Raw genomic sequence first — 46001 nt, 5'->3', positions numbered from 1 at the left:
TGGGTGTTCTCCGGGCAGGGTTCGCAGTGGGCGGCGATGGGTGCTGACCTGCTGGCCAGCGAGCCGGTGTTCGCCGCCACCATCGCCACGCTCGAGCCGCTGATCGCCGCGGAGTCGGGCTTCTCGGTGACCAAGGCATTGTCGGCACCGGAGGTCGTCACCGGTATCGACCGCGTGCAGCCGACCCTGTTCGCCGTCCAGGTCGCACTCGCGGCGACGATGAAGTCCTACGGTGTACAGCCCGGAGCGGTCATCGGCCACTCCATGGGCGAGTCCGCCGCCGCGGTCGTCGCCGGTGCGCTGTCGCTGGAAGACGGGGTGCGCGTGATCTGCCGGCGCTCCAAGCTGATGACCCGCATCTCCGGCAGCGGCGCGATGGCCTCGGTGGAACTGCCTGCCCAGCAAGTACTTTCGGAGTTGGTGGCGCGCGGCGTGAACGACGCGGTCGTCGCTGTGATGGCTTCGCCGCAGTCCACGGTGATCGGCGGGGCAACCCAGACGGTGCGCGATCTGGTGGCGATCTGGGAAGAGCGCGACATCATGGCCCGCGAGGTGGCCGTCGACGTAGCCTCCCACTCACCGCAGGTCGACCCGATCCTGGACGACCTGACCGAGGCGCTGGCCGACGTCACCCCGCTGTCCCCGGAGATTCCCTACTACTCGGCCACCTCGTTCGACCCGCGCGAGGAGCCCTACTGCGACGCCTACTACTGGGCCGACAACCTGCGGCACACGGTGCGCTTCGCCGCCGCCGTGCATGCCGCGCTCGAGGACGGCTTCCGGGTCTTCACCGAGCTGTCGCCGCACCCGCTGCTGACGCACGCGGTCGATCAGACCGCCCGCAGCCTGGACATCGCGGTCGCGGCCCTGGCCGGAATGCGGCGCGAGCAGCCGCTGCCCTACGGGCTGCGTGGGCTGGTGGGCGATTTGTACGCGGCCGGCGCAGCGGTGGACTTCTCGGTGCTCTACCCCGGCGGTCAACTGGTGGACGCACCGTTGCCGGCCTTTACCCATCGCTCGCTGATGCTGACCACCGAGGGCCAGGATTCGCGGGCGCATGGCGCCTGGACGGTCGCGGTACACCCGCTGATGGGGGCGCATGTCCGCCTGCAAGAGGAGCCGGAGCGCCACGTTTGGGAAGGTGAGGTCGGCACCGTCGCGCAGCCGTGGCTGGGCGACCACCAGGTGTATGACGCGACCATCCTTCCGGTGGCTGTGCACTGCGAGATGGCATTGGCCGCGGCCCGAACCGTTCTCGGCGAGGCGTCCGAAGTCCGCGACATCCGCTTCGAGCAGATGCTGCTGGTTCGTGACGAGACTCCCATCGGTGTGACCGCGACGGCCGTGGCGCCCGGTGTCGTCGAATTCGCGGTGGAGACCACCCAGGACGGCGAACGGGCCCGCCAGGCTTCTGCGATGCTGCACGCCGCCCCACAAACCGACGAAGATGACGACCGGCCAGCCGCCAAGGACATGGCCGAGCTGTTGGCCAGCCACCCGGAAAGCATCGACGGCCACGAGGTCCGGCAGTGGATGGATGAGCGGGGCCGCCGCCGATTCGGTCCGGCTTTCACCGGCCTGACCAGCGTGCACACCCCGGAAGGACCCGGTGACACGGTGCTGGCCGAGGTCGCCGTGCCGGGCGCGATCCGCACCCAGCAGGGAGCCTATGGCGTGCACCCGGTGTTGCTGGACGCATGTTTCCAAGCGGTGGCGGTTCATCCCAGCATCCGCAACGCCAGCAACGGCGGCCGACTGATGCCGTTGGGCCTTCGCCGGCTGCGTGCCTATGGTTCGGCGCGCACCGCTCGGTACTGCCACGCTACGGTGACCGCCTGCGGCGCGAACATCGAAGCCGACCTCGACGTGCTGGACGAGCACGGAACGGTCTTGCTGGCCATCCGCGGACTCGAGATCGGCACCGGCGCCTCGGAAAGCAGTGAGCGCAACCGGCTGCTGAACGAGCGGTTGCTGACGGTGGAGTGGCATCAGCGCGAGCTGCCCGAAATGAACCAGGAAGACGGCGGAACCTGGCTGCTGATCAGCACTTCGGACGCAACCGAGCTGGTGGCAACCGAGTTGACCGACGCGCTTAAGTTGCACGACGCGCAGTGCACGACCACGTCCTGGCCGCAGCAGTCCGACCATCTGGCCAGGGCCGGGCAGTTGCGCGACCAGCTGGATGCGGGGAGATTCACCGGCGTCGTGGTGCTCACGGCGCCGCAGAACGGCAACCCGGACTCGGAGTCGCCCAGCCGCGGCGGCGAGTACGTCAAGCATGTCGTGCGCATCGCCCGCGAACTCCTGGAAACCCTGGGTCAATCGCCCCGGTTCTATGTCGTGACCAGAAACGCCCAGGCGGTGCTGGAGGGCGATCGTCCAAATCTGGAGCAGGGCGGTTTGCGGGGGCTGCTGCGGGTGATCAGTGCCGAGCACCCGCACATGAAGGTCACCCACATCGATGTCGATGACCAGACCGGTGCCGAGCAGGTTGGGCGCCAGCTGCTGCTGGCCGAGTTGCACGAAGACGAGACGGCCTGGCGCAACGACGAGTGGTACACGGCGCGGCTGAGCATCGCCCCGCTGCGTCCCGAGGAGCGCCAGAGCATCGTCGTCGACCATGCGGAAGCCGGTATGCGCCTGCGTATCCGGACCCCCGGCGACCTGCAAACGCTGGAGCTGGCGGCCTTCGACCGGGTGCCCCCGGGACCCGGCCAGATCGAGGTCGCGGTGAGCGCGTCGAGCATCAACTTCGCCGACGTCCTGGTCGCCTTCGGCCGGTACCCCAGCTTCGAAGGCGAGGCGCCCGAGCTCGGCATGGACTTCGCCGGGGTGGTGACGGCGGTCGGACCTGACGTCACCGGTCACCGGGTCGGTGACCATGTGGGCGGCTTCTCCAGCGCTGGCTGCTGGGCGACGTTCGTCACCTGCGACGCGCGGCTGGCGGCACCGCTGCCAGCGGGCTTGACCGACGCCCAGGCGGCCGCGGTAACGACCGCACATGCCGCCGCCTGGTACGGCCTGCATGACCAGGCCAGGATCACTGCCGGCGACCGGGTGCTGATTCACTCCGCCACCGGCGGCGTAGGGCAGGCGGCGATTGCGATCGCGCGGGCGGCCGGCGCCGAGATCTACGCCACCGCGGGCAGTGAACAGCGGCGAGCGATGTTGCGCGACATGGGAATTAAGCATGTCTACGACTCGCGCACCCTGGAGTTCGCCGAACAGATTCGCCGCGACACCGACGGCTACGGCGTCGACATCGTGCTGAATTCGCTGACCGGTCCGGCCCAGCGCGCGGGTCTGGAGCTGCTGTCCATCGGCGGCCGTTTTGTGGAGATCGGCAAGCAGGACGTGTACGGCAACACCCGGTTGGGTCTGCTTCCGTTCCGGCGCAACCTCACGTTCCACTACGTCGACCTAGCGCTGATGGCGCAGAGCCACCCACAGCGGGTCGCCAACCTGCTGGGGACGGTGTACCGGCTCGTCGCAACCGGTGAATTGCCGCTCCCGGAGACCACGCACTACCCGCTTGCCGACGCGGCCACGGCTGTGCGGCTGATGAGCGCGGCAGAGCACACGGGCAAGCTCGTACTCGACGTGCCACACGACGGGGAGAGCAGCGTGGTGCTGCCACCGGAGCAGGCACAGGTATTCCGCGGCGATGGCTCCTACATCATCACCGGCGGACTGGGTGGCCTAGGCCTCTACTTCGCCGAGAAGATGGCCGCCGCCGGCTGTGGCCGCATCGTGCTTACCTCCCGCTCCCAGCCGAATGCGAAGGCGCAGGAGACCATTGAGCTCATCCGCGCGATGGGCGCCGATATCGCGGTGGAGTGCGGCGACATCGCCGACATCGCCACCGCGCAGCGCCTGGTGGCGGTGGCGACCGCGACCGGACTTCCGGTGCGCGGTGTTTTGCACGCCGCGGCGGTGTTCGACAACGCCATGGTGGAGAACATGTCCGACGAGCTGCTCGACCGCAACTGGGTGCCAAAGGTCAACGGCGCGTGGAATTTACACCAGGCCACGCTCGAGCAGCCCCTGGACTGGTTCTGCTTGTTCTCCTCGGCGGTTGCCCTGCTGGGCTCGCCCGGGCAGGGTGCCTACGCCGCGGCCAACAGCTGGCTGGACGCATTCACCTACTGGCGGCGGGCCCAGGGTCTTCCGGCCACCTCGATCGGGTGGGCGCTGTGGTCCGACGTCGGTCGAGCAGCGGCAATCCGGGCCGAGGCCGGCGACGACGCCGCTCTGGACGTGGGCGGCGAGGGCACCGCTTTCGCTTACTGGCGCGACACCGCGATCAGTGCCGAGGAGGGCGACTACGCGTTCCAGACGCTGCTGCGCCACGACCGCGCCTACACGGGATATGCACCGGTCATCCCGTCGCCGTGGCTGACGGCCTTCGCGCACCGCAGTCCGTTCGCTGAAATGTTCCAGTCCGCCGGGCAAAGCCGTTCCAGCACAAGCAAATTCCTCATGGAGCTGAACGAGCTGCCGCCCGAGGAATGGCCCGCCCGTCTGCGGCGCATGCTCTCCGAGCAAATCGGCCTGACGCTGCGTCGCACCATCGACGCCGACCGGCTGCTCACCGAATACGGCCTGGACTCGCTGAGCAGCCAGGAGCTGCGCGCCCACATCGAGGCCGAGACCGGGATACGGGTTACCGCAACCGATATCAACACTACGGTGCGGGGCCTGGCGGATCTGGTGTGCGAGAAATTGACCGCCGAGCGTGAGCCCGCGGCGACATGACGGTGGCCAATCAAGCCCCGACAGCCTGGTTTGGCCGATGAAGTTCGTGCTGGCGGTCCACGGCACCCGTGGCGATGTCGAGCCTTGCGCCGCAATCGGTTTGGAGCTGCGCCGACGAGGGCACGAGGTGGCCATGGCGGTGCCGCCGAACTTACTTGGATTCATCGAATCGGTCGGGCTTACCGGCGTGCCGTACGGCCCTGACTCGGTGGCGCAGCTGGACGAGGACATCTTCCGCAACCCGTGGAAGGTTCGCAGCCCGGTCACCATCTGGCGTCAGGGCGCCGAATACCTCACCTGGGGCTGGGAGGAGATGAGCTCCACCCTGGTGTCCCTGGCAGACGGGGCGGACCTGCTCGTGTCCGGCCAGACCTACCAGGGCGTCGTCGCCAATGTCGCTGAGCATTACGGCATTCCGATGGCCGCGCTGCACCACTTCCCGCACCGGCCCAATGGGCACCTCATCCCCCACGTGCCCGCTCCCCTGATGCGCTCCACGATGAAGTTGCTCGACTGGCTCTATTGGCGGATGTGCAAGGGCACCGAAAACACCCAGCGCCGCCGCTTGGGTCTGGCGCCGACGGCAGTCTCGTCGGCGAATCGGATCGCCGAGCAGTCCTTGGAGATCCAGGCTTACGACGAGATCTACTTTCCCGGGCTGGCCGCCGAGTGGGGCGACCGGCGGCGGCCGTTCGTCGGAGTGCTCACGTTGGGGCTGCCTACCGAAACCGACGACGAGGTCGCCGAGTGGATAGCCGCGGGAACGCCGCCGATCTACTTCGGCTGGGGCAGCATGCGGGTCGACTCCCCCGCCGACGCGGTCGCCATGATCAGCGATGTCTGCGCCGAGCTGGGCGAGCGAGCGTTGATCTGCTCCGGGGTAAGCGACTTCGACGTCGTGACCAAGCATGACAACGTCAAGGTTGTCTCCGCCGTGAACCACTCGGCCGTGTTTCCCCTTTGCCGCGCGGTGGTCCATCACGGCGGTGCGGGGACCACGGCTGCCGGCATGCGAGCCGGAGTTCCGACGCTGGTGCTCTGGATTGCGGCTGAACAACCGCTCTGGGCGGCCCAAGTGCAACGACTCAAGGTGGGCTTGGCGCGGCGTTTCCCGGCCGCCACGCGCAAATCGCTGGCCAAGAATCTGCGTACCGTGCTCGCGCCCGAATATCGCATCCGGGCACGCCAGGTGGCCGCTCAGATGACCAAAGCGGCCGACAGCATCACCACCACTGCCGATCTGCTGGAAGAAACCGCCCGCGCCGGAGCGGATCCGGAAACGCAAGGTCACGCAAAGATCACAGTAACTGGCGCGGACTCTGATTCGCCCACCCGAATCAGGCACGAAATATAGGGTTGACAAGTGCCGGATCATCAGCGTTCGCACGACGAGGCCAAGCCGGGGGGAATCTTCGACCGGCTGGGGCAACTGGTCGTCCGGTGGCCGCTGTTGGTCATCGGTGCCTGGATCGCTGTGGTCGCCGCGATGGCGCTGACACTTCCGCCGCTGGCGGTGCAGGCCGCGAAACGCGAACAGGCCCCGTTGCCGGCCGACGCGCCGGTGATGAAAGTTACCCGGGAAATGGGCAAGGCGTTCAAGGAAACAGGTGGGGGTTCCCTCCTGATGATCGTCTTGACCAACGAGAAGGGGCTCACCCCCGAGGACGAGGAGACCTACCGCAAACTGGTCGACAACCTGCACCAGGACACGCAGGACAAGATGTCGGTACAGGACTTCCTCAGCCAACCGGCTGTTCGCGAAGTCATGGAGAGCAAGGACAAGAAGGCCTGGATTCTCCCGGTCAATTTCCCTGGCGACGGGGCCGCCCCGGAAACTCAGACGGCACTGCTCCACGTCGCTGACATCGCCAAGAAAACCGTCGCCGGAACCACCCTGACGTCCTATCTGAGTGGGCCGGTTGCCACCATCTACGACCTGAAAGTCCACAGCGAAGAAGACGTCAAGCTCATCGAGATCGGCACCGTCGTCAGCGTGCTGGTCATTCTGATGATCGTTTACCGAAATATCGTCACGATGCTGGTGCCACTGGCCACCATCGGTTTGTCGGTGGCCGGCGCCCAGGGCGTCCTGTCCGGTCTGGCCGAAGTCGGGATGCCGGTGAACTTGCAGGCCCTCATCTTCATGAGCGCGGTGATGATTGGGGCCGGAACCGACTACGCCGTCTTCTTGATCAGCCGCTACCACGACTATGTGCGTCACGGTGAGACTTCCGATGTGGCCGTCAAGAAGGCATTGATGTCGATCGGCAAGGTGATCGCCGCTTCAGCGGCAACCGTGGCAGTCACCTTCATGGCGATGGTGTTCACCAAGCTGGAGGTGTTTTCGGCCGTCGGGCCGGCGATTTCGGTCTCGATCGTGGTGTCGTTGGTCGCCGCGGTCACCCTGCTGCCCGCGATTCTTGTACTGATCGGACGACGCGGCTGGATCAAGCCGCGAAAGGACCTGACGTCTCGGTTCTGGCGTATTTCGGGAACGCGCATTGTGCGCCGGCCCAAGAGCCACCTGGTGGCGAGCCTGATCGTGCTCGCGATCCTGGCGAGCAGCGCGGGGCTGATTCAGTTCAACTACGACGATCTCAAGACCGTGCCGCAGGACACTCCAAGCGTTCTCGGGTACAAGGCGATGGATCGCCACTTCCCGCAGAATTCGATGACGCCAATGATGCTGTTCGTCCAGGCACCCGTCGACCTGCGAACGCCGGCCGCTCTTGCCGACCTCGAGATGATGGCCCACCGGGTCAGCCAACTGCCCGACATCGTCATGGTGCGGGGTCTGACCCGGCCCAACGGAGAACCGCTGGAGCAGACCAAGGTGTCCTTCCAGGCGGGTGAAGTCGGCGGCAAACTCAACGAGGCCTCCGACGCGATCGCCACCCACGGGGGCGACCTGGATACGTTGGCCGGCGGTGCCCACCAATTGGCGAATGCCCTGGCCCAGGTACGCGATCAAGTCAACGGGGCCGTGGCGAGCGCCAGCGGACTGGTCGGCACGCTGCAGGCGATGGTGGTCCTGATCGGTGGCGACAAGACGATCCAGCAACTCGACAAGGCGTCCAATTTCGTCGGCCGAATGCGCGCGCTCGGCACCAACTTGAGCGGGACCATCGCGGATGCCGAACAGACCGCGGTCTGGGCGAATCCAATGGTGACTGCCCTCAATTCCAGCCCCACCTGCAATAAGGACCCCGCGTGCGTGCGCTCGCGCGCTCAGCTCTCAGCGATTGTCGAAGCCAACAACAACGGACTGCTCAAGTCGATCGCGGCGCTGGCCGTCACCCTGCAGCAGACGAAGGAATATCAGACCCTCGCTCAGACCGTGGGCAAACTGGACGACCAGCTCAGGCAAGTCGTCCAACTCCTCAAAGACGTCAACGGCCTGCCCGCGAAGCTGGCCCAAATGCAGGCCGGCGCGAATGCCCTTGCCGAAGGCAGCGCCGCGCTGGCCGAAGGCGTGCAGCAATTGGTCGACCAGACCAAGAAGATGGGCTCCGGCCTGAACGAGGCCTCCGCATTCCTGCTCGGCATGAAGCACGACGCGAGCAAGCCGTCGATGGCGGGCTTCAACATTCCGCCGCAGATTATGACCCGCGACGAATTCAAAAAAGGCGCGGCGATCTTCCTGTCGGCCGACGGGCACGCAGCGCGGTATCTGGTCCAGAGCGCGCTCAACCCGTTCACCACCGAAGCGATGGATCAGATCAATAAGATTGTCGCTGAAGCAAACTCGACGAAACCGAACACCGAGCTGAAGGACGCCACGATCGAAGTGGCGGGTATTCCCACCGGTCTTCGGGACACCCGCGACTATTACAACGGCGATATCAAGTTCATCGTCATCGCGACCATCATCATCGTGTTCCTGATTCTGGCGATCCTGCTGAAAGCCATCGTGGCGCCGCTGTATCTCATCGGTTCGGTGCTGGTTTCCTACATGTCGGCTCTGGGCCTCGGCGTCATCGTGTTCCAGTTGATATTGGGACAGCAAATGCACTGGAGCCTGCCCGGGCTGTCATTCATTTTGTTGGTGGCGGTCGGCGCCGACTACAACATGCTGCTCATCTCGCGGATCCGGGACGAGTCACCACATGGCGTGCGCGTCGGCGTCATCCGCACGGTGGGTTCGACCGGTGGCGTGATCACGTCGGCGGGGCTGATCTTCGCCGCTTCGATGTTCGGTCTGCTGGTCGCCAGCATCAACACTATGGCCCAGGCCGGCTTCACCATCGGCATCGGGATCGTGCTCGACACCTTCCTGGTGCGCACCGTCACTGTGCCGGCCCTGGCCGCGCTGATCGGCCAGGCCAACTGGTGGCCTTCGAAACTGGGAGCAAACAACAACCGTCGGTACAAGCCCCAGCCCCCCTGGGTGCGCAAGCTCAACCGCCGGCTGCCATGGGTCAAGCACATTCCCGGCCTGGCCCTAAGGACTCCCGCACCGTTGCCGCCGGCGAAGCGGATAGCACCGGCGGCAAGACCGTCCGGGGGTGTCCCGGTGGTTGTCAAGGGCCTGCCGATGACCAAGCTGGATTTCCCAATCCTGTTCAAGGACAACGGCAAGACCCCGCTCTATGACCTCGGTGGCCACGCCTTGCCACTGTTCGGCCCTGTGGGTCTGCCGCAACTCAGCGAAGAAATGCGCAAGAAGGCGAAGAAGGCGACGGCGAAAGCCAAGAGCACCGGGGGCAACGGCGAGCAACCGGCCGACCAGCCACTACCGCTGTTCAGCCTGGTCGGCGGGCCACACAACGGACATGGCCACGCCAACGAGCCCGTCGACGACCTGGCAACTCACGCGCTGCCGCTTTTCGGCCCAAACCCAAGGCCCACCAACGGCTTTGGCCACACCAATGGCCACACCAACGGGAACGGCAAAGCGAACGGCAACGGCGCCGCGCACGACTAAGCAGCCACACGACTGAGCGGCTACGCGTCTAAGCGGGTGAACTCCTCGCGGCGGTACAGCTCGACGCACTGCGCACGCCGGATCTTGCCGCTCGTGGTGATCGGAATCGAACCCGGGGACACCAGCACAAGATCCGCCACACTGAGGCCATGGGACTTCGAAATCGCAGACGTCACTTCGCGTTTCACTAAGCCGAGTCGCTCGGCCGCCTCTTCGTCGGACTCGTCCTTCTTCTTGAGCTCGATGATGGCGACCAGCTTCTCGGCTCCGTCCTGGGGAACAGCGATCGCCGCACACCGGCCCGGATTGATCTCCTGGATGGTCGCCTCGATGTCGTCGGGTGAGTGGTTGCGCCCGTACACGATCAACAGGTCTTTGATGCGACCCAGGATGAAAAGCTCGCCGTCGGAGAGAAATCCCGAATCCCCCGTCCTGAGCCAAGGCCCCTCGGGAGTGCCAGGCGATGGGTTGACGATCTTGGCGTTGAAGGTGCGCTCCGTCAACTCCGGCTTCTGCCAGTAGCCGACGGCGACGTGCTCCCCATGCACCCAGATCTCGCCCACCGTCCCTTGCGGGCATTCGATGCAAGTGTCGGGGTCGACGATATATGCCAGCTGAGTGTCCACCACGCCGTAGCTGACTAGTTGTGTGGCGCTTTCACTTTCGGTCTTCTCGGCCCGGCCTTCGGGCAACTGCTCGGGATCGAAGCTGTCGACTTTGGGTGGTTCACCGGCTTTGCGAGTCGCCACGTAGACCGTGGTCTCCGCCATACCGTAGGAGGGACGTATCGCCCGCGCGTCGAGTCCGAACGGGGCGAACCGGTCGATGAATCGCTTCAGGGTCACCGGCTGCACCCGTTCGCTGCCGTTGAGGATGCTATGGACACCGCTCAGGTCGAAACCGGCCATATCTTCGTCTTTGGTTTTGCGCGACGCCAAATCGTATGCGAAGTTCGGCGCGGCCGAGAAAGCGAGCGTGTTGGTGGCCAACATTTGCATCCACCGGGCCGGTCGCTGCAGGAATCCAACGGGGCTGGTCAGTTTGGCCGGCATACCCGCCAACACCGGCACAATGATCCCCAATACGAAACCCATGTCGTGATAAAACGGCAGCCACGAAACGACCGTGGATCCGGGCGGGGCCACCTTTCCGTATACCCCGTAGTAAGCGGACATGATTTGCTCGAAATTGGCGAATAGATTCTTATTCGACACCATTACGCCGGCCGGTGTGCGGGTAGATCCGGAGGTGTACTGCAAATACAGCGTTTCAGACCGGTCCCTGCTGCTGCCACGGGATCCTGGGCCGGGCCGTCCGTCCAGGTCCAGGCGGTCGACGTCGATTACCGTTGCCGTCCTTTGACCAGCCTGCGGCTCCACATACGGGTCGACGAATTCGCGCACCGAGGATGTGGTGAGGATCAAAGCGGGCGACGTGTCGGCCAGCACGGATGTGGTGCGCTCGTCGGCAGCACCGCCATACGGAACCGAAAGCGGCACTGCGATAGTCGCGGCCTCCAGCGAAGCAAGAAAACTGACGATGTATTCGAGTCCCTGCGGCGCAAGAATTACCGCACGGTCACCGGCTGAAGCATTTTCCCTGAGCTGTGCGGCCAGGTTTAGCGTGCGCCGATATAACTGCGACCACGTCAGCGATTCTTCGACACCATCCCACGACTGGTCGTAATCGATATAGGTAAATGCGGTGTCGTTCGGCTGCATGCTCGCGCGCTCGCGAAGCACAGAAGAAATTGAGGATTCAGCCACGGACATCAGACTACCTTCGCTAGGAATGTTTCTCTTGAGAACCGGGAACCGGCCGGCTCGCCGCCCCGGTATCCCCCAGTGCCAGACCTTGTGTCTGACACCATCTCCCGCCGTCATGGCGTGAGTACGTTACTTTACCGGTGCCAACCGGCTCGCACACATGGATCAGGAGCCGGCGGCATAGATGCCACGCCCAAACTTTTGATGTCCTTTGCGGTACACGCCAAACCTGATTTGATGTACCTAGCCATGGATACTAAAGACACGGACGAGACCAAGAAGCGCAGCTACGAGATGCGGGCCCGTAGGGAGGCTACCGAAGCAACTCATGAGGCGATCGTGCAAGCAGCCGTCGATTCCGTAATCGCGGAGCGATCCCTGGCGATCACGCTGAACACGATCGCCGAGCGCGCCGGCGTCTCGGTCAAGACCCTGCTGCGGCACTTCGGCACTCGGGAACCACTGATCGCGGCGGCCTGGTCACGCATTCACCAGGACGTGATCGTCGAGCGCACCACGCCCCCCGAGGACGTTGATGAGGCCCTGCGGGTGCTGCTCGAGCACTACGAGCATCGCGGCGACATGATGTTGGGCCTGCTCAGCGAGGAAGGCGACGACCCGAGGGCACGCATAATGTGCGACACCGGGCGGATGGAGCATCGGAGATGGGTGCAGGAAGTGTTCGCGGCGAGATTGCCCAAGCAACCCGCGGCACGCTCTCGAGTGGTTGACGCGCTGGTGGTGGCCACCGACTTGTACAGCTGGAAGCTGTTGCGGCGCGACCGGGACCTCAGCATTGAAGACGTGCTCGACCGGATACAGCTGCTGACCGACAGCGTGCTGCGCACCGCGGTACAAGATGCCGCCGAAGCCCCGCGGCCCTAGCCGCATCGGCCCACCCACAGCAAACTCATTGCCGACAGCGACTGCAGGCTGTCAGCAAACCCCGACGGTCGGTATTCAGCCCACCCGATCCTGGCCGGTTGACGCCGGCGCCAGCATGCGAGCGATGCGCTTGCCGCGTCAGCTCTAACCTCCTACGACATTGAATCCGCTGTTCAGTGTGCTTTAAGTCTTTGAGCTTTCGCGTCCATTGCCATGTACGCTAAAGTATGCTTTCATGTACCTCGCCATGGACACAAAAGACGCGGACGCCCCCCCACCACGCAAGAAGCGGACTTACGAGATGCGGGCTCGCAAAGAGGCGACCGAAGCCACCCACGAGGCCATCGTTCAGGCCGCTATCGACGCCGTTATCGCCGAGCGATCCCTGGCGATCAACCTGAAAGAGATTGCCGAGCGCGCCGGCGTGACGGTGAAGACGGTGCTGCGTCACTTCGGCAGTCGAGAGCCGCTCATAGCGGCGGCATGGGCGAGGGTTCACCACGACGTCCTGATCGAGCGAACGGCTCCGCCGGAGGATCCCGATCAGGCATTGGCACTGCTTGTCGACCACTATGAGCACCGTGGAGATGTGGTCCTGGGTCTGCTCGCCGAGGAGGACGACGAGCACCCGGCGCGCGTGATGTGTGACACCGGACGGGCCGAGCATCGAAGCTGGGTGAAGGAAATTTACGGCCCCAGGTTGCCCGTTGCGCCGGCGCAACGTTCCCGAGTCATCGACGCGCTGGTGGTCGCCACCGATATTTACAGCTGGAAGTTGTTGCGCCGCGACCAGCGGCTGAGCGTAGACCAGGTGATAGACCGCATGCAGCTGATGATCGATTCCATTCTCACGTCGAGGGCCAGCTCCAGCGGTTGAGCTTCGACGTATCGGCCGGCGCGCCGATGCACCACAGCTCGTCCGCCGCACCAGGGTGCGTTGGTAACACCGCGAAAGTAGTCCCACTCTCCAGCGGCAGTGGTGGTGCTGAATTCGAAGTGGCGCAACAACGTTCGCAACACCACCAGCATCTCCATGTTTGCGAACGCTGCGCCCACACATCGGTGTATGCCCGCACCGAACGGCACCCACAGCGAGCTGTCGGGTGGATTGCCCACGAACCTATCCGGATCGAAGACGTTGGCGTTGACGAAATTTCGCTCGGAGCTATGACTGAGCACCATGCTGACCGCAACCAGATGGTTTTCCGGAATCACCCACTCGCCCAGGCGGATCCGCGATCGGGTGACCCGCAGCAGTCCCTGGATCACCGGGTGAGTCCGCTGCACCTCCCACACCGTGGCCTGCAGCAACCGCGATTCATCGCGGTCGGCCTCGGCCGTCAGTCGGCGAAGCAGCTGCGGGTGGCGCCGCAACCGCTCAACGGTCCAAGCCAGTGTGGCGCTGGTGGTCTCGTGGCCGGCTGCCAGCAGCGTGAACAACTCGTCGGCGATATGGGCGTCGCTGATCGGCTGGCCGTCGTCGTAGCGTGCGGCCAACAATAGCGACAGCACATCGCTGCGCTCGGCGAAATTCGGATCGCAACGTGCGGTGGCGATCAGGCGGGCGATGATTTCGTCGTAACGGCGGCGCTTACGGACAAAACGGCCACCGGGACTCCACGGCCCGAAATCACCGCGCGCCCACGTCGGCAATATCGCCAGCCGTGAGCCCAGGGCCACCATAGCGGGCAACAACTGGCGCAGCTCGTCGAATTCGGCACCCTGCGCACCGAATACCGCACGCAGGATGGCATTGATGGTGATACGCATCATCGACGGCAGGGTGGAAAACTCCCGGCCCTCCGGCCAGCCCGCCGTCTCCCGCAGCGCCTCTTCCGCGACGACGTCCTCGTAGCCGCCCATCCGCCTGCCGTGAAAAAGCGGCAACAGCAGCCGACGGCGCTGCCGCAGCTCGGCCCCATGCAGGCTGACGGTCGAGCCCGGGCCGAACACCGAACCCACGTGGGATGCCGGCCGCACCAGGTCGTCCTTGGTACTCAGCACGTCTTTGATCAACGTGGGCTCACCGAACACCACCACCTGACCAACGATCGGCAACCGCACGACGAATGCCGTTCCATAGCGGCGGCCGAGCGCTTTGACGGCGGCCTTACGGGCGGTCAGGAACGCCACCGCGATGATCGGGGAAGGAATCGACACTACCGGCGGCAGCCGGACGGCATCGGTGGTCGCGCTAGCTCCCATTGGTTGCCTTTCGAATGTTCGAAACGTGGTTCATGCGCGCGTCGCACCGCGCGGCATAGCGAGGATCGGCGGTCATCGGAGCAACCGTGCACGCAATAGGCGAAGCAATCCGCCGGCGATGTTGGCCAGGTCCAGCGGTATCCAGACCAGCACCGACTCACCTTCGGCATACTGCGGCACCAGTTCGGTATAGAACTGCACATCGGGGTCATGGTTGATTCGCCGCATGCGCGCGACGTCCAGTGGGACCGCGTCCGAACGCACTACCCAGGGATTGGCGCCGACCGGTTTGTAGTGTCGCCGGCTGCTGACCGCCAATGCGAGTGCTTCGATATCCGCCGGTGTCGGGTGCCGGCGGTTGGGATACATCCGCGGCATGGTGGAGGCGAGCAGACGATACACAGCCGGCGATGAACTTCGGGTGGCGTAGGCCAATGGTGTACGCGGCGAACAGATCTTGAAACGCAGCGCTTGACGCAGCCCGAAGAACGCGGCCGTGGCTCCCCCGCAGTAACCGGGCCGGAAGAACACACCCGCGTTGATCACCGCCTGGGTTGTGCCGCCGTGCTGCAGAAAGTCGAAGGCCGCGTAGGAGAAACCCACGTAGTGATCGCGCTCATCGCAGAACAGCGCGAAGCGCCCATCGCCGGCCTTGAATACGACGTCCGCGAACTCATCGCGAGTGCAACCGCAAGCGGTCTCGCGGTAGATGTCGTAGAGGATGTCCACCAGCTCCTCGAGCTCGGCCGGCCCCAACGATCCCGACTGCAGATACCTGCCCCGGGCGATGCGTTTCAGCTTCGAGGTGTGCGGAAACATTCTGACCGGCGTCGAGCCCATCGACGACAGGCGCGTGAAAACATGTTGCGCAGGCACGCCAAATACGCCTTTCTACCGTAACTTAGTATTCTAAATATATGTTTGCTGCACCGAATTAGCCATCGAAGGACACCATACTAGGACGGTGAGTATTGCCGACGCAGTATTTCGCAATTTGACGAACTTGAGTGCGCCCTAGCAGCGCGGATGTGGACGTTGTGACCTGCCGATCATCGCTGCTTTCGATACTCAATGTCTTCAAGTCGGCACACATTTGATGTCCCGGCTGGGTACATTAAATCAACGCCATACGCGATCTACGGACAACTATTTGAAGTCCAATATTGGGAAAAGAAATTAACTACAAATCGTTTGCCAGGAGAGCTCGTGCGCAACATGCCAAGTAGTAATTCAATGTCCTAGTTTGAGACATGAAAATATCGGCCGCGATTACCAACGAGAATCGGGCCGGCGCCGGTCGCCTAGTCAGCGACGAAGGTCAGCCGAGCGGAATCGGCCGGTGCCACTTGCGGCTATGCGCTGCGCCGATCTGCCGCATGATCGCCACCGTCGCGGGCAGGCCGTGCAACTTGCGCAGGCCCTGGAACATCGCCAGGTTTGCGCCCAGTTCGTAGCGCCAGTTGCCGAAGTGCGCGTTGGCGGTCCTGCGCCCAAAGTGATTGATATAGGCCATCTCCGTGGTGTAGAGGCCGTAACCCGCCTCGCGAGCGCGCAACGCCAGGTCGAGGTCGATCCCCCAGCCGTAACGTTTGAAGTTGACTAAATCCATCCCACCGGTGTCGTGCCAGCACTCACGGGACAGCATGAGCGCCGTTCCCTCCACGGCGGGCACGGCCCGATACTGCGGTTGCGGGTTGTACTGCGCGGCTGGTGGTTTCGAGTCGGCTTCGGCATAGGGAAAGCCGCGATCGATCATCGGCCCGACGATTCCGGCGTCAGGGGGCAGGCGCGAGTCCAGTAATGCGGCGACGAAGCCTTTGGAGATCCTGGTGTCGTTGTTGAGCGTCATCGCGTGCGAATAGCCCTCGGAGAAGGCAATCTCGAACCCACGCTGGCTGCCGCCGGCCCATCCCAGGTTCCGGCCCGGCGTGGTCACCCGTTCGTTGCCGATCTTCGGGTAGTCACCGCGGTTGTCGACGATCAAGTACTCGGCGCCCTCGCGCTCCAAGTCAGCGACCAGCGCGTGGGTGTACTCGTGCTGCCCGAATACCGGGACCGTAATAAGTACCGACACCAGGCAACGGTACACCGGCGATCTCGTTGCCGAGAGCCGTTCGGGCGGCGTGAAACTCGCGGTGGGTCAGCTCCGGCCGACGGCCGCCGGCAACCGTCGCGCATCTTTGAACTCGCGCAACGGTGCCACGGCCAACGTCTTCATCCGGCCCCATCGCTGGGGTCCGAACACGACTGCTTCAAGGGGCAGCGCCAGCCAAGCGGGTAGCCACCACATCGCCGCGATGATCCGAATAGTCAACGGCGCCGCAGGATCCACGATCAACCACGTCAGAATGCGCAGTTGATCAAGCCAGTATCGCCTGGTCTTCATCACGCGTGTCGTCTCCGTAGCCGTCGTGTGACTGCGGACGGAGAGTTCGTGTGGAACAAAGCAGACTTCGCTGCGCAACATCAGACGCAACCACATGTCCAGGTCGACCAGCTGGTATATATCGTTGCGAAATCCCCCGGCCGCCAACGCCAGTCGTCGCCGAAACATGACGCAGGTCGGTTCGCCTATCCAATTGCCGTTTCCGCCGCGCATCGCGATCTGGGCGACCAACGATGGTCCGTGGTTGCGTTCGCCGAGTTTGCGAAAGTTCCGGTGGACCGCGCCGTACCGCTTCTTCCACTTGAGGTCGTCGCTGTCCACCTGCCGGGGCGCGAACGCCATTCCGACGGCCGGATCGGCGAAACATCCGGCCAGCGTCTGCAGCGCTCCCGGCAGCAACCAGTCGTCCCCATGCACGAACTGCACATAGTCGCCGCGCGCGGATTCGAGGCACTTGTTGTGATTCTGGTTCAGACCGACGCGAGACTCGTTGCGTATCAGCCGGTCCCCGGGCCGCAGCAGCCGCGCGGCAATCGCGGGACCGTCGTCCGAGGAGTCGTCGTCGACGACCACTATCTCGAACTCGATGCCCTCCTGCTCCAAGACGCTGCGCAGGCAACGCTCGATGGTGGCGGCATTGTTGTACATCGGAATGCACACCGAGACAGGTGGACTCACCTCAGGGCCGAGCAACGTGGCTCAGAGCCGCCCAATACCTTGGACCACGAACGCAATTCCGGCCACGATGAGAATGGTCTGGGTGATTTGCGGACGGTGCGCACGAACCCAGCCATCCAGATAACGCACCACAACTTCAGTCTTCCCCGGCACCGCCAAGTAGGCGATGAGCGGAATCTCGACGACGGCAAGCAACAGCAGGATGAAGGCGACGAAGGCGCTGAACTGCACGCCCACCGCGGCTCCCGAAGCCATGATCACGGTCAGCACTAGTAGGCATTCAGCCGGCGGAGTCGCCATGCCAAGCCCCGCCACGAAAGCACCCCAGACAAATCCACGCTTCATAACTGCCTCGAAGCCCGCCGACACCCGCGCCATCGCGCTTGGCTTGCACGGCTCCAACACCGCCAAGGGAGACGCACCGCCAGCGTGTAGCGGAACCCGGCTGCGCTGACGGACTACCAGGAAGGCGGCGACCAGTAGGGCCAACACGCCGATGCTGACGTGCAGACGCCCGCCGGCCAGGATCGTCACCGACGATGTCACGTTGTGGAATGACGCCATCCCACCCTTGTAGAGGTCAAGTGCGAAGTCACGCATGATAAGCAGCACGGCCGTTGCGACACCGATACCCGCGGTCATGCCGCCCAGCCAAAACGCCAGCAAATTGACCGCAGGGCGCGGCCGCGAGACCAACAAAGCCGTTAACCCAAAGCGCAGCGGGTCAATCGCGGTCCCGAGACCGAATAACAGCACTGCCGCCCACACGCTGGGTACGTTACCTAAGTGTGGCCGTGCTCGCGGCGGTATTGAAAAATTCGCGAGATAAACCCCTGACCAGCTAATACGAGCCCAAAAACGTTGCGCCACGGCCATAGCGAAGGCGATCTGGCGTTGGTCGCGGCGGCCGAGTTCTACTATCAAGCAGACGGCAAAACGCCTGAATCATGGCCGCGCGCAGGCGCGAGCATCGACAGAAGTAGGAATTTAGTGAAGCGAGCGCTGATAACCGGCATCACCGGACAGGACGGCTCTTATCTCGCAGAACTGCTGCTGAGCAAGGGATATGAGGTTCACGGGCTGATCCGTCGAGCCTCCACGTTCAACACATCGCGCATCGATCATCTCTACGTTGACCCACACGACCCGAACGCGCGACTGTTCCTGCATTACGGCGATCTCATCGACGGCACCCGACTGGTGACATTGCTCAGCACTATCGAGCCCGACGAGGTGTACAACCTTGCGGCGCAATCACATGTGCGCGTGAGCTTCGACGAACCGGTACACACCGGGGACACCACGGGAATGGGATCCATGCGGCTACTGGAGGCCGTTCGGTTGTCCAGGGTGCAGTGCCGCTTCTACCAGGCGTCTTCGTCGGAGATGTTCGGAGCGTCGCCGCCACCGCAGAACGAGCTGACGCCGTTTTATCCACGTTCACCCTATGGTGCGGCCAAGGTCTATTCCTATTGGGCCACACGCAACTACCGAGAAGCGTATGGATTGTTCGCGGTCAACGGCATCCTGTTCAATCACGAATCGCCGCGGCGCGGTGAGACATTCGTAACCCGGAAGATCACCCGGGCGGTGGCCCGCATCAAGGCCGGCATCCAGTCCGACATTTTCATGGGCAATCTCGACGCCGTCCGCGACTGGGGTTATGCACCGGAATACGTCGAAGGAATGTGGCGCATGCTGCAGGCCCCTGATCCCGAGGACTACGTGCTTGCGACCGGGCGCGGTTTCACGGTGCGTGAGTTCGCCGAAGCCGCTTTCGGCCATGCCGGTCTGGACTGCCAGAAGTACGTCAAGTTCGACCAACGCTATCTGCGGCCCACCGAGGTGGATTCGCTGATCGGAGATGCCACCAAGGCCGCGGAGTCACTGGGCTGGAAGCCCTCCGTGCACACCGCTGAACTGGCCCGGATCATGGTGGACGCCGACATCGCCGCCTTGGAGTGCGAAGGCAAGCCCTGGATTGACAAGCCGATGCTCGCCGGGCGGAAATGAGCGCACCCAATTCGGTCGGCGCCCTGGACCGCTCGGCGCCGGTGTATATCGCCGGTCACCGCGGGCTGGTCGGATCTGCACTGGTCCGCAAGTTTTCCGGCGAGGGATTCAGCAATCTGCTGGTACGCACGCGCGACGAGCTCGACCTGACGGATCGGGCTGCGACGTTCGACTTCGTTCTCCAGGCAAAACCGCAGGTCGTCATCGACGCGGCGGCCCGAGTCGGCGGCATCCTGGCCAACAGCACCTATCCGGCCGATTTCCTGTCCGAAAACCTGCAGATCCAGGTCAACCTGCTGGACGCGGCGCTGGCAGCGCGGGTTCCGCGGCTGCTGTTTCTCGGCTCGTCATGCATATATCCCAAGCTCAGCCCCCAGCCCATCAAGGAAAGCGCACTGCTCACCGGCCCCCTGGAGCCGACCAACGACGCGTACGCGATCGCCAAGATCGCCGGCATTCTTCAAGTGCAGGCGGTCCGGCGGCAATACGGCCTGCCGTGGATATCGGCCATGCCCACGAATCTTTACGGGCCGGGCGACAACTTCTCCCCCAGCGGCTCACATCTGCTGCCTGCCCTCATCCGCAGGTATGAGGAGGCAAAAGCGACGGACGCGCGGCAGGTGACCAACTGGGGCACCGGAACGCCCCAGCGTGAGTTGCTGCATGTCGACGATCTGGCAGGTGCGTGTCTTTACCTGCTGGAACATTTCGACGGCGATACCCAGGTCAATGTGGGTACCGGCATCGACCACACCATCCGTGAAATCGCGGGGATGGTCGCCGCCGCGGTGGGATACACCGGCGAAACCCATTGGGATGCAACCAAACCGGACGGGACGCCACGCAAACTGCTGGACGTCTCGCTGCTACGGGAGGCCGGCTGGCGACCGACGATCTCGCTGCGCGACGGCATCGAGTCGACCGTGGCGTGGTATCGGGAAAACGCCGCCGCGGTACGTCAGTGACCCGGCGCATGAAGTTCGTACACCGCGCCCGGGAAATGGTGCATCGGACCGGTTTTGAGGTGTCGCTCTATCGCCCCGAGCGGGATGCGACGCGCAACTTCATGAACCAACTCAGATCCCACCGGGTCGATGTGATCCTCGATGTGGGCGCCAACTCAGGCCAGTACGCCGCGGGCCTGCGCGCGGCCGGCTTCGAGGGCCGGATCGTCTCTTTCGAGCCACTGTCGGGGCCGTTTTCCCAGCTGGAGCGCAGAGCCGCGGCCGATCCGCGCTGGGAGTGCCGGCGCAATGCACTCGGAGACACCGACGGCACCGTCTCGATCAATGTCGCCGGCAACGCCGGGGAGAGCAGTTCGGTGCTACCTATGCTGAAAAGCCATCAGGATGCCTTTCCGCCGGCGAATTACGTGGGCACCGAGGAGGTACCGATACGCCGGCTCGATTCGGTAGCCGCAGAGATACTGCGGCCGGCCGACGTGGCTTTCTTGAAGATCGATGTGCAGGGATTTGAAAAGCAGGTGCTCGCCGGTGCGGCGGCCACGGTGCGGGACCCCTGCGTTGGTTTGCAGTTGGAGCTGTCGTTTCTGCCCTTGTACGAAGGCGGCATGCTGATTCGTGAGGCGCTGGACATCGCATACTCGCTGGGCTTTACGCTGACAGGCCTGCAGCCCTGCTTCACCGATCTGCGCAACGGTCGGATGCTGCAGGCCGACGGCACCTTCTTTCGTGAGGACGATTAATCGACAATGGTTGCAGTGCCACTGTTTTCGATCATCGTCCCAACCTTCAACGTGGCCGGGACCATGCGCGCCTGCCTGGACAGCATCGCCGGCCAGACCTATACGGACTACGAACTGGTCGTGGTCGACGGGGGCTCGACCGACGGCAGTGTCGAGCTGGCCAAGAGCTACGAGTCCAGCCTGGACGGGCGGCTGATCCTGCACAGCGGCCCCGACGACGGCCCCTACGACGCCATGAACAACGGCGTCGGCATGGCGAACGGGACCTGGGCGCTGTTCCTTGGGGCCGACGACACCCTGTACGAACCGGAAACACTGGCCCGGGTAGCCGGCTTCATCGGCGAGCACTCCCCCAGTGATCTGGTCTACGGCGATGTGATCATGCGCTCGAAGTCATCGCGCTACGCCGGCGTATTCGATGTCGATCGGCTGCTGTTCGAGCAGAACATCTGCCACCAAGCGATCTTCTACCGCCGCACGCTTTTTGAGACCATCGGCCCCTACAACCTGCGCTACCGGCTATGGGCCGACTGGGACTTCAACATCCGCTGCTTCTCCAATCCGGCGCTGGTTACTCGTTACATGGACATCGTGGTGGCCAACTACAACGACGTCAGCGGCCTCAGCATGAAAGAGGACGAGGAATTCAAGAAGCGGTTGCCCAGGTTCGTCGGGGCCTCGGTGCGCGAGATGATGCGCCGGAATCTGCCTGGGAGGCGAAAAGCCACATGACCGGATTGGTGAGCGACGGCGCCCGGGCACTGGCCGCACAATCGCTCGGGGAGGACCGGGTGCTGGTCACCGGCGCGTCGGGCTGGCTCGGACGGACCGCCCTTGATCTGATCGCGCCGCTCGGTCTGCCCACGCTGGCCCTGGCCAGCCGGCCTCGGATTATCAAGGTCGGCGATCGCGAAGTCGAGCTGCGGGCGTGGGATGACCGGGAAGTGGCGGAGTTCGCCCCGACCGTCGTGCTGGACTGCGCATTCCTCACCCGCGACCGGGTGTCCGACCTGCCGCTCGACGAGTACGTCGCAACCAACCGCGCCCAGACCGACCGCCTCGTCTACGCCACGAAGCTACCCGGAGTGCGTCTTTCGCTCACGGTCTCCAGCGGAGCGGCCGTCCACCCGCAGGACGCCTTCGACGCCCCGATCGAGGACAACCCGTACGGCTACCTCAAACGGGAAGCCGAGTACTGCCTGCAGGAGGCGGCCGCCAAGAGCGGTGCGGTGCCCGTCGTGTTGCGGGCCTGGAGCATTTCCGGGGCGCACGTGCAGAAACCGCGGGGCTACGCACTGGGGTCCATGATCCAAGACGCTGACGCGGGCGCGATTCGAATCACAGCGCGCCGCCCGGTATTTCGCCGCTACGTGCTGGCCGAGGAACTGCTCGCGCTCGGCCTCGCCGAAGGCGGCGTGGGGCCGGCCACCATTGACAGCGGCGGCGAGCTGGTGGAAATGGACGAGCTCGCCGCGCGGGTCGCCGCGGTAGTGCGCCCGGACGCCGTGATCACCCGCGGCGAAGTCGATCCCCGAGACGCCGATCGCTATCACTCCGACGGCCAGGATTGGGAAACACGCTGCCAGCGATGGGGTTTGGCGAGCGTACCGCTGGATCGGCAGATCGAGATCACCGCTCGAGGTGTGCTCGCTCGTTAAGAGTCGGCTCGGCTACGCCGGAACCGCGAGGGCTCCCAGCCGGCCCAGACGCAGACCCTCGAAACTCGCGGTTGGGTCGGCGCGGGTGGTGATGACCCGGAATCCTCCGCGGGTCAACAACTCCTGCAGGGATTGTGCCGAGAAGTAGTTGATGTGCTCGCTCTGCTTGACCGCGCCCAGGCGCGGCACCGTACGGCCGAAATTGCGTGCCATGCCCGCCGCGAAATCCGCGGCGATCCAGCCGGCCCGGGTTGCCGAAACCGAGTCCAGGAAACGGCGATAACGCGCCCCAGCGTGCCAGCGCCGCACCTTGGGGCGGTCCAGCGGCACCTCGGCATAGAACCACCCATCCTCGGGAAGCGCGGCCCGGATGTCTTTGACCAGCTCAACCGGGTCGACGAGGTGCTCAAGAACGCCAGATGAGATCACCAGGTGCGGCTTTTCGGGCAACTCGTCCAGTGACGCGGCCGCCTGCACTCCGTCGACCAGGTTTTTCCCCGATACCTCAATTACGTACTTGGGGCCTGCGTAGCCCGGCGGAAAGAACTGACCTTCGTCGCCCCCGTAGTCGACCATGTTCCGCACGGTGTCGAGGCGGACATGAGGCTCGATGATGTCGACGACGAACCCGACGCGCTCGGCCACCACCTCCGATCCTGGCTCCATCATGGAGTTCACATTGCGCGAATACCAAGGCTCCCAGCGTCGTCGGATCGAAAGGTAGCGCTCATTTCGGTACCCCGAATACATTGCGGCCAGGGTGTCGTCATTGAAGCGATGTGAGAAATAGACCAAATCGCAGGCGGCACAACGGCATAGGGTGGTATCGCGCGGAACGTCGTCCGGGTCGCCCTGCAACTGAAGGATGAACGGCGCGATTCGGCCATGCGCCTGGACGGTACCCTCACCGCCACAGATCGGGCAGAGCTGAGACATCTCGTTCCAAACCCCCCTAGATTTCCCGGGAACTGGACAGTCTTGCCGAGATCCGATCCGCGAACATCGCAGCGACCAGTTCGCACAGTCCTTCGAAATCGTCCAGCCGCGCGTCTGCCGCGATCGCGCCGAGGTCGCCATGGGGATAGCCGAAGGTCACCAGGACGAACGGCAGCCCCACCGCGAGCGCGGTTTCAGCATCAATTTCGCTGTCTCCGACGAAGATCGCGTCGTGCGCCGATACGTCCAGCCGCTGCAGCGTCAAGTGGCAGAGCTCCGGGTCGGGCTTGAGCCGGCGGCCGGGTGCCCCGCCGACGACGACGTCGAGATAGGACGCGATACCGAGGCCCGCGACGTAGGGAACGGCGATGTCCTCGCGCTTGTTGGTGCAGACGCCAATGCGGTAGCCCGTGTTTTTGAGGGCTGCAAGCATTTCCGGCACGCCGGGATAGAGATCGGCGGGATCGGCGGTCTGGCCACGCAGGATGTCGCGAAACTCGTCGAGATCGCCAAGGGGATCGGCCGTGTCGCCAAGCGCGCCGCGCAGCATCGCCTCCCCGCCGAGGCTGACCCAGTTGCGTACCGATGCAACGTCGACGGCCGGAGCGCCGCGGCGCCGCGTCATTTCATTGAGGGCGCGCGTCATCGCCGGAGCGCTGTCTACGACGGTGCCGTCCAGATCGAAAAGGATCGCGCCGGGCCGGCTAGGGCTTTGCGGCATTTTTGGACTGCTCGATGAGTCGCTCAGGCAAGTTCTCCGAGGCGGGGTCCAGCGGCACAATCATGTTGGCGCCAAACTCCGCCCGCGGCAGCAGCGGCGACATGTCTTCCAGCGGCATCGAGCGAATCGACCCATCGGGTTGTGGCAGCGCCGCGGATTTCGGCCACAGCGCCTCATTGTTCTGCACCCGGACATCGACGATGAGCGGTCCGCGCCGCGATAGCGCCTCGCGCACACCGGTAACAAGATCGGCCGCATCCTCGATGCGCATCGCCGCTATGCCGTTCGCCTGGGCGAGCGAAACGAAGTCCGGCAGGCCGAGCCGGCCCTCCGGCCCGGTTCCGACGTAGCGGCCGTCGAAATAGTTGCGCTGGGTGTTTCGGATGGAGGCATAGCCGCCGTTGTCGAACAGGAAGAGCTTGAGCGGCAGATCGAGCATCCGAATAGTTTGCAGCTCTTGGATATTCATCATCAGGCTGCCGTCGCCTTCAACGCCGACATAGGATTTCGCGTTCGAAGCCAGGCCCGCTCCGACCATCGCCGGCAACCCGTAACCCATAGCGCCGAGGCCAGAGGTGAGAAAGATGCGCTGCCCCGGCTTGTTCGCGAAGCCCGTGTAGAAAATCTCAACCGCAAGGCCCGAGCTGCCGGTGACGATGAGCGTGTCCTCGGGAATCTCGTCGGCGAGCACCTTGGTGAGGTGATAGTGGCTGATCACTCCCGATTTCGGGAAGGGAGCCCCGTCGTTGATCGGGTAGCGCGTTTTCCAATCGTTGCAGCGCTGCAGCCAAGGCGAGCGGTCCTTCGCGGCGATGCCCTCTTTTTGTGCGAGCATCGCGCGGATGAAGTCCTGTGCGTCAGCACAGACCGTGCGTGCGATGTTCATCTCGGCCGGGAACTTACCCAGTTCGGCGGGATCGACATCGACGATGACCTTGGGTGCATGGCGGCCGAATTTCGCCGGATTGTATGCCGTGACCACGTTGTCCAGCCGGGCCCCGATGGCCAGGATGAGATCGCTGTTCTGGATCGCGAAGTTGGGCGGCCGCTGCGCGACCGTGCCCGGCTTTCCAACAGAAAGCCGGTGTCCCGAGGGAATGAGATCGGCCGCATTCCAGGTGGTGGCGACCGGAATCCCGAGCGCCTCATAAAGCTCACGGAAATCGTCGGCCGCCTCGGCGAGACGAATGCCGTGTCCTGCCAGGATGATCGGCCGTTCGGCCGCATTGAGGAGTTCAATGACAGCGGCTGCGTCAGCGCCCAGGTTTGGATCGCTAACCGTCTCTGGCACATAGCCGTTGAGCGTCGAAGCGTCGATCTGTGCGGCTTGCACGTCCAGCGGAATGTCCAGCCAGACCGGGCCACGCCGGCCAGTGGTGGCGAGATGCACCGCCTTCTCGAAGTGATAGCGGATCTCGGACGGATCGAGCACTGTCACCGCATATTTGGTGATCGGCTGCACCATCGACACGATGTCGACTTCCTGCGGACCCTTTTGCCGCACACCGCTGTCACCCATCAGGTCGGCACGCTTGACCTGTCCGGAAAGAACGAGCAGCGGCACCGACTCGATCCAGGCGCCGGTCACCCCGGTGATCGCGTTGGTCGCGCCGGGCCCCGTAGTGACAAGCGCGCAGCCCAGATGGCCGTTGATCCGCGAATAGGCTTCAGCGGCGATAGACGCCGCCTGCTCGTGGTGAGTCGGCACATAGCGGATGTCCTGGTTCTGCCCGAGCGCATCGACGAGATACATCGCCCCGCCGCCGGGGACCAGGAATACTGCGTCCACGCCCTCTTCCCGTAGGCGCGCGAAGACGTAATCCGCGAGTCGCATGGTTTTGGACATGGCGGGGCTGGCCTCATCGGGCGCAGCGGTGACTGTGCTCATCACATCCAATGCGTGAGGAAGGTCTTGCGCTCTTTGTTCTGACCGATCTTGGGGTCGGTGTAGAACGAGTCGTCCTTGTAGTGGGTGGACGAGATCTCCTCGAAGATCGCACCTGTCTTGCTGGTGAACGCGTGGCGCACGGTCCGCTCGACGGTGATGACGTCGCCGGGGCCGCAGACACGCCCCTCGCCGTTCAGCTCAACGTCGAGATCACCGAAGAGAACGTGGAATGTCTCTTCCTTGTGATTGTGGTACTGCTCGGGATGATTTTGGCCGGGAAGTACCACAATCAGCTTCTTGCAGTATTCGCGGTTCACCACGGTGATCATCGTGATACCGAATTCATCGAACTTGTCGATGCCGTAGTGGTGCGAGATTTCCAGATCGGCCTCGCCCGGGATGACGACGTTGGCGCGGGCGAGCAGCGACTTCACCCGCTGCACAATGGAAAAGACCTGTTCACGCACTTCTTCGCGCCGGCTGTTGGTGACCAGGATCGGCTCGTTCTTGCTGATGTCGGTCGTCGCGTAGAAGTGGCTGTACTTCGACCAGTCGTTCGCGGTGATGTGGCCTTCCTGCGTCGGGATTGCCATGAAGACGTCGCTGGTGCTGATCTTCTCGCCGGCCTTGATGTCCTGGCGGGCGAAAACGCCACGGCGCAGCGACAATAGGCTGTCCCGCTCGTCCGGCGTTGCCTTCGAGCGCTCGCCGGAGATGCCGTTCATCGAGCGAGCCACGGTCGCCATCTCAAGCCATGCCCGCGCCTGATCCGGACCGGCCGAATAGCCGTTGATGCCGTATTCGTCGGTGACGAGTCCCACGTGCTTCTCGAATACGGTGCAGCCCTTGCCGATCGCGACCGCGACCGGCAACGTCTCGGTCGGGAATTCGTGGGTCGAGTATCCAACGCGGATATCGTCGTAACGCTGGCGCAGGAAGTCGATCTGGTTGAGCTGAAGTTTGTCGTTGCTCGTCGGATATTCGGCCACGCAGTGCATGAGCACGAAATCCTTATTGCGGTGTTTGAGGAAGGCGACGACGTTGTCGATCTCCTCGATGGTCGATCCCGCCGTCGAGACGATCATCGGCAGCGGGCTGCTCACCGCCTTTTCCAGCAGCGGCCAGTCGGTGAGCGAGCAGCTCGCGATCTTGAGGATGTCGAAGCCGTCGGCCACGACCCGGTCGACCGACTCCTCGTCGAAGGGTGTGCAGATTGGAATGAAACCGTTGTCGCGGATCGCGTCGACCAGCTTGCGGGTCTGTTCCGGACTCAACCGGGTTTCCTCAAAGCGCTTGATGTATTTGATGTCGTCGCGGCCCTGATACTCGGGATGGATGAACGTGTCGAGCGCGCGATACTGCATCTTGAAGGCGAACTTGAAGTCGAAATCCTTTGCGACGGCAGCAAATTCGCCAATCAGGCGCACGCCGTGGTCGACATCGCCCATGTGGTTGTTAGCCATTTCGAAGATGAAAAGCCAGTCGGGAATGAGCGATTGGCCTACACGGTTGGGGGATCTCGTTTCCTGAAGCACTACAAGCGACCTCTCGATTGATGCGGGACGGGCGGTCGCTTGGCCGGGAATCGCGTCATTATGCGGTTCGCCCCCCGACGACATCCCATCCGTCCATGTGCGGTTAATCCTAAGCCAGACCGACACGCAGCGGAGGCACTTTAACCGCCTCCCTCATAATCCGACCTTGTTGGTGACGACGAAGTTGGGTCGCTGTTTTGCTTCCTCATAGATGAGCGCCAGGTACTCGCCCACGACGCCGAGCAGCAGCGTGACGACTCCGAAACCGATCAGCATGACGCAGATCAGCGAGCCGAACCCGGGGAAAGGCACCCCGAAGAAGGCGAAGCGAACGGCGAGCAGCACCACGACGACGGCCGCGAGGAAGCTCAAAAAGAAGCCGGTGATGGTGATCAGTCTCAGCGGCACGTAGGAGTGCGCGAAAATGCCTTTGAATGCCATGTTGATGACGCCCAGGCTGTAGGCCTTCGACTCGCCCGCGAAGCGGGGCGGGCGCACCATCGGCACTCCGATCGACTTGAATCCGACCCAGGAGAACAGGCCACGGACGAAACGGTTGCGCTCGTCCATCGACCGAACGGCCTCGTAGACTTTCCGGTCGACCAACCGAAAGTCACTGGCGTTCTTGGTGATCCGGTCGTGCGTCAGCTTGCCCGCCAGCCAATAGAACAGCAGCGAATTCATCGCGCGGATACGGCTGATGCCCCGCCGCTCGGTGACTACGCCGTAGACGTTCTCGTAGCCCTCTTCCCATTTGCGGATCAACTCCGGAATGAACTCGGGCGCGTCCTGCAGGTCGGCGGTCATGAGCACGACGGCATCGGCGTCGACCACATTGAGGCCGGCGGTCAGGCCGCCGTCCATCGTGAAGTTACGGGCCAGCTGCAGAATCTTGAACCGCGCGTCTTCCTTGTGGATGACGAGCAGCTTTTCCATCGTGTCGTCGGTCGACCCGTTCTCCACGACGATCGCCTCGAAGTCGTAAGCGGTCTCGGAGTCGAACACCTTCGCCAGCCGGCGGGCGAGTTCGTCGACGCATTCGCTTTCGTTGTAGGCGGGGATGATGCAGGTGATCTTCTTTTTCACCGCCACGCCTACTTCCACACCTTCCAGGGGGGATTTCCGCTGTTCCACAGATTGTTCAGCAACTGCGATTCCCGGTAGGTATCCATCGGCTGCCAGAATCCATCGTGCGAGTATGCAGCGATCTGATGTTCTTCGGCCAGCCGTTTCAGCGGCTTGTCCTCCAGAATCGAGTCATCGCCGTCGATGTAGTCGAATACCGCGGGCTCGAATAGGAAATAGCCGATGTTGACGAAGTCGTCCGTCTTCGGCTTCTCCCGGAAGGTGGCGACCGCGCCGTCCTGTTCCAGGTCGAGGACCCCGAACCGGCTCATCGGCTGGGTGGCCGTGATGGTGGCGAGCTTGCCGTGCGAGCGGTGGAACTTCAGCAGCGCGTGGATGTCGACATCGGCGATACCGTCGCCGTAGGTGCACAGGAACGTCTCGCAGCCGATGTACTTCTGGATGCGTTTGATCCGGCCGCCCGTCATCGTGTCCAGGCCGGTGTCGGCAACGGTGACCTTCCAGTTGAACTCGTCGTGCGAGCCGTGATACTGGATGTTCGACTGGTCACCGAGGGTAACGGTGAAGTCCAGGTTGGCCGCCCCGTAGTTCGAGAAGTAGTTCTTGATGTACTCGCTCTTGTAGCCCGTGCACACCACGAAGTCGGAAATCCCGTAGTGACCAAGGATTTTCATGATGTGCCACAGCACGGGACGGCCACCCACCTCGACCATCGGCTTGGGGCGGAACTCGGTCTCCTCACGCATACGGGTGCCTAGACCACCCGCGAGCAGCACCGCTTTCATTGCGACTCATCCCATCTCAAAGTAGTTGTTCCCCCGGGGTGCGATTTCGCTGACGCGGCGTCGCGCAGGTGACACACTAGCAATGCTGCGGTGGGCTCCGTGGGGTTTTCAGCCGCCGCATACTATACGAATTACGTACGGCTGAGGAGATCTCATTTCACGACTCGATACCGACGGGTTTGGGGAGGACGGGCTCGAGCAGGATCGCGAGGACATTCTCGCGGCCGTTCGCGGCTACGCGAAGCGCAAGCTGGCGACATCAGAGTTCATCCCCGGCACTTCGCCGGTCCCCGTATCGGGCAAGGTGCTCGATCCGGAGGATTTCGCCGCACTCGTCGACGCATGCTTAGACGGCTGGCTTACCGCCGGGCGGTTCCATCCGCTCTTCGAGCGCGCGCTAGCCCGCTATGTCGGTGCCCGCGATTCGGTGTTCGTCAACAGCGGATCCAGTGCCAACCTGTGCGCGTTGAGCGCCCTGACCAGCCCAAAGCTGGGTAGTTATAAGAAGAAGTTCGGAAAGCGCCCGCTTGAGGCCGGTGACGAAGTGCTGACGGTGGCGGCAGGATTTCCCACCACCGTCAACCCGATCATTCAGAACGGGCTGCGGCCGGTCGTCGTCGACATCGAACTGGGCACCTACGACGCAATCTCCGAGCGGCTCCGCGAAGCCGTCGGGCCCCAGACGCGCGCGATCATGATGGCCCACACCCTCGGCAACCCCTTCGACCTGGACACGGTCCTGGAGTTGTGCGACAAGCATGGCCTATGGCTGGTCGAGGACTCGTGCGACGCACTCGGCTCCACCTACGACGGCAAGCGCACCGGCAGTTTCGGCGATACCGCGACCGTCAGCTTCTACCCCGCTCATCACATCACGACCGGCGAGGGTGGTGCCGTCTTCGTCAAGTCGGCGCTGGTCCGCAAGCAGGTGGAATCGTTCCGCGACTGGGGCCGCGACTGCTACTGCGCGCCGGGGGACGCCGACACCTGCCATAAGCGGTTCGAATGGCAACTCGGCGATCTGCCCAAGGGCTACGACCACAAGTACATCTACAGCCACATCGGTTACAACCTGAAGGCCACCGACATGCAGGCCGCCATCGGGCTGTCCCAGCTGACCAAGCTGGACGGATTCGTGCAGGCCCGGAAGGACAATTTCGCCTATCTGACCTCGCGGCTGTCGGGCACCGAGGGACTGATCCTGCCGGTCGCCACACCCAAGTCGGACCCGTCCTGGTTCGGTTACCCGATCACCCTGGACCCCGAGCATCCGGTCGACAGAACCAAGTTCATGCAGTTCCTCGATGAGCGCAAAATCGGATTCCGGCAGCTGTTCGCGGGCAATCTGCTCAAGCAGCCCGCCTACCGCAACGTCGACTTCAGAGTCGTGGGCGACCTGACCAACACCGACATCGTGATGAACCGGACGTTCTGGGTGGGCACTTACCCGGGGCTGACTCAGCCGATGCTCGACTTCATGGCGGACTCCATCCGCGACTACATGGCTGAAGCCGCACGATAACCGTGCACTACCTGATCACCGGCCATACCGGCTTCAAGGGACCCTGGCTCACGCTGCTCCTGCTCGGCCGCGGGCACCGGGTGTCAGGTTTGGCCCTCGGCCCGGATGAGGGCGGGCTGTTCAAGCGGGCCGGTCTCGCCGACCAGCTTGTCGCCGACTTCCGGGTCGATATCCGTGACGCCGATGCCACGAAGGCGGCGGTCCAGGCGGCCGCCCCCGATGTGGTGGTGCACATGGCGGCCCAGTCGTTGGTCCGCGAGTCCTACCGCGATCCGCGGTACACCTACGAAACCAATGCCATGGGCACCCTCAACGTGCTCGATGCCGTCGCCGCCACCCCGTCCGTGCGTGCGCACGTCGTCATCACCACCGACAAGGTGTATCGCAACATCAACCAGGAAGCCGGTTACGTCGAATCCGATCCACTCGGTGGCGACGACCCCTACAGCGCCTCCAAGGCGATGGCCGATCTGCTCACCCAGTCCTGGGTCCGCAGCTTCCCCGGCATTCCCACCGCAATCGCCCGGGGCGGCAACGTCATTGGCGGCGGCGACGTCAGTCGCGACCGGCTGCTGCCAGACCTGGTGGCTGCCTACGCCAACGGCCAGGCGCCGCTGCTGCGCTTCCCTAGCGCGGTGCGGCCGTGGCAGCACGTACTCGACTGTCTCAACGGCTATCTCACGCTGGCCGACGCTCTGTTGGCGGGTTCGGGTCTGGGCCAGTGGAACTTCGGGCCTGGACGTGACAGCTTCGTCGAGGTGGGACAGGTCGCCACGCTGGCGGCCCAGCTGTGGGGTGGCGGAGCGCATTGGGAATGCCAACCCGGAGACCACCCGCACGAGGCGAACCTGCTGGCCCTCGACGCCGGTAAGGCGGAACGAGAGTTGGGTTGGCGCAACCGTATCGGCTTCCGCGATGCCGTCGCATGGACGATCGACTGGGAGCGGCAGGTGCACGCCGGCGCCGACCCGCTCGCGGTGACCCAACAGCAGATCAGCGCATTCGAAGACCTCTGATGACCGAATTCGACCTGCCACCGGAACCGGCGCCACCGGGTCCGCTGATCCGGCTCGTCCACGACCAGCGCGTGGCATTTCTTGTGGTCGGAGTGATCAATACGATCGTCGGCTTCGCCCTGTTCATTGCCTGCTCGGTGACCGTGGGCCACTTCGTTGACCACCGGTTCGGCAAAGTCGCCGGTTCGTTGGTGACTCTCGGCATTGCGCACATACTGGCCGTGTTGTCCGCGTTCGTACTACACCGGCGCTTCGTGTTCCACGTCCGCGGCCACGTGCTGCGCGACCTCATGCGCTTCTGGAGCGTCTATCTCACTGCGCTGGCCATCAACGCGGTCTTGCTACCTGTGCTGGTCGAGTTGGGCATGAACCGCGTCGTGGGGCAGGCGATCATCGTGGCGGCCACCACGCTGTTGAGCTACTTCGGCCACCGGCACTTTTCATTCCGGCGCAGTGCGACCGAGTCCCAGGATGAGAAACTGCGCAGCTAAAGCGCCCTTGCTCGTGATCGGGTAATTCGAAACGCTACCGCGTTTGTATCAACATCCATTTGTTGTCCCACATCTCGCCCCACTGCTCGCGGGAGCCGAAGTCGCTGGTGTAGGCGACGTGCCACATTCCCTCGTCGATCTTCTGCTGGATGAGCTGGTCGAGGTAGCGCTGCTGTAGCGGGTTGCCCTGGTTGTACACCTTTTCGTGCAATCGCAGGGTCGTAAGCTGCCGCTGATACAGGATCCATTTCGGCGGCGAACTCTGCAATTCGTTCATCAAGCCCTGGATGGTTTCCTTGCTTGTCGTATCGAAGAACGTCTGCACATAGCCATGCCAGGGCGGTATGGAACAGAAGAAGTTCCCGCCGGGGAACGGTATGGACAGCAGCTCATCCTCGGTGCCGTTCTGGCGCATCGTCTGGCAGACCGGTTCGATCATCTGCAGCAAATCGCGGTCGATGATCATCGGACCGTATTCGGGATGCTGGTACCAGACGCGGTTGGAGAACATGGCATTCTCCCGATAGGTATGCCAGTGGTAGGGCTCTTTGAATCGGTTGACGACCGTACAAAGTACCAACAAGATGGCCAGCGCGACCATGACATCACGGGGCCGCTGTGCCTTTATGCGGAATGGTGAGCAGATGGCCATTACTACGATAAGGACGCCCACCGCACCAAGAATGTTGCTGTAATGCGTTCCGCCCGAGGAAAGCGAACCCGACGCCATCTGCCCGAGCGGTATCAACAGCAGAATCTCTCGCCGGTCCCACCCCATGGCCCGTTCCGGGTAGAACAACCAGAAAATGAATCTCGCTAACACCCAGATGCCGGCCGCGTAAGCGAGCAAGACCATGAGACCTGCCACGCTCTTCGACGACGAGTTGTCAACGAAGAGGCCCATCGTGTGGATTTGAACCACAAACATAACAAGCCCAAGAACAGCCAATGCAAATTCCCACCATCCGCGCTTCCGGATGAGCGGGAAAACCAAGAACGCCATGATCACCGCGGCAAAGGCCGCATGGAAAGCCACCCATATGGGCACCCCATCGGTCAGCCACACGATGGTGTTCCAGGGCAGTAGCAGCGGTTGCGCGAATAGGGTGCCTCCGGAGCCCTTGATCCCTGCCGCCTTGAAGATCGAATTCATTGCGTAGTCGTACAAGGAGTCCCCGGTAAGGAACACGACAAGCACCAGGGTCAGGCCCGTGGTCACAGAGAACAGCAGCAGCGACCATAGTTTCTTCGCAGGGGCTAAACAAATGATCGCTACGAATACACCGGCGAACAGAGCGCCACCATCATTGAGCCGGGTGGTTAGCGTCAGGCCAGAAAGCACACCCAGGATCCCCACCAGTATCAGGGTCCGACGCACGCTGTCTGATTTCCTGAGCGACAGCAGAATTAACAGGGAGTAGAGCACAAAGGAATCGGCTACCACGTGGTAGTCGTTGAACACGTACGCCTCATTGGCAATGGAAATGAAGAAGGCGCAGGCGAGCATGATTCCCTTGCGCGCGTCCGACATTTTCGACTGTCGGACCAGCAGCAGAAGAGCCAGGCAATACGCTATGAGATGCAGAACCGCGGGAATCTTGGAGACCAGCCATCCCTTGCCCAGCACGGCCATGAACGCGCTGGTCTCCAGCACATACAACGGCTGCAGCGCCAAATGCATATCGGCGTAGAGGCGTTTCCCACTGTCCAGGAAATAGCTATACCAATACCAAACGCCGTCGTCCGCGGGCTCAGTGTTGGCGATCAGGGCCAATCCGAAGAGAACGCAGAAGATGAAGGCCAGATTCTGCCAGAGGTTACTTCGGTCGAAAACGGGCCGGAAACGCTGACTAAGCGTCTGTGTGGGCTCTGATTGGTCGGCAACTGAGCCGTACCCCTTCACCGTCGACACTGCACCCTGCAGCGCATATATCTGCCTCAATGCGCACTCCCCCTTACTCGACAACCGGCACCGAGAGAGCGGCACCCCAGCTAGCCGCCCGGCAGTTTGACCCAGTGTCGTTCGTTCCCACAGCGGAGTCGTCGACAAATGCGCACGGTTAGCTAACCGCCTGCCGGTTCACCACACTCGCGAGCCACCTCCTGCTTGCGGTGTATGAACCTGGCTCTCCCTGCCCGCACGAAGTTTCGCAGATTACACCGGCCGGTGTGGCGAAAATTACGCCATAAGTTTCGACGAATTTGGAATATTTTCGTCAGCATCCCCGGGATCGTCGGATCCTCGGTCGCTGGGCGGCGACGTGCCAGGGCGCCGACCGTAGGAGATGAGAATCGCGGCGCAGGTGACCAGCCAGAGGATCGGCGCAAGGAACACCGTTGTCACGACGACGGACCTAGTCAATGATCCGGCCGTCCCGAATTGGCCCGTTATGTCTCCTACCTCGATCGGCGGGCTGGGCAGCGCGATATGGGCGATGCTCAGCGCCACAGCCAGACTCAGGCAGACTCCGAGCGCACGCCGGCGATCGCCGTCGGCGGCGAAGCGGTCGAAGATCCCGGTTCCCGGCGGCCCGTCCGGGTCCCGGACCAGCACCGCGGCGATTGGCAAGACGAACACCAGATAGTAGGGCTGGCTCAACGCCGGCGACAGCGACGCGGTGGCCAGCAGCAATATGCCGGCCATCACGGCCGGAATCCGTCGTCCCAGCACCAGAACCGCGATGACAACGATCAGCAGGACGGCGTATCCCAGCATCGATCGGGGTCCCGCAAGGAAGCCGTCGGGCAACTTGCCCCCCGATTCGCCGGACTTGATGCTGTCGGGGATCAGCAGGAGCGCCTTGCCGAAGGAGACGTTCAAGTTCGCGGTGAGCGCTTTGAACGTCGCATCAGTAGCGGCGCCACTACCGCCACCACCACCGCCTCCGCCGCTGCCGCCCCCGCCGCTGGCGTTGCCGTAACCGAAGGTGTACTGGATAGACCGCATGATCGTCTGTGGAAAGTCCCGCGGCCACAGCGCATATGCGGCCAGATTGGAGGCAATGACCCCGCCCACGGCGAGGCCGGCCCAGCGCCATTGCCGAGCCGCGAACAACACCGCTCCCAACACCGCGAACTGTGGTTTTACCAGCGCGGCCAGGATCACCATGACTACGACGAGCCCCCACCGTCGCCGGCACAGTGCCACCAGGAAGACAAGCGCGACCGGTACGACGAAACCTGCCGAGTTGCCGCGATCGATGACCATCCACGCCGGTATCGCTACGACTCCCAACGCCAGGAAGACCACGATCTTTTCCAGGCCACGTGCACCGCGAGCAGCCCACACTGCTGGACTGATGACGGCGATCGTCAAAGCGAGCTGATAACCGATCAACCCGAGTCGCGGAGCGCCCAGCCATTTCCCCAGAAGTCCGAACATGACCTGCGGCACCATTCCGGCTGCCGGGTAGTTGCTATACCCATAGGTGAGGCCAGAGGGCAGGTATACCGGGTACGCATCCCAGGGATCGGGCCGCAGCCCGAAGCTCACCACCATCGTGTAGTCGCTGAAGCAGTGCCGACCCCACTTGGTGTCCCAATCGATGTAGCAGTCGTCCGGGACGAACACCAGCGAAGAAAGCACGTCGATCGACAGGTATTGGGCAAGCACAAAACCCGTCACCGCCGAGACTGCCGTCAAGACAAGCACCGCGCCGAGCAGGATCGTGCGCTCGGATTGGCCGGCGACCGCCGCGACCTGTCCTTTGACCGTCGACTGTGCGCCCCGTAGTAGCTCTACGGGTCTTTTCACCGCATGCCCCCCGTTCTGCAGAAACGGTGCCGGAGGCGCGCCCGGCACAGTCGCCCGGCAGTTTACCAATAGCATTTGTGGCGACCCGAGAATGAAAGTTCGGCATACGTAAGGGGACACGATGAGCCATCACACCTACCGCGTGATCGAAATTGTCGGTACCTCGCCCGACGGAATCGACGCGGCCATCCGCAGTGGCCTGGATCGAGCAGCCGAGACAATGCGCAACCTCGACTGGTTCGAGGTTGAGTCGGTCCGGGGCCACTTGGCCGACGGCGCTGTTGCGCACTTTCAGGTGACGATGAAAGTCGGCTTCCGCCTGGAAGATTCGTAAAACTAGCCCGCTACGGCACCCCGCTCGGCGAACGGTGAGCCGAACTCGGTTATCGGCTCGAAACCGCGCCTGCGGGCCCGTCCGACGCCTTGGCGGATGAGGTTGCCCAGCGTCGCCACCCCGGCGTGGTCTAGCACCAGGAATGGCGACAACAGCCGGTTGTGCACGTAGGCGAACGCCATTCCCGTCTGCGGGTCGGCCCAGCCGACCGAGCCGCCCATCCCGACGTGGCCAAAGCCCGGCATCACGTTGCCGAACGGTACGCAGTGGTAGCCGAGGTGGAATGACAACGGCACCAATATGTTTCGATCCATTCGTAGGTTCCGCCGGCCGGTCAGCCCCTCGACGATTCCGTGCGACAGGAATCGGGTGCCGTCGATCTCGCCGCGATTGGCGATCGCGCCGTACATGCGCGCCAGGGCGCGCGCGGTTACCACTCCGTTGGCGGCCGGCATCTCGGCGTCCAGTAGCGGAATCTCTCCCCGCACGGCCGCCATGACCCCCCGGAAATACATGGAGCGGAATCCGCCGGACAACTGATCGGCGACTTTGTATGCCGCGTAGTTGAGCACCGGGTTTCCCGTGATGGTCTGCGGCATGATGATCTGGGCGACGCGGGTGGCCGCTTCGGCGGGGGGCCGACCCAGATGCATGCCGTCAGTGCCCAACGGCTCCGCGAGTTCCTCGCGGATCAGCGCACGCATCCCTTTTCCGGTCACCGCTCGAGCCAGTCCCGACATCAGCCAGCCGAAGGTCAACGCGTGATAGGCAGGTTTGCCCAAGAGTCGACCCGGAGACGCCGCCGCCAGCCGATCTTCCATTTCGATGTGGTCCAGCAAGTCTTGTTGGCTGGCGCCGCGCAAGCCCGACAGCCCGGCATGGTGCCGCATGACCTCACGAACGGTGAGGTCATGCTTGCCGTTGGCGCCGAACTCATGCCAGTACTCGGCAACCGGGGCGTCGTAGTCGATCAGCCCCCGGTCGACGAGCCGGTGAATCACTGTGGCGGCCATGCCCTTAGTTGCCGAGAACACCATCGGTGCAGCATCTGCCGACCACGGTACTTTGCCGCGCCGGTCCGCCCAACCTGTCCACACGTCGACGACGGGTTGTCCGTCGAGATAAACCGCCAGCGCGCCGCCGCCAAACCGGCGACCTGGGAACATCTTGGCGAAGGCGCGAACGACGCAAGCAAAATTTGAGTCCGCCGCGCCGGACACACGAGCACCTGCGTCAGGGGCCTCGTGGTAGGGGACCGCGCGTCGATCGACTCCGATGTCAACCTTCACGAGTTTGAATTTACTTCGACTTCACACGTGTCGAATGGCAAACAAAGATTATTTACCTTTCCGTTAGGAAGAGGCGAGGTCGAGTATTTGCTGAGCCGCCATCGCCGGGGTCAAGTCCCCGGCCCGAACCTGGCTCTCCACCGCGGCGCGCGCCTTGCGTACCGCCGGGTGGGTCAGTACCCGGTCCAGGACCGCGTCGCGGACCATCTGCCAGGTCCAGTCCACTTGCTGATCCCGTCGACGGGCTTCTAACTCCCCTGCCTCGATAAGCACCTGTCGGTGCCGTTCGATGGTTTCCCATAGCTCGGTCAGGCCGCTGCCTTCCACCGCGCTCATCGTGAGAACCGGTGGCCGCCAGAGTGTTTCGCGTGGATGAATAAGTCTGATCGCCGACGACAGCTCCCGAGCCGCTACCCGCGCATCACGCAGATGCTCACCGTCGGCCTTGTTCACCACCACAACGTCGGCCAGCTCCAGCACGCCCTTCTTGATGCCCTGCAACTGATCACCGGCACGTGCCAGAGTCAACAGGACGAAGGTGTCGACCATATTGGCCACCGCCACCTCGGACTGCCCCACGCCGACGGTTTCGATCAGAATCACGTCAAAACCGGCCGCCTCCAACAGGACAACGGTTTCCCGGGTGGCCTTTGCCACGCCGCCCAGGGTGCCCGAGGTCGGTGACGGGCGGATGTAAGCGTCCGGGTGTACTGCCAGCCGCGCCATCCGGGTCTTGTCCCCCAGAATCGAGCCACCACTGCGGGTCGACGACGGATCGACTGCCAGCACCGCCACCCGGTGCCCCTGCTCGATCAGGTACATACCGAGCGCCTCGATGGTCGTGGACTTGCCCACACCGGGAACACCGGTGATACCCACGCGATGGGCGTTGCCGGAATCAGGCAACAACGCCAATAGCAGCTGTTGCGCCTGCTCACGGTGGTCGGGCCGGGTGGACTCCACCAACGTGATGGCCCGCGGCAGGGCTGCGCGGTCGCCGCCACGCACGGCAGCCGCCAATTGCTCGGCCGAATCCTTGTTTTGGGAAGCCATCTAGCCCTCACCAAACGTGCCGAGCGTAACGCCACGGCCAAAAAGTGGGGCGAGTTTGGCGATGACGTTACGGTCGCGAGAAAGGATCCCAGCCATTTAGCCCAGCGTGTACCCCAGCCGCTCGGCAAGCTTGTGCAGCAAGCCGATCGCGGCGTCGGCGATGACCGTTCCCGGCGGGAAGATCGCGGCGGCTCCGGCCGCGTACAGCTCGTCGAAGTCGCCGGGCGGGATGACGCCGCCGACCACGATCATGATGTCGGGGCGGCCCACCTCGGCCAGCGCATCACGCAGCGCCGGCACCAGCGTGAGATGACCCGCTGCCAGGGACGACACGCCGATCACGTGCACATCGTTGTCGGCGGCCTGACGGGCCACCTCCTCGGGCGTGGAGAACAGAGATCCCACGTCGACGTCGAATCCGATGTCGGCGAACGCCGTCGCGATCACCTTCTGGCCGCGATCGTGACCGTCCTGGCCCATCTTGGCTACCAGGATCCGCGGCCGGCGGCCGTCGGCCTCGGCGAACTTCTCCACGAGTTCGGTGGCGTTAGCGATATTCGGAGCCTTTCCGACTTCGTCACGGTAGACCCCGGCGATAGTACGTATCTCCGCCTTGTGGCGTCCGTAGACCTGCTCCAGCGCATCCGAGATCTCGCCGACCGTGGCCTTGACCCGTGCCGCGTTGATGGCCAGGGCCAACAGATTGTTGCCCAGCCCGTCGTCTCCGGCGCGACCGTGCGCGCCAGCCGCGCGGCTGAGTTCGGCCAGGGCGGCATCGACCTCGGACTGGTCTCGCGTTTCGCGCAGCTCTTTGAGCTTGGCCAGCTGTTCGGCACGAACCCGGCTGTTCTCGACCTTGAGCACCTCGATCTCGTGGTCCTCATCCACTTGGTACTTGTTGACCCCGATCACCGGCTGCTGACCGGAGTCGATGCGGGCCTGGGTGCGCGCGGCCGCCTCCTCGATGCGCAGCTTGGGAATGCCTTCGCTGATGGCTTGTGCCATGCCGCCGTGTTCGGCGACCTCGGCGATGTGTGCTCGCGCGCGCTGGGCGAGCTGATGGGTCAGCCACTCCACGTAATACGAACCCGCCCATGGGTCGATCGGCCGGGTGGTGCCCGATTCCTGCTGCAACACCAGCTGGGTGTTGCGTGCGATGCGGGCGGAGAAGTCGGTGGGCAGCGCGAGCGCCTCGTCGAGTGCATTGGTGTGCAGCGACTGGGTGTGCCCCTGGGTGGCGGCCATCGCCTCGATGCACGTGCGTGCGACGTTGTTGAACGCGTCCTGGGCGGTCAGCGACCAGCCCGAGGTCTGCGAATGTGTGCGCAAGGAAAGCGATTTCGCGTTCTTGGGATCGAACTGGGCCACCAGTTCGCTCCAGAGCAGCCGGCCGGCCCGCAGTTTGGCGACTTCCATGAAGAAGTTCATGCCGATGCCCCAGAAGAAGGACAGGCGCGGCGCGAACTTGTCGATGTCCAGATCCGCGGCCAATCCTGCCTTGATGTACTCGACACCGTCGGCAAGGGTGTAGGCCAACTCCAAATCGGCTGTGGCACCGGCTTCTTGGATGTGGTAGCCGGAGATTGAGATGGAGTTGAACTTCGGCATCTTGGCGCTGCTGTAGGCGAAGATGTCGGAGATGATCCGCATGGAGGGCTTCGGCGGATAGATATAGGTGTTGCGCACCATGAACTCTTTGAGGATGTCGTTCTGGATGGTGCCCGCCAGCTTCTCCGGCGGCACCCCCTGCTCCTCGGCGGCCACCACATACAGCGCCAGGATGGGCAGCACGGCGCCGTTCATCGTCATCGAGACGCTGACCGTCGACAAGTCGATGCCGTCGAACAGCTGCCGCATGTCGAGAATGGAATCGATTGCGACGCCGGCCATTCCGACGTCACCCTGGACGCGGGGGTGGTCGGAGTCGTAGCCGCGGTGGGTGGCCAGGTCGAAGGCCACCGACAGTCCCTTTTGGCCCGCGGCCAGGTTGCGACGGTAGAACGCGTTGGATTCCGCGGCGGTGGAGAACCCGGCGTATTGGCGGATGGTCCACGGCTGGTTGACATACATCGTCGGATACGGGCCGCGTACGAACGGGGGGTCACCGGGAAAGGTGTGCAGGGGATAGCCGTCGGCCTCGGCCGCGGCGCGATCGGCGGCGATGTAGACCGGTTTGACGTCGATGCCTTCCGGCGTCTGCCACTGCAACTGGTCAGGGGTGTACCAGTGCGCGGCCGCGGCGGCGGCCACGTGCTCTGCCACCGCGGCTTCGGTAGGCGCCTTGGCGCCGTGGTCGCCGTGCAGTGGGATATCGGCGAAACTGCCGAGAATGGGCGTGGTAGTCGTCATCGTGGCTACGCTCCCAATCGGGTCAGCAGGTCCGACAAGGCTTGGACCGCATCGATTTTCGCGGTGAGAAATTCGTCGGGCCGGTGATCTTGCGAGTCGCCGAGGGCTTTTTCGGGTCCCGCCAGGTATACCCGTGCGATCCCCGCGTTTCGCGCCGCCTCGACAATGCGGCTGGCCTCGTCCTGGTAACGCGTGTCGGTGCCGCAGATCACCGCCACGGCGGGCGTTCCGGTTTGGCTGACAGCTGTCGCGACCGTGTCGGCATCGACCGTTCCGGGGTTGATCGCCTCGATGCCACCTGAGGCCAGCAGGTTCGTTGCGAACGTCGACCGGATGTTGTTTTCCGCCAGTGGCCCCAGCGGCAGCAGCAGCGCCTGCGGACGTGACCCGGTGCGGGCCAGGTACACATCCGAGCGATCCCGCAGCGCTTCGAAGGCCGCGGCGTAGCGGATCAGGTTGCCGGCCGTGCCCGGGGCAGGCGACGAATCCCCTTGCGGCAGCGCGGGTTCGCCCAAGTTCGGAAACTCGTTGACGCCGGTGATGGCGATGCGGCGATGCGCAATGTCGTCGGCGCGCCGCGCCGCAAGATCACCCAGCCGGCTGGCCAGGTAACTGCGAGCCTCGACGAATCCGCCGCGCGCCTCGATTTCCTGGAAGTTGGTCCAGGCCTGCTGGGCCAGCTGTTCGGTGAGGTCCTCCACGAACCAGGAACCACCGGCCGGATCGAGCACCCTGCCGACGTGCGACTCTTCCAGAAGCAGCAGCTGGGTGTTGCGGGCGATGCGCCGGGCGAAACCGGCCGACGTGCCCGGAAAGCCGCCCGGAATCGCCACATCGAAGGGGAAGACCTGCACTGTGTCCGCTCCCCCGACCCCGGCGCCGAAGGCGGCCAGCGTGCAGCGCAGCAGGTTCACCCACGGGTCGCGCTGAGTCATCATCGGCAGCGACGTCTCCGCGTGCACCGTGGCCGCGCCACCTCCCGGGTCCCCGGCGACCTCGGCGACGCGTGCCCACAGTTGTCGCACGGCCCGCATCTTGGCCAGCGTCATGAACTGATCGTCGTCCGCGGCCAGCCGCAGGCTGATCTGCCGCAATGCGTCGCCGACGGACAGCCCAGAGGCGGTGAGTACCCGCAGGTAGGCCACGGCTGCGGCGATGGTGGCCGCGAGTTCCCAGGCCGCGGTTGCACCCAAGTTGTGGAACGCGGGGCCGTCGACGGTGATCGCGCGCACCCCGCGTTCGCCGGCCACCTGCTTTGCCACCGCGACCGCGTCCTCCATCGACGCGGCCGGACGGTCGCTGAGAACCGCCGTGAGTGGGTCTGCGCCGAGGTCGACGGACAAGGTGGCGCGTTGGTCGGGTTTCACCTGCGCCACCAGCGTCAATAGGGCATCGCAAGCCGCGCGATAAGCGGGACCGGCGTCAAGAATCACCGGCGCCATGCTCAGATGCACGCCCTCTAGCAGCTCGTTGAGCTGCTGCGGGGGCACCCCGGGCTCCCCCACCTTGATCAACAGTGCGCTGACACCGTCACCCAGCGCTCCCAACATCGCGGCGTTGCGCTCGCCGATCGTCTCGCCGGACCCTGGAAACGCCTCGACGACCTTCCAGCCGGAGTTGACATCGCGCAGTGCGTCGCCGCCACGCACGTAGGGCCACTGGCCCGGCAACGGCGGTTCGGGAAGCTCGTCCAGTGCTGTGTAGAGCGCCCGGATGGCGAATCCGTCCGGGGTCGCTGTGTCCAGTAGCTGCTCGGGCTGATCCCCAAGCTCGCTGGGATCCCTGCGGGTGCTCTTGGCCAGCACACCGGCGACGGCAGTGCGCCAACGCCCGCGAACCTGTTTCAGGTCGGCGAGTTCGGGTACATCAATGGACACCGACGGCTCCTGTTTTCGCAGCAATTACCAACTTTGCTTGGCCTTGCTTCGGATCGCCACTTAACTAATAAGGCTAATTGATTGTGACGGCTGGCCAGACCATGAGTTCGCCCGATCGACGCCTGAGTGTGACGAAACGCCAGCCCAGGGAAACGAGATATTCACGTTCGTTCCGTAACTTAGTAGGCATGACGGCTCCCGCCATCTGCAAAACCACCGATACGGTGCGCGGAATCGCCACCGCAGTTGGTGTGGCTGCCCGCCAGTTGTCTCGGCCACGGTCTGTCGCGACCGTGGTGGGAATCACAATTTTGGTCGTCATCGTGCTGCTCGTTCCGGTGCCGACGGCGGTTCAGTTGCGAGACTGGGCGGAGTCTGTGGGGCCCTGGTTCCCGTTGGCATTCCTGCTGGTGCACGCCATCGCCACGGTGCTGCCGCTCCCCCGCACGGCCTTCACGCTGGCGGCGGGGCTGTTGTTCGGCCCGGCGCTGGGGGTCTTGATCGCGGTCCTGGGCAGCACGGCAAGTGCGGTGATCGCGCTGTTCCTCGTGCGCGCGGCCGGGTGGCGGCTACATGGCCTGGTCCGCCACCAGGCGGTCAGCACCGTAGACGACCGCATGCGCGAGCGGGGCTGGCCGACGGTCTTGTCGTTGCGATTGATCCCCGCGGTCCCGTTCTCGGCGATCAACTACGCAGCGGGGGCATCATCCATTCAGGTGGCGCCCTACACCTTGGCCACGGTGGCCGGCTTGCTGCCCGGCACGGCAGCGGTGGTGATCCTGGGCGACGCACTGGCGGGTCACTCCAGCCCGCTGCTGATTCTGGTGTCGGTGTGTACCGGCGCCCTGGGCTTGGCCGGCCTGTTCTACGAGATCCGCAACCACCGGCGGCGGCACCACGGCCAAACGCGCGAGGACGAGCCGGTCCTCGAGCCTGCCGTTACGTTGTAGGGCCTTTTCCGCAGCGAATCTCGCAGCGAGTCTGCGCGAAGTGCACCAGATCTGAGGAAGGCGCACGCGCAGCGGCACCATCAGGGCGGTGACCAGCGCATTTCATCAGTGCCGCATGTTCTCCGAATGCACAAGCGCCACTGTTAACCGAAAGCACAGCCGCTGCGTGGCTGCTTAGCGAGTCCTTGATGCAGTGCGCTGGCATAGGAGGATGCAAATGTCGTTCTTGGTTGCGACACCTGAAATGCTTGCGGCCGCCAGCGCCGAGCTAGCCGGAATAGGCTCCGTCGTCAGCGCGGCGAATCAGGCCGCAGCGGCCTCGACAACCAGAGTGCTTGCCGCGGGCGCCGATGAAGTGTCGGCCGCACTCGCAGCGATGTTTACCGCGCACGGTCAGGCCTACCAAGCGCTTAGCACTCAAGCGGAGGCATTTCACGACCAGTTTGTCCGTACCCTGTCGACCAATGCGACCGCATACGTCAGCGCCGAGTCCGCCAATGTCAGCCAAGTCCTTCTGACCGCGCTGAACGCGCCCTCCGAACTTCTCACGGGGCGAGCATTAATTGGTAACGGCAAAAGCGGAACGTCGCCAGGCCAGCCCGGCGGGAACGGCGGATGGCTGTGGGGCGACGGGGGCGACGGCGCGCCCGGCGCCGCAGGACAAGCGGGCGGTCGCGGCGGAGATGCCGGGTTATTTGGCAACGGAGGAAACGGCGGAACCGGCGGTACCGGATTTTTCGGTGGATCCGGCGGCGCAGGAGGTGCCGGCGGCTTGATCGCCGGCAATGGCGGACACGGCGGGGCCGGTGGCGCTGGGATCAACGGCGGGACCGGCGGTCAGGGCGGTAACGGCGGCGCCGCGGTTGGACTGTTCGGTAACGGCGGGGACGGTGGAATCGGCGGCATCGGCGGCGCCGGAGCTAGTGGGGTCAATCCGCCGAGCAGCCCGGCAGCCAGTGGGGCAGCCGGCGGCCAGAGTCAGCCAATTCCCTTCGGTACGTCCGGCGGAACCGGCAGCGACGGCAGCACCTACGGACAAGCCGGCGGCGCAGGTGGCAGGGGCGGGGATGGTTACGGCCAGCCCAGGCCGGACCCACTCCCTAACGGACCCATCGATGGTCTGCCCGGCGGCGATGGTGGCGCCGCAGGCGATGGCGCCGTGGGCGCGCCCGGCGCCGTCGGAGGAACGGGTGGCATCGGTGGTGCCGGGGGCCACGGCGGGTTGCTGGTCGGAAACGGAGGATTCGGCGGGCGTGGGGGCGCCGGCGGCATCGGCGGCACCGGCGCTATTGGAGGAGACGGCGGCCACGGCGGCAATGGCGGCGCGGGCGCGCAATTCGACACCGCGGGAGCTAATGGTGCCGGCGGTGCGGCCGGTGACGGTGGGCAAGGCGGAGTCGGGGGCAATGGCGGGGACGGCGGCGGTGGCGGCGCCGGGGG

General features: G+C 64.0%; 34 protein-coding genes. 16 read left to right on the top strand and 18 right to left on the bottom strand.

All coding sequences use genetic code 11. The features are described 5' to 3' along the window. The 3 genes from pks2 to AWC27_RS18100 form a co-directional block, all read left to right on the top strand. Window positions 1-4755, top strand: a 4755-nt coding sequence (gene pks2, locus AWC27_RS18110) for a sulfolipid-1 biosynthesis phthioceranic/hydroxyphthioceranic acid synthase (RefSeq protein WP_085671759.1), incomplete at its 5' end; no start/stop codon positions are given. Between the two features lie 37 nt (window positions 4756-4792). Then, window positions 4793-6109, top strand: a complete 1317-nt coding sequence (locus tag AWC27_RS18105; protein WP_085671752.1) for a glycosyltransferase — start codon at window positions 4793-4795, stop codon at window positions 6107-6109. Between the two features lie 9 nt (window positions 6110-6118). Further along, window positions 6119-9679 (top strand): MMPL/RND family transporter, encoded by a 3561-nt coding sequence (locus AWC27_RS18100; protein WP_085671751.1) that lies wholly within the window; start codon window positions 6119-6121, stop codon window positions 9677-9679. Between the two features lie 20 nt (window positions 9680-9699). Here AWC27_RS18100 and AWC27_RS18095 read toward each other — a convergent pair whose 3' ends face one another. Next, entirely contained in the window at window positions 9700-11451 is a 1752-nt protein-coding gene (locus tag AWC27_RS18095; protein WP_085671750.1) for an AMP-binding protein, read from the bottom strand. Between the two features lie 243 nt (window positions 11452-11694). On the opposite strand from AWC27_RS18095, the gene AWC27_RS18090 reads away from it, so the two are divergent. Next, window positions 11695-12330 (top strand): TetR/AcrR family transcriptional regulator, encoded by a 636-nt coding sequence (locus tag AWC27_RS18090; protein WP_169726819.1) that lies wholly within the window; start codon window positions 11695-11697, stop codon window positions 12328-12330. Window positions 12331-12565: 235 nt separating this feature from the next. After that, window positions 12566-13207 (top strand): TetR/AcrR family transcriptional regulator, encoded by a 642-nt coding sequence (locus tag AWC27_RS18085; protein ID WP_085671748.1) that lies wholly within the window; start codon window positions 12566-12568, stop codon window positions 13205-13207. Here AWC27_RS18085 and AWC27_RS18080 read toward each other — a convergent pair. The 5 genes from AWC27_RS18080 to AWC27_RS18060 all read right to left on the bottom strand — a co-directional run bounded on the left by AWC27_RS18080 (window position 13093) and on the right by AWC27_RS18060 (window position 18367). Next, a complete protein-coding gene (locus tag AWC27_RS18080; RefSeq protein WP_085671747.1) occupies window positions 13093-14535 on the bottom strand; it encodes a cytochrome P450 in 1443 nt (480 codons plus the stop codon). The genes AWC27_RS18085 and AWC27_RS18080 overlap by 115 nt on opposite strands. Before the next feature lie 72 nt (window positions 14536-14607). Further along, a complete protein-coding gene (locus AWC27_RS18075) occupies window positions 14608-15411 on the bottom strand; it encodes a hypothetical protein (protein WP_139837071.1) in 804 nt (267 codons plus the stop codon). 442 nt (window positions 15412-15853) lie between these two features. Beyond that, the gene (locus AWC27_RS18070; protein ID WP_211281663.1) at window positions 15854-16624 is read right to left on the bottom strand and encodes a glycosyltransferase family protein; all 771 of its coding nucleotides are present in this window, start codon (window positions 16622-16624) and stop codon (window positions 15854-15856) included. A gap of 51 nt (window positions 16625-16675) precedes the next feature. Next, window positions 16676-17599 (bottom strand): glycosyltransferase family 2 protein, encoded by a 924-nt coding sequence (locus AWC27_RS18065; RefSeq protein ID WP_264078623.1) that lies wholly within the window; start codon window positions 17597-17599, stop codon window positions 16676-16678. Between the two features lie 21 nt (window positions 17600-17620). After that, on the bottom strand, window positions 17621-18367 hold the full coding sequence (locus AWC27_RS18060; protein ID WP_085671745.1) for a GAP family protein: 747 nt from the start codon (window positions 18365-18367) through the stop codon (window positions 17621-17623). Between the two features lie 222 nt (window positions 18368-18589). On the opposite strand from AWC27_RS18060, the gene gmd reads away from it, so the two are divergent. The 5 genes from gmd to AWC27_RS18035 are packed head-to-tail and all read left to right on the top strand — an operon-like array spanning window position 18590 to window position 22975. Then, entirely contained in the window at window positions 18590-19612 is a 1023-nt protein-coding gene (gmd, locus tag AWC27_RS18055) for a GDP-mannose 4,6-dehydratase (protein WP_085671744.1), read from the top strand. Then, entirely contained in the window at window positions 19609-20577 is a 969-nt protein-coding gene (locus AWC27_RS18050; RefSeq protein ID WP_085671743.1) for a GDP-L-fucose synthase family protein, read from the top strand. The genes gmd and AWC27_RS18050 overlap by 4 nt, the downstream gene beginning before the upstream one ends. 8 nt (window positions 20578-20585) lie before the next feature. Continuing rightward, a complete protein-coding gene (locus AWC27_RS18045; protein ID WP_085671742.1) occupies window positions 20586-21317 on the top strand; it encodes an FkbM family methyltransferase in 732 nt (243 codons plus the stop codon). Window positions 21318-21323: 6 nt separating this feature from the next. Further along, window positions 21324-22049, top strand: coding sequence for a glycosyltransferase family 2 protein (locus AWC27_RS18040; protein ID WP_085671741.1), 726 nt, complete (start codon window positions 21324-21326; stop codon window positions 22047-22049). Beyond that, window positions 22046-22975, top strand: a complete 930-nt coding sequence (locus AWC27_RS18035; protein WP_085671740.1) for an NAD-dependent epimerase/dehydratase family protein — start codon at window positions 22046-22048, stop codon at window positions 22973-22975. The genes AWC27_RS18040 and AWC27_RS18035 overlap by 4 nt, the downstream gene beginning before the upstream one ends. A gap of 12 nt (window positions 22976-22987) precedes the next feature. Here the strand turns inward: AWC27_RS18035 and AWC27_RS31245 are convergent, their stop codons facing one another. From AWC27_RS31245 to rfbF, 6 genes are all read right to left on the bottom strand, one after another. Beyond that, complete coding sequence (locus tag AWC27_RS31245; RefSeq protein ID WP_169726818.1) at window positions 22988-23644, bottom strand: class I SAM-dependent methyltransferase; 657 nt, start codon at window positions 23642-23644, stop codon at window positions 22988-22990. A gap of 283 nt (window positions 23645-23927) precedes the next feature. Continuing rightward, window positions 23928-24632: an HAD family hydrolase gene (locus AWC27_RS18025; RefSeq protein WP_085671738.1), complete on the bottom strand. Its 705-nt coding sequence runs from the start codon at window positions 24630-24632 to the stop codon at window positions 23928-23930. Continuing rightward, window positions 24616-26520 carry a thiamine pyrophosphate-binding protein gene (locus AWC27_RS18020; RefSeq protein WP_211281662.1) on the bottom strand — a complete coding sequence of 635 codons (1905 nt, stop codon included), beginning with the start codon at window positions 26518-26520 and terminating at the stop codon, window positions 24616-24618. Before AWC27_RS18020 ends, AWC27_RS18025 begins: the two co-directional genes overlap by 17 nt. Next, complete coding sequence (locus tag AWC27_RS18015; protein WP_211281661.1) at window positions 26520-28055, bottom strand: N-acetylneuraminate synthase family protein; 1536 nt, start codon at window positions 28053-28055, stop codon at window positions 26520-26522. The genes AWC27_RS18020 and AWC27_RS18015 overlap by 1 nt, the downstream gene beginning before the upstream one ends. Before the next feature lie 153 nt (window positions 28056-28208). Then, the gene (locus tag AWC27_RS18010) at window positions 28209-29141 is read right to left on the bottom strand and encodes a glycosyltransferase family 2 protein (protein WP_211281664.1); all 933 of its coding nucleotides are present in this window, start codon (window positions 29139-29141) and stop codon (window positions 28209-28211) included. 8 nt (window positions 29142-29149) lie between these two features. Next, window positions 29150-29926 (bottom strand): glucose-1-phosphate cytidylyltransferase, encoded by a 777-nt coding sequence (rfbF, locus tag AWC27_RS18005; RefSeq protein WP_085671736.1) that lies wholly within the window; start codon window positions 29924-29926, stop codon window positions 29150-29152. Window positions 29927-30080: 154 nt separating this feature from the next. On the opposite strand from rfbF, the gene rfbH reads away from it, so the two are divergent. The 3 genes from rfbH to AWC27_RS17990 are packed head-to-tail and all read left to right on the top strand — an operon-like array spanning window position 30081 to window position 32955. Further along, window positions 30081-31448, top strand: a complete 1368-nt coding sequence (rfbH, locus tag AWC27_RS18000) for a lipopolysaccharide biosynthesis protein RfbH (RefSeq protein ID WP_085671735.1) — start codon at window positions 30081-30083, stop codon at window positions 31446-31448. A gap of 2 nt (window positions 31449-31450) precedes the next feature. Further along, the gene (rfbG, locus tag AWC27_RS17995; protein ID WP_085671734.1) at window positions 31451-32464 is read left to right on the top strand and encodes a CDP-glucose 4,6-dehydratase; all 1014 of its coding nucleotides are present in this window, start codon (window positions 31451-31453) and stop codon (window positions 32462-32464) included. Further along, window positions 32464-32955 carry a GtrA family protein gene (locus tag AWC27_RS17990; protein ID WP_085671733.1) on the top strand — a complete coding sequence of 164 codons (492 nt, stop codon included), beginning with the start codon at window positions 32464-32466 and terminating at the stop codon, window positions 32953-32955. Before rfbG ends, AWC27_RS17990 begins: the two co-directional genes overlap by 1 nt. A 34-nt stretch (window positions 32956-32989) precedes the next feature. Here the strand turns inward: AWC27_RS17990 and AWC27_RS17985 are convergent, their stop codons facing one another. Continuing rightward, window positions 32990-34867, bottom strand: coding sequence for a hypothetical protein (locus tag AWC27_RS17985; protein WP_085671732.1), 1878 nt, complete (start codon window positions 34865-34867; stop codon window positions 32990-32992). A gap of 267 nt (window positions 34868-35134) precedes the next feature. Next, window positions 35135-36709, bottom strand: a complete 1575-nt coding sequence (locus AWC27_RS17980; protein WP_085671754.1) for a glycosyltransferase family 87 protein — start codon at window positions 36707-36709, stop codon at window positions 35135-35137. A 121-nt stretch (window positions 36710-36830) separates the two neighbouring features. Here AWC27_RS17980 and AWC27_RS17975 point away from each other — a divergent pair, with 121 nt between their 5' ends. Continuing rightward, window positions 36831-37043: a dodecin gene (locus AWC27_RS17975; RefSeq protein ID WP_085671731.1), complete on the top strand. Its 213-nt coding sequence runs from the start codon at window positions 36831-36833 to the stop codon at window positions 37041-37043. Between the two features lie 2 nt (window positions 37044-37045). Here AWC27_RS17975 and lipL read toward each other — a convergent pair whose 3' ends face one another. The 4 genes from lipL to mutA all read right to left on the bottom strand — a co-directional run bounded on the left by lipL (window position 37046) and on the right by mutA (window position 43611). Then, window positions 37046-38332, bottom strand: a complete 1287-nt coding sequence (lipL, locus tag AWC27_RS17970; RefSeq protein WP_085671730.1) for an esterase/beta-lactamase LipL — start codon at window positions 38330-38332, stop codon at window positions 37046-37048. 63 nt (window positions 38333-38395) lie between these two features. Continuing rightward, window positions 38396-39385, bottom strand: coding sequence for a methylmalonyl Co-A mutase-associated GTPase MeaB (gene meaB, locus AWC27_RS17965; protein WP_085671729.1), 990 nt, complete (start codon window positions 39383-39385; stop codon window positions 38396-38398). Between the two features lie 96 nt (window positions 39386-39481). Next, a complete protein-coding gene (scpA, locus tag AWC27_RS17960; protein ID WP_085671728.1) occupies window positions 39482-41734 on the bottom strand; it encodes a methylmalonyl-CoA mutase in 2253 nt (750 codons plus the stop codon). 5 nt (window positions 41735-41739) lie between these two features. Then, the gene (gene mutA / locus AWC27_RS17955) at window positions 41740-43611 is read right to left on the bottom strand and encodes a methylmalonyl-CoA mutase small subunit (RefSeq protein ID WP_085671727.1); all 1872 of its coding nucleotides are present in this window, start codon (window positions 43609-43611) and stop codon (window positions 41740-41742) included. Window positions 43612-43799: 188 nt separating this feature from the next. On the opposite strand from mutA, the gene AWC27_RS17950 reads away from it, so the two are divergent. Together AWC27_RS17950 and AWC27_RS17945 are read left to right on the top strand one after the other, a co-directional pair. Continuing rightward, window positions 43800-44561 (top strand): TVP38/TMEM64 family protein, encoded by a 762-nt coding sequence (locus AWC27_RS17950; RefSeq protein ID WP_085671726.1) that lies wholly within the window; start codon window positions 43800-43802, stop codon window positions 44559-44561. A gap of 217 nt (window positions 44562-44778) precedes the next feature. Continuing rightward, on the top strand, window positions 44779-46001 hold a 1223-nt coding region (locus AWC27_RS17945), incomplete at its 3' end, for a PE family protein (protein WP_085671753.1).

Source organism: Mycobacterium szulgai, from assembly GCF_002116635.1.
GTDB lineage: Bacteria > Actinomycetota > Actinomycetes > Mycobacteriales > Mycobacteriaceae > Mycobacterium > Mycobacterium szulgai.
Note: the sequence above shows the minus strand (reverse complement) of the source record. Positions and strands in the feature narration are given on the sequence as shown.

Excerpts from the sequence above, each read along its gene's own strand:
- AWC27_RS18105 (WP_085671752.1), top strand. The coding sequence starts at position 4,793 with ATGAAGTTCGTGCTGGCGGTCCACGGCACCCGTGGCGATGTCGAGCCT.
- AWC27_RS18095 (WP_085671750.1), bottom strand. The coding sequence starts at position 11,451 with ATGTCCGTGGCTGAATCCTCAATTTCTTCTGTGCTTCGCGAGCGCGCG.
- AWC27_RS18090 (WP_169726819.1), top strand. The coding sequence starts at position 11,695 with ATGGATACTAAAGACACGGACGAGACCAAGAAGCGCAGCTACGAGATG.
- AWC27_RS18085 (WP_085671748.1), top strand. The coding sequence starts at position 12,566 with ATGTACCTCGCCATGGACACAAAAGACGCGGACGCCCCCCCACCACGC.
- AWC27_RS18080 (WP_085671747.1), bottom strand. The coding sequence starts at position 14,535 with ATGGGAGCTAGCGCGACCACCGATGCCGTCCGGCTGCCGCCGGTAGTG.
- AWC27_RS18050 (WP_085671743.1), top strand. The coding sequence starts at position 19,609 with ATGAGCGCACCCAATTCGGTCGGCGCCCTGGACCGCTCGGCGCCGGTG.
- AWC27_RS18045 (WP_085671742.1), top strand. The coding sequence starts at position 20,586 with ATGAAGTTCGTACACCGCGCCCGGGAAATGGTGCATCGGACCGGTTTT.
- AWC27_RS18040 (WP_085671741.1), top strand. The coding sequence starts at position 21,324 with ATGGTTGCAGTGCCACTGTTTTCGATCATCGTCCCAACCTTCAACGTG.
- AWC27_RS18035 (WP_085671740.1), top strand. The coding sequence starts at position 22,046 with ATGACCGGATTGGTGAGCGACGGCGCCCGGGCACTGGCCGCACAATCG.
- AWC27_RS31245 (WP_169726818.1), bottom strand. The coding sequence starts at position 23,644 with ATGATGGAGCCAGGATCGGAGGTGGTGGCCGAGCGCGTCGGGTTCGTC.
- AWC27_RS18025 (WP_085671738.1), bottom strand. The coding sequence starts at position 24,632 with ATGCCGCAAAGCCCTAGCCGGCCCGGCGCGATCCTTTTCGATCTGGAC.
- AWC27_RS18020 (WP_211281662.1), bottom strand. The coding sequence starts at position 26,520 with ATGAGCACAGTCACCGCTGCGCCCGATGAGGCCAGCCCCGCCATGTCC.
- rfbF (WP_085671736.1), bottom strand. The coding sequence starts at position 29,926 with ATGAAAGCGGTGCTGCTCGCGGGTGGTCTAGGCACCCGTATGCGTGAG.
- AWC27_RS17990 (WP_085671733.1), top strand. The coding sequence starts at position 32,464 with ATGACCGAATTCGACCTGCCACCGGAACCGGCGCCACCGGGTCCGCTG.
- AWC27_RS17975 (WP_085671731.1), top strand. The coding sequence starts at position 36,831 with ATGAGCCATCACACCTACCGCGTGATCGAAATTGTCGGTACCTCGCCC.
- meaB (WP_085671729.1), bottom strand. The coding sequence starts at position 39,385 with ATGGCTTCCCAAAACAAGGATTCGGCCGAGCAATTGGCGGCTGCCGTG.
- scpA (WP_085671728.1), bottom strand. The coding sequence starts at position 41,734 with ATGACGACTACCACGCCCATTCTCGGCAGTTTCGCCGATATCCCACTG.
- AWC27_RS17950 (WP_085671726.1), top strand. The coding sequence starts at position 43,800 with ATGACGGCTCCCGCCATCTGCAAAACCACCGATACGGTGCGCGGAATC.